49 protein-coding genes and 1 tRNA gene (1 of these 50 cut by a window edge) are annotated in these 56,965 nt (G+C 72.4%); 22 read left to right on the top strand and 28 right to left on the bottom strand.

The genetic code is table 11. From position 1 onward, the window contains the following. Positions 1-430, top strand: the end of a protein-coding gene (locus ACFYUZ_RS29250; RefSeq protein ID WP_356902475.1) for a fused MFS/spermidine synthase. 437 nt of this gene lie to the left of the window's left edge; only the last 430 of its 867 coding nucleotides appear in the window; the start codon falls outside the window, past its left edge; its stop codon occupies positions 428-430. A 7-nt stretch (positions 431-437) separates the two neighbouring features. On the opposite strand, the gene ACFYUZ_RS29245 is transcribed toward ACFYUZ_RS29250, so the two are convergent. Continuing rightward, a complete protein-coding gene (locus tag ACFYUZ_RS29245; RefSeq protein ID WP_389314215.1) occupies positions 438-1,034 on the bottom strand; it encodes a hypothetical protein in 597 nt (198 codons plus the stop codon). A gap of 87 nt (positions 1,035-1,121) precedes the next feature. On the opposite strand from ACFYUZ_RS29245, the gene ACFYUZ_RS29240 reads away from it, so the two are divergent. The 3 genes from ACFYUZ_RS29240 (at position 1,122) to ACFYUZ_RS29230 (ending at position 4,885) form a co-directional block, all read left to right on the top strand. Continuing rightward, on the top strand, positions 1,122-1,832 hold the full coding sequence (locus ACFYUZ_RS29240; protein ID WP_389314213.1) for a response regulator transcription factor: 711 nt from the start codon (positions 1,122-1,124) through the stop codon (positions 1,830-1,832). Next, positions 1,829-3,226 (top strand): ATP-binding protein, encoded by a 1,398-nt coding sequence (locus ACFYUZ_RS29235; RefSeq protein WP_389314211.1) that lies wholly within the window; start codon positions 1,829-1,831, stop codon positions 3,224-3,226. Before ACFYUZ_RS29240 ends, ACFYUZ_RS29235 begins: the two co-directional genes overlap by 4 nt. Positions 3,227-3,367: 141 nt before the next feature. Continuing rightward, positions 3,368-4,885 carry a cellulose binding domain-containing protein gene (locus ACFYUZ_RS29230; protein WP_389314209.1) on the top strand — a complete coding sequence of 506 codons (1,518 nt, stop codon included), beginning with the start codon at positions 3,368-3,370 and terminating at the stop codon, positions 4,883-4,885. A gap of 239 nt (positions 4,886-5,124) precedes the next feature. Here ACFYUZ_RS29230 and ACFYUZ_RS29225 read toward each other — a convergent pair. From ACFYUZ_RS29225 to ACFYUZ_RS29210, 4 genes are all read right to left on the bottom strand, one after another. After that, positions 5,125-5,197, bottom strand: a tRNA-His gene (locus ACFYUZ_RS29225). Positions 5,198-5,313: 116 nt separating this feature from the next. Further along, positions 5,314-5,916, bottom strand: coding sequence for an oligoribonuclease (gene orn / locus ACFYUZ_RS29220; RefSeq protein ID WP_389314207.1), 603 nt, complete (start codon positions 5,914-5,916; stop codon positions 5,314-5,316). A gap of 209 nt (positions 5,917-6,125) precedes the next feature. Beyond that, complete coding sequence (locus tag ACFYUZ_RS29215; RefSeq protein WP_389314205.1) at positions 6,126-7,286, bottom strand: helix-turn-helix domain-containing protein; 1,161 nt, start codon at positions 7,284-7,286, stop codon at positions 6,126-6,128. A gap of 412 nt (positions 7,287-7,698) precedes the next feature. After that, complete coding sequence (locus ACFYUZ_RS29210; protein WP_389314203.1) at positions 7,699-8,046, bottom strand: hypothetical protein; 348 nt, start codon at positions 8,044-8,046, stop codon at positions 7,699-7,701. 504 nt (positions 8,047-8,550) lie between these two features. Here ACFYUZ_RS29210 and ACFYUZ_RS29205 point away from each other — a divergent pair. Both ACFYUZ_RS29205 and ACFYUZ_RS29200 read left to right on the top strand, forming a co-directional pair. Then, a complete protein-coding gene (locus tag ACFYUZ_RS29205) occupies positions 8,551-9,072 on the top strand; it encodes a universal stress protein (protein WP_015033782.1) in 522 nt (173 codons plus the stop codon). Between the two features lie 174 nt (positions 9,073-9,246). Next, the gene (locus tag ACFYUZ_RS29200) at positions 9,247-9,810 is read left to right on the top strand and encodes a GPR1/FUN34/YaaH family transporter (protein WP_030685321.1); all 564 of its coding nucleotides are present in this window, start codon (positions 9,247-9,249) and stop codon (positions 9,808-9,810) included. A 156-nt stretch (positions 9,811-9,966) separates the two neighbouring features. Here ACFYUZ_RS29200 and glmS read toward each other — a convergent pair whose 3' ends face one another. Together glmS and ACFYUZ_RS29190 are read right to left on the bottom strand one after the other, a co-directional pair. Beyond that, a complete protein-coding gene (gene glmS, locus ACFYUZ_RS29195; RefSeq protein WP_389314200.1) occupies positions 9,967-11,784 on the bottom strand; it encodes a glutamine--fructose-6-phosphate transaminase (isomerizing) in 1,818 nt (605 codons plus the stop codon). A 37-nt stretch (positions 11,785-11,821) separates the two neighbouring features. Beyond that, entirely contained in the window at positions 11,822-12,097 is a 276-nt protein-coding gene (locus ACFYUZ_RS29190; RefSeq protein ID WP_030210307.1) for a hypothetical protein, read from the bottom strand. A gap of 205 nt (positions 12,098-12,302) precedes the next feature. On the opposite strand from ACFYUZ_RS29190, the gene ACFYUZ_RS29185 reads away from it, so the two are divergent. Continuing rightward, positions 12,303-13,934 carry a beta-N-acetylhexosaminidase gene (locus tag ACFYUZ_RS29185; RefSeq protein ID WP_389314198.1) on the top strand — a complete coding sequence of 544 codons (1,632 nt, stop codon included), beginning with the start codon at positions 12,303-12,305 and terminating at the stop codon, positions 13,932-13,934. 218 nt (positions 13,935-14,152) lie between these two features. On the opposite strand, the gene ACFYUZ_RS29180 is transcribed toward ACFYUZ_RS29185, so the two are convergent. After that, positions 14,153-14,425, bottom strand: coding sequence for a serine hydrolase (locus ACFYUZ_RS29180; protein WP_389314196.1), 273 nt, complete (start codon positions 14,423-14,425; stop codon positions 14,153-14,155). A gap of 38 nt (positions 14,426-14,463) precedes the next feature. After that, positions 14,464-15,132, bottom strand: a complete 669-nt coding sequence (locus tag ACFYUZ_RS29175) for a DUF4097 family beta strand repeat-containing protein (RefSeq protein WP_389314194.1) — start codon at positions 15,130-15,132, stop codon at positions 14,464-14,466. A 380-nt stretch (positions 15,133-15,512) separates the two neighbouring features. Between ACFYUZ_RS29175 and ACFYUZ_RS29170 the strand changes: the two genes are divergently transcribed. Together ACFYUZ_RS29170 and ACFYUZ_RS29165 are read left to right on the top strand one after the other, a co-directional pair. Continuing rightward, entirely contained in the window at positions 15,513-17,381 is a 1,869-nt protein-coding gene (locus ACFYUZ_RS29170; protein WP_389314192.1) for a DUF6528 family protein, read from the top strand. A 231-nt stretch (positions 17,382-17,612) separates the two neighbouring features. Further along, positions 17,613-17,906 carry a hypothetical protein gene (locus tag ACFYUZ_RS29165; protein WP_389314190.1) on the top strand — a complete coding sequence of 98 codons (294 nt, stop codon included), beginning with the start codon at positions 17,613-17,615 and terminating at the stop codon, positions 17,904-17,906. Between the two features lie 53 nt (positions 17,907-17,959). On the opposite strand, the gene ACFYUZ_RS29160 is transcribed toward ACFYUZ_RS29165, so the two are convergent. From ACFYUZ_RS29160 to ACFYUZ_RS29120, 9 genes are all read right to left on the bottom strand, one after another. Continuing rightward, on the bottom strand, positions 17,960-19,729 hold the full coding sequence (locus ACFYUZ_RS29160; RefSeq protein ID WP_389314188.1) for an IucA/IucC family protein: 1,770 nt from the start codon (positions 19,727-19,729) through the stop codon (positions 17,960-17,962). Further along, positions 19,726-20,262, bottom strand: coding sequence for a GNAT family N-acetyltransferase (locus ACFYUZ_RS29155; RefSeq protein WP_389314186.1), 537 nt, complete (start codon positions 20,260-20,262; stop codon positions 19,726-19,728). Before ACFYUZ_RS29155 ends, ACFYUZ_RS29160 begins: the two co-directional genes overlap by 4 nt. After that, complete coding sequence (locus ACFYUZ_RS29150) at positions 20,259-21,533, bottom strand: lysine N(6)-hydroxylase/L-ornithine N(5)-oxygenase family protein (protein WP_389314184.1); 1,275 nt, start codon at positions 21,531-21,533, stop codon at positions 20,259-20,261. Before ACFYUZ_RS29150 ends, ACFYUZ_RS29155 begins: the two co-directional genes overlap by 4 nt. After that, a complete protein-coding gene (locus ACFYUZ_RS29145; protein WP_389314182.1) occupies positions 21,520-22,959 on the bottom strand; it encodes a pyridoxal phosphate-dependent decarboxylase family protein in 1,440 nt (479 codons plus the stop codon). The genes ACFYUZ_RS29150 and ACFYUZ_RS29145 overlap by 14 nt, the downstream gene beginning before the upstream one ends. Before the next feature lie 126 nt (positions 22,960-23,085). Then, on the bottom strand, positions 23,086-23,976 hold the full coding sequence (locus tag ACFYUZ_RS29140) for a siderophore-interacting protein (protein ID WP_389314180.1): 891 nt from the start codon (positions 23,974-23,976) through the stop codon (positions 23,086-23,088). Positions 23,977-24,136: 160 nt separating this feature from the next. Then, complete coding sequence (locus ACFYUZ_RS29135) at positions 24,137-25,975, bottom strand: transglycosylase family protein (RefSeq protein ID WP_389314178.1); 1,839 nt, start codon at positions 25,973-25,975, stop codon at positions 24,137-24,139. A 95-nt stretch (positions 25,976-26,070) separates the two neighbouring features. Then, positions 26,071-28,107 carry an FG-GAP-like repeat-containing protein gene (locus tag ACFYUZ_RS29130; protein WP_389314176.1) on the bottom strand — a complete coding sequence of 679 codons (2,037 nt, stop codon included), beginning with the start codon at positions 28,105-28,107 and terminating at the stop codon, positions 26,071-26,073. A 143-nt stretch (positions 28,108-28,250) separates the two neighbouring features. Continuing rightward, complete coding sequence (locus ACFYUZ_RS29125; protein WP_389314174.1) at positions 28,251-28,520, bottom strand: hypothetical protein; 270 nt, start codon at positions 28,518-28,520, stop codon at positions 28,251-28,253. A 6-nt stretch (positions 28,521-28,526) separates the two neighbouring features. After that, a complete protein-coding gene (locus tag ACFYUZ_RS29120) occupies positions 28,527-28,700 on the bottom strand; it encodes a hypothetical protein (RefSeq protein ID WP_389314173.1) in 174 nt (57 codons plus the stop codon). A 235-nt stretch (positions 28,701-28,935) separates the two neighbouring features. Between ACFYUZ_RS29120 and ACFYUZ_RS29115 the strand changes: the two genes are divergently transcribed. Further along, on the top strand, positions 28,936-29,922 hold the full coding sequence (locus ACFYUZ_RS29115) for a LuxR C-terminal-related transcriptional regulator (RefSeq protein ID WP_389314171.1): 987 nt from the start codon (positions 28,936-28,938) through the stop codon (positions 29,920-29,922). Between the two features lie 88 nt (positions 29,923-30,010). On the opposite strand, the gene ACFYUZ_RS29110 is transcribed toward ACFYUZ_RS29115, so the two are convergent. From ACFYUZ_RS29110 to ACFYUZ_RS29095, 4 genes are read right to left on the bottom strand one after another with little or no spacing between them, the layout of a single operon-like run. Then, positions 30,011-31,171 carry an acyl-CoA dehydrogenase family protein gene (locus tag ACFYUZ_RS29110; RefSeq protein ID WP_389314169.1) on the bottom strand — a complete coding sequence of 387 codons (1,161 nt, stop codon included), beginning with the start codon at positions 31,169-31,171 and terminating at the stop codon, positions 30,011-30,013. Positions 31,172-31,179: 8 nt separating this feature from the next. Continuing rightward, entirely contained in the window at positions 31,180-32,115 is a 936-nt protein-coding gene (locus ACFYUZ_RS29105) for a hydroxymethylglutaryl-CoA lyase (RefSeq protein ID WP_389314167.1), read from the bottom strand. Next, positions 32,112-34,046: a biotin carboxylase N-terminal domain-containing protein gene (locus tag ACFYUZ_RS29100; RefSeq protein ID WP_389314165.1), complete on the bottom strand. Its 1,935-nt coding sequence runs from the start codon at positions 34,044-34,046 to the stop codon at positions 32,112-32,114. Before ACFYUZ_RS29100 ends, ACFYUZ_RS29105 begins: the two co-directional genes overlap by 4 nt. Positions 34,047-34,060: 14 nt before the next feature. Continuing rightward, positions 34,061-35,668, bottom strand: a complete 1,608-nt coding sequence (locus ACFYUZ_RS29095; protein WP_030685291.1) for a carboxyl transferase domain-containing protein — start codon at positions 35,666-35,668, stop codon at positions 34,061-34,063. Positions 35,669-35,755: 87 nt separating this feature from the next. Here ACFYUZ_RS29095 and ACFYUZ_RS29090 point away from each other — a divergent pair, with 87 nt between their 5' ends. Continuing rightward, positions 35,756-36,343: a TetR/AcrR family transcriptional regulator gene (locus ACFYUZ_RS29090; protein WP_389314162.1), complete on the top strand. Its 588-nt coding sequence runs from the start codon at positions 35,756-35,758 to the stop codon at positions 36,341-36,343. 66 nt (positions 36,344-36,409) lie between these two features. Continuing rightward, positions 36,410-37,186 carry a phosphatase gene (locus ACFYUZ_RS29085; RefSeq protein ID WP_389314160.1) on the top strand — a complete coding sequence of 259 codons (777 nt, stop codon included), beginning with the start codon at positions 36,410-36,412 and terminating at the stop codon, positions 37,184-37,186. A 13-nt stretch (positions 37,187-37,199) separates the two neighbouring features. Here ACFYUZ_RS29085 and ACFYUZ_RS29080 read toward each other — a convergent pair whose 3' ends face one another. The 4 genes from ACFYUZ_RS29080 to ACFYUZ_RS29065 all read right to left on the bottom strand — a co-directional run bounded on the left by ACFYUZ_RS29080 (position 37,200) and on the right by ACFYUZ_RS29065 (position 41,422). Beyond that, positions 37,200-38,144, bottom strand: coding sequence for a cation diffusion facilitator family transporter (locus tag ACFYUZ_RS29080; RefSeq protein ID WP_389314158.1), 945 nt, complete (start codon positions 38,142-38,144; stop codon positions 37,200-37,202). 21 nt (positions 38,145-38,165) lie between these two features. After that, positions 38,166-39,035, bottom strand: coding sequence for an acyl-CoA thioesterase (locus ACFYUZ_RS29075; RefSeq protein WP_389314156.1), 870 nt, complete (start codon positions 39,033-39,035; stop codon positions 38,166-38,168). Next, positions 39,036-40,193, bottom strand: a complete 1,158-nt coding sequence (locus ACFYUZ_RS29070; RefSeq protein WP_123452548.1) for an acyl-CoA dehydrogenase family protein — start codon at positions 40,191-40,193, stop codon at positions 39,036-39,038. Between the two features lie 71 nt (positions 40,194-40,264). Then, positions 40,265-41,422, bottom strand: coding sequence for a helix-turn-helix domain-containing protein (locus ACFYUZ_RS29065; protein WP_389314153.1), 1,158 nt, complete (start codon positions 41,420-41,422; stop codon positions 40,265-40,267). Between the two features lie 162 nt (positions 41,423-41,584). Between ACFYUZ_RS29065 and ACFYUZ_RS29060 the strand changes: the two genes are divergently transcribed. From ACFYUZ_RS29060 to ACFYUZ_RS29050, 3 genes are all read left to right on the top strand, one after another. Beyond that, positions 41,585-42,193: a hypothetical protein gene (locus ACFYUZ_RS29060; RefSeq protein WP_389314151.1), complete on the top strand. Its 609-nt coding sequence runs from the start codon at positions 41,585-41,587 to the stop codon at positions 42,191-42,193. A 190-nt stretch (positions 42,194-42,383) separates the two neighbouring features. Further along, entirely contained in the window at positions 42,384-43,406 is a 1,023-nt protein-coding gene (locus ACFYUZ_RS29055; protein WP_389314149.1) for a hypothetical protein, read from the top strand. Between the two features lie 481 nt (positions 43,407-43,887). Further along, the gene (locus tag ACFYUZ_RS29050; protein WP_389314147.1) at positions 43,888-44,136 is read left to right on the top strand and encodes a hypothetical protein; all 249 of its coding nucleotides are present in this window, start codon (positions 43,888-43,890) and stop codon (positions 44,134-44,136) included. Between the two features lie 17 nt (positions 44,137-44,153). Here ACFYUZ_RS29050 and ACFYUZ_RS29045 read toward each other — a convergent pair whose 3' ends face one another. Beyond that, positions 44,154-45,701: a PucR family transcriptional regulator gene (locus tag ACFYUZ_RS29045; protein ID WP_389314145.1), complete on the bottom strand. Its 1,548-nt coding sequence runs from the start codon at positions 45,699-45,701 to the stop codon at positions 44,154-44,156. Between the two features lie 174 nt (positions 45,702-45,875). Here ACFYUZ_RS29045 and ACFYUZ_RS29040 point away from each other — a divergent pair, with 174 nt between their 5' ends. The 3 genes from ACFYUZ_RS29040 to ACFYUZ_RS29030 all read left to right on the top strand — a co-directional run bounded on the left by ACFYUZ_RS29040 (position 45,876) and on the right by ACFYUZ_RS29030 (position 50,167). Next, on the top strand, positions 45,876-47,354 hold the full coding sequence (locus ACFYUZ_RS29040; RefSeq protein ID WP_389314143.1) for a sodium:solute symporter: 1,479 nt from the start codon (positions 45,876-45,878) through the stop codon (positions 47,352-47,354). A gap of 73 nt (positions 47,355-47,427) precedes the next feature. Next, positions 47,428-48,405 (top strand): agmatinase, encoded by a 978-nt coding sequence (gene speB / locus ACFYUZ_RS29035; protein WP_041129339.1) that lies wholly within the window; start codon positions 47,428-47,430, stop codon positions 48,403-48,405. Between the two features lie 79 nt (positions 48,406-48,484). After that, positions 48,485-50,167, top strand: coding sequence for a thiamine pyrophosphate-binding protein (locus ACFYUZ_RS29030; RefSeq protein WP_389314141.1), 1,683 nt, complete (start codon positions 48,485-48,487; stop codon positions 50,165-50,167). A 27-nt stretch (positions 50,168-50,194) separates the two neighbouring features. Here ACFYUZ_RS29030 and ACFYUZ_RS29025 read toward each other — a convergent pair whose 3' ends face one another. Then, the gene (locus ACFYUZ_RS29025) at positions 50,195-50,566 is read right to left on the bottom strand and encodes a hypothetical protein (RefSeq protein ID WP_389314139.1); all 372 of its coding nucleotides are present in this window, start codon (positions 50,564-50,566) and stop codon (positions 50,195-50,197) included. Positions 50,567-50,715: 149 nt separating this feature from the next. Between ACFYUZ_RS29025 and ACFYUZ_RS29020 the strand changes: the two genes are divergently transcribed. From ACFYUZ_RS29020 to ACFYUZ_RS29005, 4 genes are all read left to right on the top strand, one after another. Then, complete coding sequence (locus ACFYUZ_RS29020) at positions 50,716-54,444, top strand: ABC transporter ATP-binding protein (protein WP_389314137.1); 3,729 nt, start codon at positions 50,716-50,718, stop codon at positions 54,442-54,444. Between the two features lie 70 nt (positions 54,445-54,514). Next, entirely contained in the window at positions 54,515-54,667 is a 153-nt protein-coding gene (locus ACFYUZ_RS29015; protein WP_389314135.1) for a hypothetical protein, read from the top strand. 78 nt (positions 54,668-54,745) lie between these two features. Continuing rightward, entirely contained in the window at positions 54,746-55,150 is a 405-nt protein-coding gene (locus ACFYUZ_RS29010) for a hypothetical protein (RefSeq protein WP_389314133.1), read from the top strand. Between the two features lie 99 nt (positions 55,151-55,249). Beyond that, the gene (locus ACFYUZ_RS29005; RefSeq protein WP_389314131.1) at positions 55,250-56,701 is read left to right on the top strand and encodes an aminopeptidase; all 1,452 of its coding nucleotides are present in this window, start codon (positions 55,250-55,252) and stop codon (positions 56,699-56,701) included. The last annotated feature ends 264 nt before the right edge of the window (positions 56,702-56,965 follow it).

The raw sequence follows: 56,965 nt of genomic DNA, 5'->3' as shown, positions 1-56,965 counted from the left end.
CTGGGCCGACCTCGTCATCGCCGACGTGTTCAGCGGGGCCCGCACCCCGGCCCACCTGACCAGCACCGAGTTCCTCACCGAGGTGCGGCGGGTGCTGAGGCCCGGCGGCTTCTACGCGGCGAACCTCGCCGACGGCCCGCCCCTGACCCATCTGCGCGGCCAGATCGCCACCGCCGCCGCCGTCTTCCCCGAACTGGCGCTCACCGCCGACCCGACGGTCCTGCGCGGCCGCCGCTTCGGCAACGCGGTGCTGCTCGCCTCGGACCGCGAGCTGCCGGTGGCCGAACTGACCCGCCGGGTCGCCACCGACCCGCACCCGGGGCGCGTGGAGCACGGCCGGGCCCTCGCCGACTTCGCCGGGGGAGCGGCGCCCGTCACCGACGCGAGCGCCAAGCCCTCGCCCGTACCCCCGGCGTCCGCCTTCCGCTGACCACCGCTCACGTCCGGCGGTCGTCGGTCTCCACGCGGGGCGCGCTGTCGTGCCACACGCAGAAGACCGACAGCTCGCGGCCGTCCTCGGTGAAGGTGACCCGGATCCAGGTCGGCTGCTTCCACACCTGCATCCGCCAGCCGGACGCGGGCGTCGCCGAGACCAGTTCCGCCGAGGTCTCCCCGAGGTCGAAGGTGACCCGGCCGCCGTCCACGGTGTAGGTCTTCACGCCCTCGCCGGAGCCCGGCCCGGATCCCGCCCCGGAGGCCGGTTCCGTGGTCGGCGCGGCGGACGTCCGCGTCGTGGGGTCCGGGCGGTGCGAGGGGGGCGCGGACGGGGTGGCCGGGGGCGTGCGGGCCTCGCTCGGCGTGGACGTCGGGGTGGCGGCCGCGGAGGGCGGGGAGCTCTCGGGCCGCCGGGCGGAGGCCTGCGGATCGCCCCCGGAGGCGGCCGTTCCGATGGCGGGGCCGGCCGGGAGGGGCAGTGCGCGGGGCGGGTCGTACACCGTGCCGGACAGCACCGTGTGCACCCCCCACCAGGACAGGGCGACCGCCGCGCCGGTGGCGAGCGACCAGGCCAGGGCGTGAACGAGTCCTCTTCGCACCGGGACATAGTGCACCACCGGACCGAGGCCCGTACCGGAGGGTGGACACCGCTCGCGGCCTCACCCGGATGGCGTACGGTGCCGCCCATGGCAAGTGTGCTCGTGGTCGAGGACGACCAGTTCGTGCGCTCCGCCCTCATCCGGCAGCTGACTGCGTCTTCGGCGGAATCCCACACCGTACGGAGCGTCGGCACGGCTCTGGAGGCGCTGCGCGAGGTCGCCCATTTCCGCTTCGACGTCGTGATCCTGGACCTCGGTCTGCCCGATCTCGACGGGTCCGAGGCGCTCAAGATGCTGCGCGGGATCACCGACGTCCCGGTGATCATCGCGACCGCCCGGGACGACGAGGCCGAGATCGTACGGCTGCTCCACGCCGGGGCCGACGACTACCTCGTGAAGCCCTTCTCCGTCGACCACCTCTCCGCGCGGATGGCCGCCGTCCTGCGCCGCTCGCGGGCCGCCGCGGGCGAGCCGCCGCCCTCCCGGGTCCTCCGCGTCGGCGGGCTCACCGTCGACCCGCTGCGCCGTCAGGCGGAGCTCGACGGGACGCCGTTGGACCTGACCCGCCGCGAGTTCGACCTGCTCGCCTTCCTCGCCGGGCGGCCCGGCGTCGTCGTCCCGCGCAAGGAGCTGCTCGCCGAGGTCTGGCAGCAGTCGTACGGCGACGACCAGACCATCGACGTCCACCTGTCGTGGCTGCGCCGGAAGCTGGGCGAGACGGCCGCCCGGCCCCGCTACCTGCACACCCTGCGCGGGGTCGGCGTGAAGCTGGAGCCGCCCCGGGAGCCGCAGCCGTGAGATGGGCGCTCGTCAAGGTGTCCCTGGCCGTCACCGCCATGGTCGCCTTCGCCTTCGCCGTCCCCCTCGGGCTCGTCGTCGAGGAGATGGCCCGCGACCGGGCCTTCTCCAACGCCGAACGCCGGGCCGCCGGCCTCGCCCCCGTCCTCGCGATCACCACCGACCGCGACGAACTCGGCAAGGCCGTCGCCACCACCGAGGACGGGGCCGCGGGCCGGCTCGCCATCCACGTGCCCGCCCCCGCGCCCGGCGGCACCGCCCTGGAGATCGGCACCCGCCGCGCCGCCCCGGCGGAGCTCGCCGCCACCCGCGGCCTCGGCCGCGCCTCCATCGCCGAGGTCCCCGGCGGCTTCGTCCTGCTCCAGCCCACCGCGCTCAGCAGCGGCCAGGTCGCCGTCGTCGAACTCTTCGTCCCCGAGGGGGAGGTCAGCAACGGCGTCGCCACCGCCTGGCTCGTCCTCGCCGGCGTCGGCACCGCCCTCGTCGTCGGCTCCGTCGCCGTCGCCGACCGCCTCGGCGTCCGCATGGTCCGGCCCGCCCAGCGGCTCGCCGGAGCCGCCCACGACCTCGGCGAGGGCAGGCTCGGCGCACGCGTCCCCGAGGAGGGGCCGCCCGAACTCAAGTCGGCCGCCGTCGCCTTCAACTCGATGGCCGACCAGGTCGTGCAGCTCCTCGCCAACGAGCGGGAGCTGGCCGCCGACCTCTCCCACCGGCTCCGCACCCCGCTCACCGTGCTCCGCCTCAACGCGGCCTCGCTCGGCTCCTCGCCCGCCGCCGAGCAGACCCGCGCGGCCGTCGAACAGCTGGAGCGCGAGGTCGACATCATCATCCGCACGGCCCGCGAGGCGAAGCCACAGACCCAGGCGACCGGACCCGGCGCCGGCTGCGACGCCGCCGAAGTGGTCCGCGAGCGGATGGAGTTCTGGTCGGCGCTTGCCGAGGACGAGGGCCGCCGGGTGCGGGTCGCCGGCGTCGAGCGCCCGGTCCGCATCCCCGTCGCCCGTCCCGAACTCGTCGCCGCCCTCGACGCCCTGCTCGGCAACGTCTTCCGCCACACCCCCGAGGGCACGGCCTTCTCCATCGACGTCCACAACGGCGACGACGCCGTCATCGTCCTCGTCTCCGACGCGGGCCCCGGCATCGCCGACCCCGCCGCCGCCCTGGTCCGCGGCAACAGCGGCGGCCGGGACGGCTCCACGGGCCTGGGCCTCGACATCGTGCGGCGGATGGCGGAGGCCACCGGCGGCGACGTCCGCATCGGCCACTCGGTCCTCGGCGGCACGGAGGTGCGGATCTGGATCGGCCTCGACGGCCGGCGCGCGGGCGACGGCACGGGCCGGCGCGGCCACCGGCCCGCCCGCCGGCGCAGGGCCCCGGGGAGCCGCCGGGCCTGAACCTTTTCCGGTTCCGATGCCTTCCTTAAGCGGACCCTAAGAATCCGAACGGCGGTGCCGAAGGCGGCAATTGTCCGTTTTACCGGCGCTAGCGTGCTGCCGCACCCCACCCCACCCCCGGCACGCAGAGGCAGGCACGCGATGGGCACCAGTTCGCACCGGCGCAGGACGAGCACCCGGACCAAGGTCGTCGGAGCGGTCGTCGCGGCCGCCGTCGTCGGCGGCGCGGCCTTCGCGCTCACCGGCACCGCCCAGGCCGCCGCCGTCGGCGCCGCCTACACCCGGACCAGCTCCTGGACCGGCGGCTACACCGGCCAGTACGTCGTCACCAACGAGACGACCACCGCCCAGTCCGACTGGACCCTGGAGTTCGACCTCCCGGCCGGCACCACCATCGGCTCCCTGTGGAACGGCGAGCACACCGTCTCCGGCAACCACGTCACCGTGAGGCCCGCCGACTGGAACAGGCGGCTGGAGCCCGGCCGGTCCGTCACCGTCGGCTTCGTCACCTCGGCCGCCGGCCAGGCAGGCGACCCCACCGGCTGCCTCATCAACAGGGCCGCCTGCTCCGCCGGAGGCGCCACCCCCACCCCGAGCGGCCGCCCCACCGGGCAGCCCACCGCGACGGCCTCCCCGAAGCCGACGGCCACCGCGACCGTGAGGCCCACGCCGACCGCCACCGCCACCACGAGCCCGAAGCCGACCGCCACGGCCACCGCGCGGCCCACGCCCACCCCCACCGCGACCTCCACCGGCTCCCCGGCCGCGGGGGCCAGGTACGCCCCGTACGTCGACACCTCGCTCTACCCGGCGTACGACCTGCTCGCGACCGCCGACGCCACCGGCGTGAAGGAGTTCAACCTCGCCTTCATCACCTCCGGCGGCTCCTGCGCCCCGCTGTGGGGCGGCGTCACCGACCTCGCGAACGACAGGGTCGCGGCCCAGATCGGCGCCCTGCGCGCCAAGGGCGGCGACGTCCGCGTCTCCTTCGGCGGCGCCGCCGGCCACGAGCTGGCCCTGAACTGCTCGACCTCCTCGGCGCTCGCCGCCGCGTACGGCAAGGTCGTCGACCAGTACGAGCTCACCAAGCTCGACTTCGACATCGAGGGCGCGGCCCTCCCGGACACCGCCGCCAACACCCGCCGCTCGCAGGCGATCGCCCAGCTCCAGAAGTCCCACCCGGGCCTGGACGTCTCCTTCACCCTGCCGGTCATGCCCGAGGGCCTGACCCAGCCGGGCGTGGACCTGATCGCCGACGCCAAGAGGAACGGGGTCCGCGTCGACGCCGTCAACATCATGGCGATGGACTACGGACCGGCGTACAGCGCCGACATGGGCACGTACGCGATCCAGGCCGCGACCGCGACCCAGGCCCAGATCAAGGGCGTCCTCGGCCTCTCCGACGCGGCCGCCTGGAAGGCCGTCGCGGTCACCCCGATGATCGGCGTCAACGACGTCGCCTCCGAGGTCTTCACGGTCGAGGACGCCGCCCAGCTCGTCGACTTCGCGAGGTCCAAGGGGATCGGCCGGCTCTCGATGTGGTCCTCGGCCCGTGACAAGCAGTGCGCGGCCGGCGCCGTGACCTACGCCGATCCCACCTGCTCCTCGATCCTCCAGCAGCCGCTGGCCTTCACGAGGGCCCTCGGCGCCTACAAGTAGCAGCCGGACATTCCCGTCCCCCCACACAGCGCGCCCCGGCCGGAACCCCCCCACCGCCGACCGGGGCGCGCACCCTTCGTGCCTGGGAGCGATCCCATCCCCTGACCGCAGCGGGCTTCCGGTGTGCGCTCCGTCACACGGGGAGTCGGAGGGGTGGAGGGGCGGTCCCGCCCCGCGGGTCATCGCACATGAGAACGGCTCAGGCCCCGGTTCCTGCGAACCGGGGCCTGAGCCATCAGGGTGAGTAACGGGACTCGAACCCGCGACATCCTGGACCACAACCAGGTGCTCTACCAGCTGAGCTATACCCACCACGACCGGCGGTTTTCCCGAAGGTTTCCCCGACCGGCCGAGAAGAAGTCTACAGGGTTCCGAGGGGTGCTCGCGCACGCATTCTTCGCCGGGCGCGAGCGGGCCCGATCGAGCGGCTATTCGGCGGGGACGACGTGACGGGCCGCGATCTTCTTCGCGGTCTCCGAGTCCGGTCCGGGCTGCGGGACGAAGACCGCCTCGCGGTAGTAGCGCAGCTCCGCGATGGACTCGCGGATGTCGGCGAGCGCCCGGTGGTTGCCGTTCTTCTCCGGACTGTTGAAGTACGCCCTCGGGTACCAGCGGCGGGCCAGCTCCTTGACCGAGGAGACATCGACGATCCGGTAGTGCAGGTGGCTCTCCAGGGCGGGCATGTCGCGCGCGAGGAAGCCGCGGTCCGTGGAGACCGAGTTCCCGCACAGCGGCGCCTTGCCCGGCTCCTTGACGTGCTCGCGGATGTACGCGAGGACCTGGGCCTCCGCGTCGGCGAGCGTGGTGCCGCCGGCGAGCGCGTCGAGCAGCCCCGAGGCCGTGTGCATCTGGCGCACGATCTCCGGCATGGTCTCCAGGGCGGCGTCCGGCGGGCGGATCACGATGTCCACGCCGTCGCCGAGCACGTTCAGTTCCGAGTCGGTGACCAGCGCGGCCACCTCGATGAGTGCGTCGTCCGTCAGCGAGAGCCCGGTCATCTCGCAGTCGATCCACACCATGCGATCGTTCATGCGTCCTACCTTAGGGCCTGCCTTTCGGATCGGACCGGGCTCGCGGAGCCCGGTCCGATCCGAAAGGCAGGCCCCGGGCGTGTCCCGCCCGGCCGGACCGGGCCCGCGGACCTTCGGAACCGCCCCGGCAGGCCGACGGGCCCCCGGGGGAGGTGTCCCCGGGGGCCCGTCGGTCCTGCGTCGCGCCGCTTGTGGCGGCGGCGGTCCTGTTACGGCGCGCTGCGCTGGCCCGGCAGGGCCGGGCGGCCGGAGGCGTACGCGTCCGACTGCGGCTTGCCCGGCTCCAGCGGCCTGCGGAGACCCGCCGGACCCTGGGCCGGCACCGCCGCTTCGAGCACCGCCGTACCGGCCTCGCCCTGCGGCCGCCGGGCGCGGTACGCCGCGCGGTAGGCGGCCGGCGAGGAGCCGAGCTGGCGCCGGAAGTGGCCGCGCAGCGCCACCGGGGAGCGGAAGCCGCACCGGCCCGCGACCTCGTCGACCGAGTAGTCGGAGGTCTCGAGCAGCCGCTGCGCCTGCAGCACCCGCTGGGTGATCAGCCACTGGAGCGGGGCGGAGCCCGTCAGCGAGCGGAACCGGCGGTCGAAGGTCCGCCGTGACATGTAGGCGCGCGCGGCGAGCGTCTCCACGTCGAACTGCTCGTGGAGGTGCTCCAGCGCCCAGGCGACGACCTCGGCCAGCGGGTCGGCGCCGATCTCCTCGGGTAAAGACCTGTCGAGGTAGCGCTCCTGACCGCCGCTGCGCCGCGGCGGGACGACCAGCCGGCGCGCCAGCGCGCCCGCGGCCTCGGTGCCGTGGTCGGTCCGCACGATGTGCAGACACAGATCGATTCCGGCCGCGGTGCCGGCGGAGGTCAGCACGTCCCCGTCGTCGACGAAGAGCTCCCGCGGGTCCACGTGGACCGACGGATAGCGCTTGGCGAGCGTCGGCGCGTACATCCAGTGCGTGGTCGCCGGGCGGCCGTCGAGCAGTCCGGCCGCGGCCAGGACGAACGCCCCGGTGCACAGCCCGACGATCCTGGCCCCCTCCTCGTGCGCGCGGCGCAGCGCTTCGAGCGCCTCCGGCGGCGGCGGCGAGGTGATCGACCGCCAGGCCGGGACGACGACGGTGCCCGCCCGGCCGATGGCCTCCAGGCCGTACGGCGCGGTGAGTTCGAGCCCGCCGGTGGTCCGCAGCGGGCCTTCCTCGCCGGCGCAGACGAGCAGCCGGTAGCGTGGCACTCCGGCGTCCTGCCGGTCGATGCCGAACACGGAGAGCGGGATGGAGCTCTCGAAGATGGGGCCGCCGCTGAACAGCAGCACCGCGACGACTTCGCGACGGCGGCGCCCGGACAGCTTCCGTGCGACCTCCGGTGCGGCGGAGTCCTGGCTCATGACGCTAAGCCCCCCTCGGTGTTCGCGTCTCCCTGGTCGTGTCGCTCCTGCACGTTTCCCCTCGGTTTTGCACGAGACCCCAGTCTTCGGTACCCATGATCGAATCTACTGTGTCCCGTGGCGCCGGCGTGACAAGTTCTCCATCCGGTGGATTGTCGACAAGGCAACTTGGCGTGAAGCGATCGATCGCGAAGTCTTGCGTCCGGCGGCCGCCGGGGGAAGGGGCGGGGTGGCCAACGTCCCCGTACGCGGGGGGTGTGGGCCCCGGGGACAAGGCTTCCGCGGCCGTCGGCGCCGGGCTTGGCCAACCGTTCCGCCAGGGACTCGCCGTCGGCTTCAAGTTGGCTGAAAACATATGGGGTCGGGTGTACGAACCTGTCAACTCGAAGGGGGTCGGAGCCGGCTCGGAGCCCTAGTTCCGCCGCCTCGGCCGGACCGTCTCGGACCGCAGTCCGCGCTCCGAGCGGCGCAGCAGCAGCCGACAGGCCGCCGTCACCGAGACGAGCCCGAGCGCGGTCCCGGCGGCCCCGCCGAGCGAGGTGCCGTAGACGACCAGCACCACGGGGACCAGCGCGCAGCAGAAGGCCGCCCAGCGGACGACGTCACCGGCCTGCTCCGTCGCGCCCGTCCCCGTTCCCGGCTCCGGGGCCGCGCCGGCGGTCGGGGGGAGGGCGGGCGCCCGGCGCCGGGAGCGGGGCGAGCCGAGGGTGGGGGTGTGGGCGGCGGAGGTCTGGCCGGCGGCGGTCGATGGTGCGGGCACGGGCGGTCTCCCTGCGACGGTGGGGCGGGTCTGCGGCGACGGGGCCGGGTCTGCGGTGACGGCGGGTGGGTCCGAGGGGCGGGGCGGGAGTGCGGTGGGGGCGGGGCGGGACGGAGGGGAGGGGGTCGAGGGGGCGGTGGGGCGGGTCCGAGGGGTGGTGGGGCCGGGGTCGCGGCCGTGGTGGGCCGGACCTGTGGCAACGAGGAGCGGAACGTTCCGGTCACTCTCGGCGACGTCCGTTTGGCCCCCGTACGGACGCCTGTAGGGCACATCCGGCATTGCCAGATCCCGAACCCCTCGTGCATGCTCCCTGGAACGCCGCGCGCGAGCGGCGGGCACGCCGGGAGTGGCACGGCGGGCTCTGGGCAGGAGAGGAGTGTCGCCGTACCCTTGGGGGTATGGGCTTGGGAAGATGATTCCCGGACACAGCTCCGCCGCCACCCGTCGTTCGTCCCCCCCTTTTCCCCGTCCCTTCCCACGAGGACCCTCTTCGCCGAGACACCGATGGCCGGTCACGAATTCCCCGAACCCGCGGACCGCAAGCGCGTCGCCGACTCCACGGTCGACCCCCTCGCGGTAGAACAGCCACGTCATGCCTGCGACCCGGCCTTCCGGCACGGGGTGGTCGTCGGCTTCGACGGCTCCACGTCCAGTGAGCGCGCCCTCGCGTACGCCATCGGCATGGCCCGCCGCTCCGGATCGGGCCTGATCATCGTGCACGTGGCCAACCGGCTGCCCACCACGGTGTGGGCGGGCTGCGAGCCCCCGGTCTTCGTCGACGTGCCGGACCACCGCACCGAGGTCCTCGGCCTGGAGCTGGCCTGCGCCGAGCACCTCTCCGAGGTGCCGTGGATCCTGGTCGAGCGCGGCGGGGACATCTGCCACGAGCTGGAGGAGGTCGGCCGGGAGTACTCGGCCGACGCGATCGTGGTCGGCTCCACGCACGGGATCGTCGGCCGGATCTTCGGCTCGGTCGCCGGCCGCCTCGCGCGCCGCGCCCAGCGGCCCGTCATCGTCATCCCGTAACGCGCCCGCGGGCCCCTCCGTCCCGTACGGCCCGTCAGGTCACTCCCTCAACTGCCGTCATCCGGCCATAAATTCGGCCTTCCTCAGGTGAATTGTGTGCTTGTGAAGGGTACATAAAGGTCACGGAACGCAGCAGCTCACGCAGGACAACTGCACACCTGAAGGGAGCCCGCCGTGAACAACGAAGTCGCCGCGGGAAACACCACCTCCACGCTCGGCCACCTGGCACTCGGACTGACCCTGCTGGCCTTCGGCCTGGGCGGAACCGGTGTCATCGACAACGTCGCGGCAGCGGATGCCGCGGGTCTCGCCACCTGGGTCGGCGGCGTGACGCTCTTCCTCGTCGGACTGCTCGCCCTGCGCGCGGGCGACAAGGGCGAGGGCACGGCGTACGCGGCGCTCGGCGCCTTCTGGTTCACCTGGGGCAGCGGAGCCGGCGGGCACGCCTCGGCCGACGCCATGGGCCTCTTCCTGCTCCTGTGGGCGCTCCTCGCGCTCACGCTGACCATGGCCTCCGCGGGCAGCGGGCTCTTCGGCCAGGGCGTGTACGGACTGCTGTTCGTCGCGCTGCTGCTGCTCGGCATCGGCGCCCTCGCCGACAACGGCGGCCTCGGCAAGGCGGGCGGCTGGGTGGCCGCCGTCGCGGGCCTGGTCGCCTGGTACGGCGCCACGGCCGCGGTCGCCGGCTGGCCGACGGCCCTGCGCCGCGCGGCGGGCGGTGCCCCGGCCGCGGGCTGATCCCCGGGAAGAACACAGCGGTCCCCGTGCACGGGAGGTGTGTGCACGGGGACCGCTGTTCTGTCCGGCCGAGGCTCCGGGGGACAGGCCCGGAGGGGTGCGGCGCCCGGGGGACAGGCCCGGGCACCGCACCTCGGCCGCGACGGCCGGGGGTGCCTACTCGACGGTGACGGACTTCGCCAGGTTGCGCGGCTTGTCGATGTCGCGGCCCATGGCGAGCGCCGTGTGGTAGGCGAGGAGCTGGAGCGGGATGCCCATCAGGATCGGGTCCAGCTCGTCCTCGTTCTTCGGGACGACGATGGTGTGGTCGGCCTTCGCCTGCGGCTGGTGCGCGACCGCGAGGATGCGGCCGCTGCGGGCCTTGATCTCCTCCAGGGCGGCGCGGTTCTTCTCCAGCAGGTCGTCGTCCGGGACGATCGCCACGGTCGGCAGGGCCGGCTCGATGAGGGCGAGCGGGCCGTGCTTCAGCTCGGAGGCCGGGTACGCCTCGGCGTGGATGTAGGAGATCTCCTTCAGCTTGAGGGAAGCCTCCAGGGCGACGGGGTAGCCCCGCACACGGCCGATGAACATCATCGACTGGGCGCCGGCGTACTCCGCGGCGATCTCCTTGATCTGCTCCTCGGTCTTGAGGATCTCCTCGATCTGCGAGGGCAGCTTGCGCAGGCCCTCGATGATCCGCTTGCCGTCGGTGACGGACAGGTCGCGGATGCGGCCCAGGTGCAGGGCGAGCAGCGCGAAGGCGGTGACCGTGTTGGTGAAGCACTTGGTGGAGACGACGCAGACCTCGGGGCCGGCGTGGACGTACACGCCGCCGTCGGCCTCGCGGGCGATGGCGGAGCCGACGACGTTGACGACGCCGAGGACGCGGGCGCCCTTCCGCTTGAGCTCCTGGACGGCGGCGAGCACGTCGTAGGTCTCACCGGACTGGGAGACGGCGATGTAGAGGGTGTCGGGGTCCACGACCGGGTTGCGGTAGCGGAACTCCGAGGCCGGCTCGGCGTCGGCGGGGATGCGGGCCATGGACTCGATGAGCCCGGCGCCGATGAGACCGGCGTGGTACGAGGTGCCGCAGCCGAGGATCTTGATGCGGCGGATGGTGCGGGCCTCGCGGGCGTCGAGGTTCAGGCCGCCCAGGTGCACGGTGGAGAAGCGGTCGTCGATGCGGCCGCGCAGCACGCGGTCGACCGCGTCGGGCTGCTCGGAGATCTCCTTGTGCATGTACGTGTCGTGGCCGCCCATGTCGTAGGAGGCGGCCTCCCACTCGACGGTCTCGGGGGTGGCGGTGGTGGAGGCGCCGGAGACCGTGTAGGTGCGGAAGTCGTCGGCCTTCAGGGTGGCCATCTCGCCGTCGTTCAGGGTGACGACCTGGCGGGTGTGGGCGATCAGGGCGGCGACGTCGGAGGCGACGAGCATCTCCTTCTCGCCGATGCCGAGGATGACCGGGGAGCCGTTGCGGGCCACCACGATGCGGTCGTTGAAGTCGGCGTGCATCACGGCGATGCCGTAGGTGCCCTCGATGACCTTGAGGGCCTCGCGGACCTTCTCCTCCAGGGTCTCGGCCTGGGAGCGGGCGACGAGGTGGGTGATGACCTCGGTGTCCGTCTCGGAGGCGAAGACGACGCCGTCGGCCTCCAGCTTGGCGCGGAGCTCCTGGGCGTTGTCGACGATGCCGTTGTGGACGACCGCGACCTTGTTCTCGGGGTCCAGGTGCGGGTGCGAGTTGATGTCGCTCGGGGCGCCGTGCGTGGCCCAGCGGGTGTGGGCGATGCCGGTGGTGCCGGTGAAGCGCTTGGGGACCTTGGCCTCCAGGTCGCGGACGCGGCCCTTGGCCTTCACCATCTTCAGGCCGGAGGCCTTCGGGCTGGTGACGACCATGCCGGCCGAGTCGTATCCCCGGTACTCCAGGCGCGCCAGGCCTTCCAGCAGCAGCGGGGCGACATCGCGCTTACCGATATAACCGACAATTCCGCACATAAAGGTGAAACCCCTCCAGGTTGGTGATGGGTGCTGCTCAGCCGTAGACGATGCGGCGTAGCTGCCGGAGCGAGAGCTCCGGTGGCGCCACCGCCCGGTGCGGCAGCTCCGCCGCGATCCGTTCGAAGATCTCGGCGTTCACGGCGCCGCCGGACTGCAGTTCGCGGTGACGGCGGCGGACGAACTCCTCGGTCGTCTCGTCGAAGTACGCCAGCACGTCGAGCACCACCCGGGCGGCCTCACCGCGCTGGAGCGCGGTGCTGCGGACCAGGTGGTCGATGAGGTCGTCGTGCGACGGGCGGCGTTCGAGCACCCGTGCATATTGAGGGGTCATCGGGGGCCTCCGCAAGAATCCTGCCCGAATTCGGGCAGGCGGGGCGTGATCCGCCCCCTCTTTCGGCCTCTTGGTCCAGACCTTGAAGCCGGACCGGGGCGGCGGTACGCAGGGCGACCGAGGGGATATACAGAACGACGGACGTGTCGATCACCCGAAGGGGAGCCCGCCTGTGAGACAGCGCATGACGATTCCGCGCCTGATCGGATCCCTGCTCCTGTTCGCGACCGCCGGCGTCGGCTGCGGAGAGGCCGCCGCCGACGGCACCGACGGCACCGACGGCAAGGCGTCCGGAAGCGCCGCAGCCGAACCCGAGGTCCGCCCGCTCGGCCGCATCGTGCCCGTACCCGCCTCCGTCACCCCCGAGGGCGAGCCCTACACCCTCACCGCCGCCACCCGCATCGGCGTCGACGCGAGCTCCGGCGAGTCCCAGGCCCTCGGCCGCTACCTCGCCGGCCTCCTCCGCCCCGCCACCGGCTTCCCGCTCCCCGTCGTCGACGACCGCGCCGCCGGCCGCGGCATCCGGCTCCGCCTCGACCCCGAGGAGACCGACCTCGGCGAGGAGGGCTATCGGCTCCACTCCGCGCCCGACGGCCTCACCCTCACCGCCCGCGAACCGGCCGGCCTCTTCCGCGGCGTCCAGACCGTGCGCCAGCAGCTTCCCTCCGCCGTCGAACGCAAGAGCGTCCAGCCCGGCCCCTGGAAGATCGCCGGCGGCACCGTCACCGACACCCCCCGCTACGCCTACCGGGGCGCCATGCTCGACGTCGCCCGCCACTTCTTCACCGTCGACGAGGTGAAGCGGTACATCGACCAGCTCGCCCTCTACAAGGTCAACACCCTCCACCTGCACCTCACCGACGACCAGGGCTGGCGCATCGCCGTCGACTCCTGGCCCCGCCTCACCACCCACGGCGGCTCCACCGAGGTCGGCGGCGGCACCGGCGGCTTCTACACCAAGGCGCAGTACCGCGAGATCGTGGAGTACGCCGCCTCCCGCTACCAGGAGGTGATCCCCGAGATCGACATGCCCGGCCACACCAACGCGGCCCTCGCCTCCTACGCCGAGCTCACCTGCGACGGCGTCGCCCCGCCCCTCTACACCGGCACCAAGGTCGGCTTCAGCTCCCTGTGCGTGCCCGAGCCCGTCACGTACGACTTCGTCGACGACGTCGTCCGGGAGATCGCCGCCCTCACCCCCGGCCGCTACCTCCACATCGGCGGCGACGAGGCCCACTCCACCAGCCACGCCGACTACGTGACCTTCATGGACAAGGTGCAGCCGGTCGTCGCCGAGTACGGCAAGACCGTCGTCGGCTGGCACCAGCTGACCGGCGCCACCCCCGCGAAGGGCGCCCTCGTCCAGTACTGGGGCCTCGACCGCACCCCCGCCGAGGAGAAGGAGAGGGTCGCCGCGGCCGCCCGCAACGGCACGGGCCTGATCCTCTCGCCCGCCGACCGCACGTACCTCGACATGAAGTACACCAAGGACACCCCGCTCGGCCTCGCCTGGGCCGGATACGTCGAGGTCCGCAGGTCCTACGACTGGAACCCCGCCACGTACCTCCCCGGCGCCCCCGAGGACGCCGTCCGGGGCGTCGAGGCCCCGCTCTGGACCGAGACCCTCGACTCCACCGGCGACCTCGACGTCATGGCCTTCCCGCGCCTCCCGGGCATCGCCGAACTCGGCTGGTCCCCGGCGGCCACCCACGACTGGGACACCTACAAGGAACGCCTCGCCGAACAGGCCCCCCGCTTCGACGCCCTCGGCATCACCTGGTACCGCTCGCCGGAGGTGCCCTGGCCGGCGGAGTAGTCCGCCGCGGCGGCACGGCCGGCCGGGCGGCCCGCCGCCCACGCGGGTCGGCCCGGCGGTCGGCGTCCTGCTGCCGTCGGGCGTGCCCATCATCAGCGCGCCGTAGCCGCCCGGGGCGCCGCCATGGTGGTGGACGAGGGTGCCGCCGCCCGGGCCCAGGTCCCGCACGAACATCCCCAGGCCGTAGCCGAGCGTCCCGTGCGGCGTGAGCATCTCGGTCAGGAGCGGGGCGGGCGATCGGCCACGGGGTCGTCGAGCCCGATCGCACCCTCGGCCACCAGGCTCAGCACCGGGGCGGCGGTGAAGGTCTTGGCGGAGCTGCCGATCCAGAACCGTCCGTCGGTGGGCGGCGGGGCGCCCGCGCCGAGCTCGGACACCCCGGCGCTGCCGACCCACGACCCCCGCTCGTCGGTCACGCGCATCCGCACCCCGGCGAAACCGGCGTCGGCGAACTCCTGGACGGCGTGCTGCGGTTCGGGGCGGTGGTTCATGGTCATTCCTCTCTCGTCCCGTCTCGTGGGGTGGGTGTTCAGAGGCTGCGGGCGGTGATGTCGCCGAGGGAGGTGGTGGCGCGGATGTTCAGGGCGGCGGCGCCCCCGGTGTTCCTGAGGGAGTTGTGGACACGGCCGAGGGCGGTGCCGGCGTCGAGGGTGGCGGAGACCCCCTGGGCGGCGCCGACGGTGATGTCACCGGCCCGGGTGGTGAGGGCGACGGTGCCGGTCACGGCCTCGGCGACGCGGAGGTCGCCCTTCTGGGTGCTGATCTCGGCGGGGCCGCCCAGGCGGCCGACGGTGATGTCGCCGGCCTGGACGGTGAGTCGGGCGGCGGCGGCCTCGTCGAGCTTGACCGTCCCCTGAGCGGCGTCGAGCGTGACGTCGCCCAGGCGCCCCACGCCCCGGAAGTCGGTCAGGGCGGCCTGCGCGTCGACCCGCGAGCCGGCGGGCAGCTGGACGGTCACCTCCACGGAGCCGGAGTGCCCGAGGGCCCGGTTCTTCGGGGCCGGGGCCGCGATCCGCAGGACGCCGTCGCGGTACTCGACCGTGACCCGCTCGGCCGCCTTCACGTCCCGGCCCTTCGTCCCGTCCGCGGGCCGGACCTCGACGGTGGTGTCGGCGCGGTCGGCGGCGATGACCTGCACGCGGCCGGCGGGGATGTCGAGGGCGGCGGTGATCGGGGCGGCGGTGGCGAACTTCTGCATGGTGCTCTCCTTGGGCGCGTCTTGTTTCCGACAAGAGAAACGCTACGTTGCGTTCTCTGATCAGGCAACGAGCTTGTTACGTGAAAACGCTGTTCTCGCAGGTGAGATCGCGATAATCGTTGCAACGATCCTGGATGTAATGCAACGTCACTCACCGGGCTCGTTGCATTGAGTTGAGGTCGAACGCTACGCCGGGACCGGTCGACGGCGCTGTCGGCCGAGAAACGGGGTTGAACAGAACGTCCCCTGATGGGTAGACAGGCGCACGGACCTCCGGGCGGATCGAACGTGATCGACACCCCGTCCACCAGGAGCTCCACCTCTTCCGCAGGCGGCCCTCCACGCCGGCGCCACCGTCCACCGGAAAGACTCGCTTCCGCATGAATCGCCCCATAGGCAGACTTCCCCGCCTGGCCGCACTCCTGATGGGTGCCGGACTCGCCGCCTCGCTGGTCACCACGACCCCCGGCGACGACACCACCGCGCAGGCCCCGGGCCCGGCCCCCGCCCCCGCCGCCTACGCCGTCACCCCCGCCGTCTCCCCGTTCGTCCAGAGCGGCCCGCGCAACATCATCACGCGGGTGCAGGACACGTACATCAGCAACCTGAACGGCGCGGACCACTCCGGCGAGCAGCTCCTGCACGTCGGCACCCCGGACAACGGCACGACCAAGTACCGCAGCTTCCTGAAGTTCGACGTCTCCAAGCTGCGCGGCGCGGACATCAAGAGCGCGAGCCTGCGGCTCTACAACTCCTACACCGGCTCCTGCGACGGCTGGTGGATGTACGCCGACGCCGTCTCCGCCGCCTGGAGCCAGTCCACGATCACCTGGGCCAACCAGCCGGCCCCCAGCGCCGGCTACCAGACCTCCGCGAACTTCGGCCTCGGACAGGCGGCCTGTCCGGACCAGCCGGTGGACTCCGACCCGGACACCTCGAACGCGGTCAAGCGGCTCGACGTGACCGCGATGGTCAAGGCGTGGACGAACGGCACCCTGGCCAACAACGGCCTGCGCCTGTCCGCCGGCGAGTCCGGCAGCGTGGCGTACAAGGAGCTCTGCTCCATGAACCCCGTCGCCACCGACCCCGCCTGCCGCCTGGCGTACTACGCGCCGACGCTGGAAGTGGAGTTCAACCCCGGTGCGCCGGTCATCGCCGCGGCCGACGAGTACGCCGTGAACTACGGCGGCTACCCGGCCACGAGCCCGGCGGTGGAGTTCTACGACTCCACCAAGCCCTCCCTGTGGCCGACCACGGGCCCCTACCAGCGGTGGGTCCCCGACGCGTACCACTCCTTCAAGGACCCCTCCGGCGACCTGCTCCGGGCCCCGTTCGCGGGCGGGACGGAGCACAAGCTGCGCCCCGCCGGCGCGTACGAGACGACCGGACTCGGCGGCAAGCAGGTCCTGGTCGTCGGCGACGGACAGAGCGGCCTCGTCGCCGTCGTCCCGTACCCGGCGCTCTCGGGTGCGCGCTTCACGATCAACGTCGGCACCAACGACCTCACCAACCTGCACGGCGTGGAGCTCCTGCCGGACGGCACCGTGGCCGTGGCCCTGGCCAAGACCGGCCAGGTGAAGCTCTACACCAAGGCCCAGGGCGCCGTCGGCAACGCGCCGAGCGCCTACGCCACCGCCGCGGACACCGCGGCACTGGTCGACGCCCACAGCCTGCTGTACGACCCGGAGACCGGCTCGCTGTGGGCCGTCGGGGCGACCCAGCTCGTCCGCTACCCGTACACGCTCGGCTCCGGAAAGCTCGGCACCCCCGAGGCCTTCACCCTGCCGCTGAACGCCAACGGCTACTCCTCGCCGTACGGCCACGACCTCGAGCCCGTCTACGGCAACCCCGACCGGATGTGGGTGGCGGCCAACGCGGGAATCGTCCAGTTCTCCAAGTCCGGGGCGACGCCCTGCTACAAGCCCTCCCGGTGGCCGACCTCCGGGACGTCGGCCGACGGAAAGCCCAACCGCTGGTGCACGGACTACGCCGACGAACCGCTGGTCAACAAGGGCGGCATGGTCAAGAGCGTCGGCAACGACCCCGTCTCCGGCCGTGTGATCACGACCTGCGCGGGCGACCCCGCCGCCTGTCACGCGCCCGCCACGGGCGCCGACGCCTGGACGACGCCGGCGATCACCTTCGTCGACTCCACCGTGAACGGCACGCCGAGCCGCCACGAGGAGTACTGGCGCGAGACGGACGCCCAGTACTACCGGGTGCGCTGGATGGTGCCGAGCTACAACTGACACGGGAAGGACGCGGGCCCCGGCGGAGGACCTCCTCCGCCGGGGCCCGCCCGGCCCCTGCGGAGGCGACCACGGGCCGGAGCGAGGCGTTCCCCCGCGGAATCGAGCCCGCTAGGATCTCGTCGCGCTCGCCGGACCGGTCCCGTGGACACGCTCTGATCAGGCGCGTCGTCCCCCGCGCACCCTCATTTCGAGTCGACTGCGCACGCATGACCACCGGAAGGACCAGCCATGTCGCAGTCGCCGAAGACGGGCCCTGCCCCGCTCCCGGACAAGAAGAAGAAGCTCTTCGACGGGCTCTCCCCGTGGCAGAAGGCCCTCGCCGCGCTTCCGCTGGCACTGCTCCTCGTCGGCGGCGCGATCGGCGGCGCTCTGGGCGCTCTGGCCGCCTTCACCAACGTGAAGATCGCCAAAACGCAGCTGTCGGCACCCCTCAAGGCGGCCGCCATGCTGGGAGTCGGCCTCGCGGCGGCCGTCGTCCTCTTCGTGGTCGCGGGCCTGCTGTCGAACGCCCTGAACGGCTGAGCCGCTTCCCCGGCGGAGGAGCGTGCTCCGCCGGGGCCCGCACGGATCCGGGCTCAGGCGAACCGGGCGATCGGGTTCACCAGGTCGCCGACCAGCTGGAGGGCCGCCGACGGGTCCGCCAGGTCGACCATCTGCCGGTTGTTGCGGAGCTGGAGGCGGTTGAGGGCGGAGAGGGCGAAGGTCTGCGCGAACATGTCGTACCGCGCGAACTTCTCCGCCAGCTCCGGCTTCGCCTCCTGGTAGCCGCGCACGCACTCCGCGACCGTCCGCCAGAAGCCGTCCTCGTCGAGGACGCCCTCCGCCGCCAGGGTCGCGCCCAGGAAGCGGAAGAAGCAGTCGAAGACGTCCGTGAAGACCGAGAGGAGCTTCATGTCCTCCGGGACCTCGGCGCGGACGCGCTCCACCGCCGGCGGGAGGACCGCCGCCGGGTCCATCACGCAGATCTCCTCGGCGATGTCCTTGAAGACCGCCCGCTCGACCGCGCCCCGCTCGTCGAGGACCAGGATCACGTTCTCGCCGTGCGGCATGAAGACCAGGTCGTACGCGTAGAAGCAGTGCAGGACCGGGAGGAGGTACGCGTCCAGGTACCCCCGCAGCCACACCGCCGGCTCCAGGCCCGACTCCTCGATCAGCGCGCCCGCGAAGGACGCGCCGGCGTGGTCCAGGTGGAGGAGGGAGGCCATCGTCGCCAGGCGCTCGCCCTCGGCGAGGGACGGCACCGGGGACTCGCGCCAGAGCGCGGCCAGCATCTTGCGGTAGGGGGAGTAGCGGTCGGTGGCGGCCTCGTACTCCAGGTGGCGGTAGCCGACCGCCGCCCGCTCGCGGATGATCGAGAACCGCGCCTCCTTGAGCGTGGCATCCGCCTCGATCAGGCCGTGCAGCCAGTCGTTGATCGCCGGCGTGGCCTCCATGTACGCCGCCGACAGGCCCCGCATGAAGCCCATGTTGAGGACGGACAGGGCCGTCTTCACGTAGTGCTTGGCCGGGTCGGAGCTGTTGAAGAAGGTACGGATCGACTGCTGCGCCAGGTAGGTGTCGTCGCCCTCGCCCAGGTACACCAGGCGCTGCTGCGCGACCTCGGCGGCGAAGGTGACGGACAGCTTGTTCCACCACTGCCAGGGGTGTGCCGGCACGAGGAGGTAGTCGGCCGGGTCGAGGCCGCGCTCGGTGAGCGTCGCGGCGAAGCCGTCCACCGTCGCGTCGCCGAGCTCGGCGCGGATGAACGCCTCGTACTCGATGTCCGCCCCGGCCGTGAAGGTGGCCCGGTCGCGGCGCGCGGCCAGCCAGATCAGCCGGACCCCGCTCGCGGCCTCGGGGGCGTACGCGCGGTACTCGTCGACGCCGAAGCCCAGCCGGCCGTTGTTGGCGACGAAACAGGGGTGGCCCTCGGTCATCCCGGTCTCGATCGCCTGGAAGCCGGCGCGGGCCAGTTCGGCGGAGGTCACGGGCGGCTTGGTCGACTTGTAGGCCGTGCCGGCCAGGGTGGAGGAGATCTCCTCCAGGTAGACCGGCAGGATCTCGTCGCTCAGGCCGAGGGAGCCGCGCAGCTCGATGACGAACTGGAGCGCGTCGAGGGGGAGCTGCTCGTCGCCCCGGTGGCGGCTGATCGAGTCCGGGTAGACCTGCCAGTGGTCCAGCGCGAAGCGGTCGGCGGTGAAGCGGTACTCGGTCGTGCCGTCGTCGCTGAGGACCTGGTAGCGGCTCTCGCCCAGCTCCTTGGGGTCGAGCAGCCGCTCGTGGGCGAACTCGGCGAGGCCCTTGCGGATCAGGGCGCGGTTGGCGGCGGCCCAGCGCTCGGGGGTGAGGTGTGCGACGGGGTTCATATGGCGGCTCCGACGGCGGTCTCGAACTGGGCGCGGGTGCAGAAGCTCAGCAGGGCCTTCTTCTCGGGCTTCTGGATCTCGCGCTCGGGCACGAAGCCGACGGCCTCGTTGAGCGCGTGGACGGCCTTGTTGCGGACGTCGGGCTCGACGACCACGCGGGCGGTCGCCGGGTCGGCGAACAGCTCCGCCATCACGGCGGTGATCACGGTCCGGGTGAAGCCGTGCACGGGTGTGTCGGTGGGCGCGACGAGGAAGTGCATCCCGACGTCGCCGGGCCGCGGCTCGTAGAGCCCGACCAGTTCGACCTTCGAGGGGTCGTACCGCTCCATGAGGAAGGCGGGCTCGCCGTCGACGAGGCCGATGAAGGCGTCGTGGTGCGGGTGCGCGGCGATCGCCATGTACTCCCGTTCGACGTCCTGGAGCTTCGCCTCCTGCATCATCCAGAAGGCGGCCTTGGGGTGGGTGACCCAGGGGTGGATCAGCTCGGCGTCCTTCAGGGGATCGAGGGGACGTATGTGGACGGAGGCGGTCATACGGCGAACTCCTGGAACGCGATGGTCTTCTCTACGGGGTAGTACTCGGACCCCAGCATCTCCCCGATGATGTACGCGTTGCGGTACGGGCCCATGCCCAGGTCGGGCGAGGTGATCGAGTGGGTGTGCACGCCGGCGTTCTGCAGGAAGATCCCGCGGCCTGTGGTGTCGATCGCGTAGTTGCGGGCCACGTCGAAGCGGCCCCGGCCGTCGAAGCGGAGACGGTCCTCGACCGGCTTCAGGAACGCGGGGACGGCGTACCTGTAGCCCGTGGCGAGGATCAGGCCCTCGGTCTCCAGGGTGAAGTCCTTCTCCTGCTCCTCCTGGCGGAAGCCGAGCGCGTACGTGCCCGTCGCGGAGTCGTACGCGGCCGTGTGCAGGGCCGAGTTGGTGAGCAGGCGGGTGGGGACCGGGCCGTCCAGGTTCTTCTGGTAGAGCAGGTCGAAGATCGCGTCGATGAGCTCGCCGTCGATGCCCTTGAAGAGGCCCTTCTGCCGGGTCTCCAGGCGGTAGCGGGTCTGCTCGGGCAGCGCGTGGAAGTAGTCCACGTACTCCGGGGAGGTCATCTCCAGGGTGAGCTTGGTGTATTCGAGCGGGAAGAAGCGCGGGGAGCGGGTCACCCAGTTCAGGCGGTAGCCGTGGACGTCGATCTCGCTCAGGAGGTCGTAGTAGATCTCGGCGGCGCTCTGGCCGCTGCCGACCAGGGTGATCGACTTCTTCTTCTGGAGCTCCTCCTTGTTCGGGAGGTAGCGCGAGTTGTGGATCAGGTCGCCGCCGAGGTCCCGGCAGGTCTCCGGGACGTACGGCGGGGTGCCGGTGCCGAGGACGATCCGGTGCGACCGGAACGTCTCTCCGGCCTCGGTGGTCACCACGTACACCTCGGCGGACTCGTCGTACGCGACCGAGGCGACGGTCGTCGAGAAGCGGATCGAGGTGAGTTTCCCGGCGGCCCAGCGGCAGTAGTCGTTGTACTCGGTGCGCAGCGGGTAGAAGTTCTCGCGGATGTAGAAGGAGTAGAGCCGGCCCTTCTCCTTCAGGTAGTTCAGGAAGGAGTACGGGGAGGTCGGGTCCGCGAGGGTGACCAGGTCCGACATGAAGGGGGTCTGGAGGTGGGCGCCGTCGAGGAACATCCCCGAGTGCCACTCGAAGTCCGGCTTGGACTCCAGGAAGACGCCGTTCAGCTCGGCGATCGGCTCGGTCAGGCAGGCGAGTCCGAGGTTGAACGGACCGAGCCCGATGCCGATGAAGTCGTGGATCTCAGGCGTGGACAAGGTTCTCTCCCAGGTACTGCTCGGCGTGGCCGGCTATCAGATCGAGGACGGCGGCGATGTCGGCCGCGGTGGTCTCGGGGTTGAGCAAGGTGAACTTGAGGTACTGGCGGCCGTCGACCTTGGTGCCGGCGACGGCGGCCTCGCCCGAGGCGAACAGGGCCTTGCGGGCGTAGAGGTTGGCCCGGTCGATGTCGTCGGGGGAGGTGACGGCCTCGGGGATGTAGCGGTAGACGAGGGTGGAGAGCTGCGGCTCGACCACGACGTCGTAGCGCGGGTCGGCGGCGAGCAGCTCGAAGCCCTGGCGGGCCAGGTCGCAGACCTCGTCGAAGAGCTCGCCGATGCCGTCGGCGCCCATCACGCGCAGGGTCATCCAGAGCTTGAGCGCGTCGAAGCGGCGGGTGGTCTGGAGGGACTTGTCGACCTGGTTGGGGATCCGCTCGGCCAGCGTCCTGCGCGGGTTGAGGTAGTCCGCGTGGTAGGTCGCGTGGCGCAGGGTGGCGCCGTCGCGGACCAGGACGGCGGAGGAACTCACCGGCTGGAAGAAGGACTTGTGGTAGTCGACGGTGACCGAGTCGGCCCGCTCGATGCCGTCCAGGAGCCCGCGACGGGTCCGGGAGGCGAGCAGTCCGCAGCCGTAGGCGGCGTCGACGTGCATCCAGGCGCCGTACTCGGCGGCCAGGTTCGCGATCTCGGGGAGCGGGTCGATGGAGCCGAAGTCGGTGGTGCCGGCGGTGGCGACGATCGCCATCGGGACCAGGCCCTCGGCGCGGCAGGTCTCCAGCTCGGCGGCGAGGACGACGGACTGCATCCGCTTGTTCCGGTCGACGGGGACGGAGACGACGGCGTCGCGGCCGAGGCCGAGCAGCTGGGCCGACTTCTGGACGCTGAAGTGGCTGCACTCGGAGGAGAAGATCCGCAGTTTCGACAGGTCGGTGGTGCCGGTCTCCTCGCGGGCGAGGAGCAGGGCCTGGAGGTTGGACTGGGTGCCGCCGCTGGTGAAGACGCCGTCGGCGAGCGGGCCGAGGCCGATCCGGCCGGTGGTCCAGTCGATCAGCTTCCGCTCGATGAGGGTGCCGCCGGCGCTCTGGTCCCAGGTGTCGAGCGAGGAGTTGACCGCCGAGAGGACGGCCTCGCCGAGGACGGCGGGGATGACCACCGGGCAGTTGAGGTGCGCGAGGTAGCGGGGGTGGTGGAAGTAGACGGCGTCGCGGAGGTAGACGTCCTCCAGCTCGTCGAGGGCGGCGGAGGCGTCGCCGAGCGGCCGGTCGAGGTCGACGGCGTCGACGACGGGGGCCAGCTCGGCGGGCGTCACGCCCGTGAACGGGCCGCGCGTCGCCGCGAGTTTCCTCGCCACCCGCTCCACTCCTTCGGTGACGGAGCGCCGGTAGCTCTCCGCCGTCGTGTCGTTGAGCAGGTGGGAACGCATGTGGGGCCCTTCCGGGAGCGGACTCGGTCGGTCTTGGTTAGGTTAGCCTAACCTAACTTCACGGCACAACGGCCCCCCAACCCGGAGGGGCTGGGGGGCCGTTGGCCCTGTGGGGGGTACGGGGGCTTACGCCGCGTCCTGGGCCCGGTCCCGGGCCGCCGCCTCCTGGGCCTCGTCCTGCGCCGTCTCGTCCGGCACCTCGCGCAGGGCGTCCTCGGACAGACCCTTGCGCCAGTAGCCGACGAACGTGACCCGGCGGCGGTCGAGCCCCCGCTCCCGCACGAAGTGGCGGCGCAGCGCCTTCACGGCGCCCGACTCGCCCGCGATCCAGACGTAGGGAGCCCGCCCGGGCAGCTCGGCGCCGGACACCGCGTCGACGGCGGACGGCGCCCCCTCCTCCCGTACGAGCCAGGTGACCGTGGCGTCCGCCTCGGTCGCGAGCTCCGTCCGGTCGCCGGAGTAGGGCACTTCCAGGAACACCCGGGCGCGGGTCTCGGCCGGCAGCCACTCCAGGATCGCGGAGGCGGCGGGCAGGGCCGTCTCGTCGGCCCAGATCAGCACGGAGTCGGCGTCCTCAGGCAGTTGGAAGCGGACGCCCGTGTTCTCGGCGACCGCCGGGCCCAGGACCACCACCCGGTCACCGGGCTCGGCGCGGCCGGCCCAGCGGCAGGCGGGGCCGCCGTCCTCGTGGAGGGCGAAGTCGATGTCGATCTCGTTCGGTTCGGTGCGCTGCTCGCGGACGGTGTACGAGCGCATCACGGCCCGCACGTCGTCGGGCATGGCCCGCCAGGCGCCCAGGATCGCGTACATGTCCGGGTCGTCCAGGGGCGGCAGGACCGGCGCGTCCTGGCCGGGGTGCGGCAGGAAGAGGGAGAGCGACTGGTCGCGGCCCCCGGCGGCGAAGCCCTCCAGGTCCTCCCCGGTGAAGGTGATCCGGACCAGGGACGGGCCGAGCCGCCGCGTCCGGTCGACCTGGAGGGAGAAGAACTGGAAGGGGGCGGTCTCGGTGTGCGTCATGGGGCGGGGCACCTTCTCGGCGTTCTCCGGGGCCCTGGTCGGCCCGGACGAGTTGAAGGTAGGTTAGCCTAACCTCACTCCGGATGGCAGGGTGGGGCCGTGCACGCGGCCGAGGCCCGCCACCGGGGGTGACGGGCCTCGGAAGAGGGGCGATCCGCGTTCAGACGAGGTCGCCGGCGAACCAGTTCCAGCTGCCGAAGGTCGTGCTGTCCCAGGGCTTCACCGGGTCGGCGAAGCCGGTGCCCGTGCTGGTGAACTTCCACAGGCCGGTGCGGTGGGTACCGTCCGTCTGCTGTCCGTAGTTGTAGAGGACGCCGATGTCGGTCTTGCCGTCGCCGTTGAAGTCACCGGCGGTCACCTTGCTCGCGGCGGCGTTCCAGCTGCCCGTCCCCGAGTCCCACTTCTTGGACGGGTTGGTGAAGTCGGTGCCGGTGCTGGTCAGAGTCCACAGCGCCGCCTGGTTGCGACCGTCCTCGGCCTGCCCGTTGTCGTAGAGGACGCCGACGTCGGTCTTGCCGTCGCCGTTGAAGTCACCGGCCGTCGCCTTCGAGCGGTTCCAGTTCCAGGAACCGAAGTCGGTGGAGACGTTGTCCCACTTCTTGGACGGGTTGGTGAAGTCGGTTCCGGTGCTGGTCAGCGTCCACAGCGCGGTGACGTTGACGTTGTCCGCGTTCTGCCCGTTGTTGTACAGGATGCCGACGTCGTCCTTGCCGTCCCCGCCGAAGTCACCGGTGACCAGCTTCGAGCGGTCCCAGTTCCAGGAGCCGGAGTTCGTGGAGACGTTGTCCCACTTCTTCACGGGGGCGCCGAAGCCCGTCCCGGTGCTCGGGAAAGTCCACAGGGCGGTCACGAAGTCGTTGCTCGCGTTCTGCCCGTTGTTGTAGAGGACGCCGACGTCGGTCTTGCCGTCGCCGTTGAAGTCGCCGGAGGTGATCCTGGAGCGGTTCCAGTCCCAGGAGTCGGCCGAGGAAAGGCTGTCCCACTTCTTCGACGGGTTGGTGAAGTCCGTCCCCGTGCTGGTGAAGGTCCACAGGGCGGTCCAGCGCCCGCCGGTCTGCGAGGTCCCCTGGTCGTACAGGACGGCGATGTCGTCCTTGCCGTCGCCGTTGTAGTCGCCGGTGGTGACCTTGGAGCGGTCCCAGTTCCAGGAGCCGGAGTTCGTGGAGACGTTGTCCCACTTCTTCACGGGGGCCCCGAAGCCCGAACCGCTGGAGGTGAAGGTCCACAGGGCGGTGCGGTAGCCCGAACCGTCCGTCGCCAGGCCGTTGTCGTAGAGGACGGCGATGTCGTCCTTGCCGTCGCCGTTGAAGTCTCCGCTGGTCTGGGTGGTGGTCGCGCGGTTCGCCGTCAGGAAGGCGACCCCGTTTGACAGCGGGCCCGTCTGCCCGGCGTCGTTGGCGGCGCGCACGGTCACCGTGTGCGAGCCGTCCGTCAGCGTCGTCGTGTCGAGGGAGACGGCGTACGCGGGACCCGAGCCGGTGTCCGTGCCGACCGCCACGCCGTCGACGTAGAAGGTCGCCTTGGTCGGGGTGCCGACGGCGTCGGTCACGGAGGCGGAGAGGGTGATCGTGCCGGTCGCCACCGTGCCCGAGGACGGGCCCACGACCTTCGACACCGGCGGCACGGGGTCCGGGTACGGGTCCGTGTGGTCGGAGCCCAGACCGGCGGCGGGCCCGCAGACCGGCCACGCGCCCTCGCCCTGGTTCGCGAGGACCTTCTCGCCGATGAGGATCTGCTCCTTCTTGGTGGCGAGGTCGGCTCGGGAGGCGTAGGCGGTGCCGCCGTAGGCCTGCCAGGTCGACTGGGAGAACTGCAGGCCCCCGTAGTAGCCGTTGCCCGTGTTGATGGACCAGTTGCCGCCGGACTCGCACTGGGCGACCTTGTCCCAGGTCGCGACGGAGGCCGCGGCGGCCGGGACGGCGGTGAGCAGGGTGCCGGCGATGCCGGCCGAGGCGACGAGGGCGGTGGCGGTGGCGAGCAGGCGGGGACTGCGGGACATCGGGGCGACTCCTGGAGGTGGGGGCTCGGCGAGGGCGGGGCGGGGCGCCCGGCCGGCCGGAGGGGGTCCGGCCGGCCGGGCGGAGGGGCTGTGCGTCAGCCGAGCTTGCTGGCGAACCAGTTCCAGCTGTTGACGGTGGCGGAGGCGCTGTCCCAGGACTTGACCGGGGAGGCGAAGTCCGAGCCCGTGCTCGTGAACTTCCAGACGGCGGTCCGGTTGGTGCCGTCGTCCTGGACGCCGTAGCCGTAGAGGACGCCGATGTCGGTCTTGCCGTCGCCGTTGAAGTCACCGGCGGTCAGCTTGCTCGTCTTGGTGTTCCAGCTGTCCGAGCCCGAGTCCCACTTCTTCGACGGGTTGGTGAAGTCGGTGCCCGTGCTGGCGAAGGTCCACAGCGCCGACACGTTCCGGCTGTCCTCGGTCTGGCCGTTGTCGTAGAGGACGCCGACGTCGGCCTTGCCGTCGCCGTTGAAGTCACCGGTGGTGACCTTGGAGCGGTCCCAGTTCCAGGAGCCGAAGCTCGTCGAGACGTTGTCCCACTTCTTGGACGGGTTGGTGAAGTCGGTGCCGGTGCTGGTGAGGGTCCACAGCGCGGTCACGAACTGGTCGTTCGTGTTCCGTCCGTTGTCGTAGAGGATGCCGATGTCGGTCTTGCCGTCACCGCTGAAGTCGCCCGCGACCATCTTCGAGCGGTCCCAGTTCCACGAGCCGAAGTTGGTGGAGACGTTGTCCCACTTCTTGGACGGGTTGGTGAAGTCGGTTCCGGTGCTGGTCAGCGTCCACAGCGCGGTGACGTTGACGTTGTCCGCGTTCTGCCCGTTGTTGTACAGGATGCCGACGTCGTCCTTGCCGTCGTTGTTGAAGTCACCGGTGGTGACCTTGGACCGGGTCCAGTTCCAGGAGCCGAAGTTGGTGGAGACGTTGTCCCACTTCTTCACCGGCTGGCCGAAGCCCGTGCCGTTGCTCGTGAAGGTCCACATGGCGGTGACGTTGACGTTGTCCGCGTTCTGGCCGTTGTTGTAGAGGACGCCGATGTCGTCCTTGCCGTCGCCGTTGAAGTCACCGGTGGTGACCTTGGAGCGGTCCCAGTTCCAGGAGCCGAAGCCGGACGACTCGCTGTCCCACACCTTCACCGGCTGGTTGAAGCCGGCGCCGTTGCTCAGGTACGTCCACAGGCCGGTGTGGAAGTCGCCGTTGGCCTCCCTGCCGTAGTCGTACAGGACGCCGATGTCGGCCTTGCCGTCGCCGTTGAAGTCCGCGTGGAAGGTGGACGTGGCCTCGCCGTTGGACGTGATGATCTGGGAGCGGGAGGCGCCGGTGTTGTCGTTGACGTCCCGGACCTCGGCGCTGATCGTGTGCTTGCCGTCGGGGAAGCGGCTCGTGTCGAGGGCGAAGCTGTACGGGGCCTGGGTCAGCCTGCCGCTGACCGCCTCGCCGTCCACGTAGTACTGCACGGAGGCGACGGAGTAGGTGCCGGCCGAGACGGAGGCCGTCAGGTTCGTGATGCCGGAGACGGTGCCGGTCGCGCCGTTCAGGGAGACGCCGGGCGGGGTGGCCTGCTGGAGCCTGGGCGAGATGTAGCCGCTGATCGTCTGGCCCCAGGGGGCCTGGCCCACGCGGTAGGACGTCGTCGAGTTCGTGGAGACGATGCCCTCGGGGTGCGTCGAGTGCCCCTGGTTGCCACCCGTGATCGTGACCACGCCGTTGCTGACCCCCGTCACGAGGGCCACGTGCTGGGCGTAGCCGTTGGAGTAGCCGTAGACGACGGCGTCGCCGACGTGCGGGGTGCTGGAGAGGGTGCCGTACTCCTGCCCGTACCGGTAGAAGCTGGCCGCGGCGTCCGTCAGGATGCTCTGGCCCTTCACGTTGAACTTGGACCACACCCAGCCGACGAAGTCGGCGCACCACGCATGGGACTGGCCGCCGTAGCCGTCGCAACTGTTGTTCTGGTTGAGGCCGTTCTCGTAGCCGCCGCCGGCGCAGGGACCGTTGCCGTTCTGGCTGGTGGCCCGGGCGGCCATGTCCGTGAACTCGTCGGCGTGGGCCGGGACGGCGGCGAGGCCCGACAGGGCGGTGGCGACGACGAAGGAGGCGAGGCCGGCACGGACGGTGCGGGGCAGGACGGTGCGGGACATGGGGAACTCCTGACGAAGGGCATGGCGGTGCCCTGGGAAGGGGAAAGGGGAACGGCGCGCGTGGACAGCGCCGGGAAGTACGGGGCGAGGGAGGAGGCGACGGGCAGGGGGCGTCGGCAGGCCGGGACGCCGGTGGACGTCCGTCAGTCGGCGGCGAGCCGGTAGCCCTGCGCGGCGATCGAACGGCGCGCGCGGTCCAGAAGCGGACGCATCCGCGCGACGGCGGGGCCGTCGTCCTCGGCGCGGACGAAGAGGTAGAGGTCGATGCCGGAGTCGGTGGCGCGTGGCTTCACGTGCTCCAGGCCGTCCTCGGGGCGGGCGTGCGCCCACAGGAGATCGGTGACGGCGGCCAGTGCCTCGGCACGGCGGGGGCCTTCGGACGTGGTCGTCAGCGAGGCCAGAACCACACGCATCGTGGGTCAGTCCCAGATGATGCCGTTGTCGCCGGTCGGCGCCGCGGCGCGCACCGAGTCCCAGATGATCCCGTCCGTGACGGTGCCGGTGGTGCCCACGGCCTGCGCGGTGGTGACGGCGGCGGTGGACATCAGGACGGCGAGACCGGCGGCGGCGAGGAGGCTGGTGATGCGCGACATGGGGCGGGGTCCTTCCAAGTCATCGTGGCTGGTGGCTGCTTCGGCGTCCGGTCGGTGACCGCGTCCGCCCTCGTGACCACTACCTTGCCGTCCCCGCGAGACCCCCGGAAGGCTTCTCCGCTGTCCTGAAGCTGTCTGGCACGATCAGGTCACACCCCGCCTCCCGGGCGCGCCCCGACCAAGATCGGGTAACTTCTCGCCCTGTCAGGCTCATGCGACCCAAGGGGGGGTTGACGTGCTGGAAGTGCTGGGGCTCGACAGGGACGAGGAGTCCGTCTACCGAGCGATGCTGACGGTTCCGGGTGGCGGGATCGAGGCGCTCGCGGGACGTCTGGGGATGACCGAGTCCCGTGTGCGGGACGCCCTGGACCGACTCGTGGACCGGGATCTGCTGACCCCGTCGCGGGAGTCCGCCGGCGGGCTGCGCGCGGTCTCGCCCGAGGTCGGCCTGGAGCTGATGATCCAGCGTCAGGAGGTGGAACTGGCGCGTAAGCAGGCGGAGTTGGCGCAGAGCAAGGTGGCCGTCGCCCGTGCGGTCGCCGAGTACGCCGATCTGCGGCCGAACACCGAGACCGAGCAGACCGAGCGGCTGGTCGGGCTCGACGCGATCCAGGAGCGGCTCGTGGTCCTGGCCCGGGGACTCGCAGAGGAGTGCCAGTCGATCATCCCGGGCGGCGCGCAGTCGCAGCGGAGCCTCGACGCCGGACGGCCCCTGGACGAGGCCGCGTTGGGGCGGGGGGTCCAGATCAGGGCGGTGTACCAGGACAGCGCGCGCAACGACGGACCGACGCTCGCCTACGCGCAGTGGACGACCGAGCGGGGCGGTCTGGTGCGGACGAGCCCCGTCCTCCCGCCCCGGATGCTGATCTTCGACCGGCGGACCGCCGTCGTCCCCATCGACCCGCAGAACTCGAAGCTGGGTGCCCTGTGCACCTCGGCCCCGGGCATCCTCGCCCCTCTCCTCTCCCTCTTCGAGCAGACGTGGGAGACGGCCGTGCCCCTCGGCGCCGACCACCGGGAGCGCCCGGAGGACGGCGTCAGCGCCAGTGACCGCGAGCTGCTGCGGCTCCTGGCGTCGGGACTGACGGACGAGGGCGCGGGCAAGCGGCTCGGCGTCTCGGTCCGTACGGTCCGCCGGCAGATGGCGGCCCTCATGGAACGGCTCAACGCGACGAGCCGATTCGAGGCGGGCCTCAAGGCCGCACAGCGCGGCTGGCTGTAGCCGGCGCGCGTGGGGCCGTGGACGGCATACGAGAGCGCCCGCCGCACCGGATCCGGTGCGGCGGGCGCTCTCGCGGCGTCGCCGTGGCTCAGGCGGGCAGGCCCAGCTCCCGGGCGATCAGCATCCGCTGGACCTCGCTGGTGCCCTCGCCGATCTCCAGGATCTTCGAGTCGCGCCACATCCGGGCCACCGGGTACTCGTTCATGAAGCCGTAGCCGCCGTGGATCTGGGTCGCCTCACGGGCGTTGTCCACCGCCACCGTGGAGGAGTACAGCTTCGCGATCGCCGCCTCCTTCTTGAACGGCTCGCCGAGCACCAGCCGCGAGGCCGCGTCCCGCCAGCCGATCCGGGCCATGTGCGCCTTCATCTCCATGTCGGCGATCTTGAACTGGACCGCCTGGTACGTGCTGATCGGCGACCCGAAGGCCTGCCGCTCGTGCGCGTACTTCACCGACTCGTCCACACAGCCCTGGGCGAGGCCCGTCGCGAGCGCCGCGATCGCGACCCGGCCCTCGTCCAGGATCCGCAGGAACTGCGCGTAGCCGCGGCCCTCTTCGCCGAGGAGGTTCCCCACCGGGACGCGGACGTCGTCGAAGGAGAGCTCACGGGTGTCCGAGGCGTTCCAGCCGACCTTCGAGTACGGGGCGGCGACCGTGAAGCCCGGGGTGCCGGACGGCACGATGATCGAGGAGATCAGCGGACGGCCGTCGGGCTTGCGGCCGGTGACCGCCGTGACCGTCACCAGACCCGTGATGTCCGTACCGGAGTTGGTGATGAAGCACTTCGAGCCGTTGATGACCCAGTGGTCGCCGTCCCGCACTGCCGTCGTCCGGGTGCCGCCCGCGTCACTGCCCGCACCGGGCTCGGTCAGACCGAACGCGCCGAGCATCTCGCCGGAGCACAGCTTCGGCAGCCACTCCCGCTTCTGCTCCTCCGTGCCGAAGCGGTAGACCGGCATGGCGCCCAGCGAGACGCCCGCCTCCAGGGTGATGGCCACGGAGGAGTCGACGCGGGCCAGCTCCTCCAGGGCGATCCCGAGGGCCAGGTAGTCACCGCCCATGCCGCCGTACTCCTCGGGGAACGGCAGCCCGAAGAGACCCATGCGGCCCATCTCGCGGACGATCTCGTACGGGAACTCGTGCCGCTCGTAGTAGTCGCCGATCTTCGGCGCCACGACGTCGTGGGCGAACTCCTCGACGGTACGGCGGAGTTCCTCGTGCTCTTCGGTGAGCCGGTGGTCGAGGGACATGTCTTTCGTCACTCCTTGTGGGAGAGGGCGCGGACGGTACGGGAGGGGCTGGGCCGGCCCAGCTGTTCGGCCATCCACACGCTCGTGGCGGTGAGGGCGGCCAGATCGACCCCGGTCTCGATGCCGAGACCGTCGAGCATCCACACGAGGTCCTCGGTGGCGAGATTTCCGGTCGCGCTCTTCGCGTACGGGCAGCCGCCGAGGCCGCCGGCGGAGGCGTCGACGGTGGTCACCCCGTGCCGCAGGGCGGCCAGGGTGTTGGACAGGGCCTGTCCGTACGTGTCGTGGAAGTGCACGGCGACGCGGGAGACGGGCACCCCGGCCCCGGTCAGGGCCGTCAGCAGGGCCTGGACGTGCCCCGGCGTGGCGACGCCGATCGTGTCCCCGAGGCTCAGCTCGTCGCAGCCCATGTCGGCGAGGGCCTTGGTGACCCGGACGACCTGCTCGACCGGCACGGCGCCCTCCCAGGGGTCGCCGAAGCACATCGAGAGGTAGCCCCGCACCTTCAGCCCGGCCTCTATGGCCCGGGTGACGGTCGGCTCGAACATCGCGAGCGCCTCGTCGACGGTCCGGTTCAGATTGGCCTTCGCGAAGGACTCGGTCGCCGAGGCGAAGACGGCGACCTCACGGGCGCCCAGCGCGAGGGCGCGGTCGAGACCGCGCTCGTTCGGCACGAGGACGGGCAGCCGGACCGGGAGGTCGCGGACGAGCGGGAACAGCTCCTCCGCGTCGGCGAGCTGCGGCACCCACTTCGGGTGCACGAAGCTCGTCGCCTCGATCGTCGTGAGACCGGCGGCGGCGAGCCGCCGCACGAACTCGGCCTTCACCCCGGTCGGGACGGCCGTCTTCTCGTTCTGCAGCCCGTCCCGGGCACCGACCTCGTGGATCCGCACCCGGGCGGGCAGGGACGGGTCGGGCACGGTCATCGGCAGTCCGGTGCTCATGCGTCCTCCTCCTCGCGGGGCGTCACCACGGCCAGGACCTGGTCCATGGCGACGGTGGTGCCGGGCGTGACGTCCAGCTCGGTGACGGTGCCGGCGTGCGGGGCGGAGATGACGTGCTCCATCTTCATCGCCTCGACCACGAGCAGGCTCTGCCCGGCCTCCACCTCGTCCCCGACGGCCACCTTCACGACCGTCACGGTGCCGGGCATCGGCGCGGCGAGCGTGTCGGCGCCGCCGTGCCGGGCGCCGGAGAGCGCGGCCTCGACGGGGTCGTGGTCGAGCACGTGCCAGGAGTCCCCGTCCCGGCCGAGCCAGTCGCCCGCGCGGTGGAAGGTGTGGGTCATGCCGTCCACGGTGACCGTCACCGTGCCGTCCGCGACCCGGGCGCCGTCCGGCGCGCCGACCGTGACGGGTTCGAGTCCCGGCACGCGGAACGGGAAGGCGAGCGTCTTCGCGGTGCCGCCCAGGCGCCACCCGCTCGGCACGTCGAACGGGTCCGTCCAGCCGTCCCGGGGCGCCGGGGCCAGCTTCGCGCGCCGCACGGCCGCCGCCGCCGCGTACACCTCGTCCGGGACGCCCCTCGGGACCAGGCTCTCCGCGTCCCGCTCCACCAGACCCGTGTCCAGGTCGCCCGCCACGACGTCCGGGTGGGCGAGGAGGCGGCGCAGGAAGCCCGCGTTCGTGGGCACGCCCAGGGTGACCAGCTCGCCGAGCGCGGCACGCAGCTTGCGCAGGGCCGTGGGGCGGTCCGGGGCGTGCACGATGACCTTGGAGAGCATCGGGTCGTAGAGGGAGGAGACCTCGGTGCCCTCGGCGAGCCCCGAGTCGGTCCGCACGCCCGCACCCCGCGGCTCGTCCAGGGCCAGGACCGTGCCGCCCGAGGGGAGGAAGCCCCGGGAGGGGTCCTCCGCGCAGATCCGGGCCTCGATCGCCCAGCCGTCCAGGCGGACGTCGTCCTGCGCGAACGGCAGCGGCTCGCCGGAGGCGACCCGCAGCTGCCACTCCACCAGGTCGAGGCCGGTGATCAGCTCGGTCACCGGGTGCTCGACCTGGAGACGGGTGTTCATCTCCATGAAGTAGTACGAGGAGGGGTCGCCGCCCGGCACGATGAACTCGACCGTGCCCGCGCCCACGTAGCCGCAGGAGCGCGCCGCCTCGACCGCCGCCGCGCCCATCGACGCCCGGAGCTCCGGGGTGAGCAGGACGCTCGGCGCCTCCTCGATGATCTTCTGGTGGCGGCGCTGGAGCGAGCACTCGCGCTCGCCGAGGTGGATCACGTTCCCGTGGGCGTCCGCCAGGACCTGGATCTCGATGTGCCGGGGCCGGTCGATCCACCGCTCCACGAGCAGCGTGTCGTCGCCGAAGGAGGACCGCGCCTCGCGCCGGGCCGCCGCGATCTCGTCGTCGAGCGTCGACAGGTCGCGGACCAGCCGCATGCCCTTGCCGCCGCCGCCCGCGCTGGGCTTGAGCAGGACCGGGGCGCCCAGCTCGCGGGCCGCCGCCTCCAGGTCGGGGTCGGCCGCGCCGGGGACCACGGGCACGCCCGCGGCCTTCACGGTCTCCTTGGCGCGGATCTTGTCGCCCATGAGGGAGATCGCGCCGGCGGACGGGCCGATGAAGACGAGACCCGCGTCCGCGCAGGCCTGCGCGAAGGCGGCGTTCTCCGCCAGGAACCCGTAGCCGGGGTGCACGGCCTGTGCCCCGGTCCGCTTCGCCGCGTCGAGCAGCGCCGGCACGGACAGGTACGACTCGGCGGCCGGCGGCGGACCGATCCGTACCGCCGTGTCCGCCTCCCGCACGTGCCGGGCGTCGGCGTCCGCGTCGCTGTAGACGGCCACCGAGCGCACGCCCATCTCCCGCAGGGTGCGGATGACGCGGACGGCGATCTCGCCCCGGTTGGCCACGAGGACGGTGTCGAACATGCTCTGCATCTTCTGGGAGCCCTTCACATCCGGAAGACGCCGAACTGGGGGTCACCCAGGGGCGCGTTGGCACAGGCGGTCAGGGCGAGGCCGAGGACCTGCCGGGTCTCCAGCGGGTCGATGACCCCGTCGTCCCACAGTCGGGCGGTCGCGTAGTAGGCGCTGCCCTGCGTCTCGTACTGCTCGCGGATCGGGGCCTTGAAGGCCTCTTCCTCCTCGGCGCTCCACCCGTCGCCGAGCTGGTCGCGCTTGACGGTCGCGAGCACGGACGCGGCCTGCTCGCCGCCCATGACGGAGATCTTCGCGTTGGGCCACATCCACAGGAAGCGGGGGGAGTACGCCCGGCCGCACATCGAGTAGTTGCCCGCGCCGTACGAACCGCCGACGACGACCGTCAGCTTCGGCACCCGGGTGGTGGCCACGGCCGTGACCATCTTGGCGCCGTGCTTCGCGATGCCGCCGTGCTCGTACGCCTTGCCGACCATGAAGCCGGTGATGTTCTGCAGGAAGACGAGCGGGATCCCGCGCTGGTCGCACAGCTCGATGAAGTGCGCGCCCTTCTGGGCCGACTCCGCGAACAGGATGCCGTTGTTGGCGACGATGCCGACCGGGTGGCCGTGGATCCGGGCGAAGCCGGTGACCAGCGTCTGCCCGTACTCGGACTTGAACTCCTGGAAGCGGGAGCCGTCCACGACCCGGGCGATCACCTCGCGCACGTCGTACGGGGTGCGGGAGTCCACCGGCACCGCGCCGTACAGCCCGTAGGGGTCGACCTTCGGCTCCTCGGCCGGCTCGACCGACCAGGGCAGCGGGCCGCGCTCGGGCAGCGTGGCGACGATGTTCCGGACGATGCGCAGCGCGTGCGCGTCGTCCTCCGCGAGGTGGTCGGTGACGCCGGAGATCCGCGAGTGGACCTCGCCGCCGCCGAGCTCCTCGGCCGTGACGACCTCGCCGGTCGCCGCCTTCACCAGCGGCGGACCGCCCAGGAAGATCGTGCCCTGGTTCCGTACGATCACGGCCTCGTCGCTCATCGCCGGGACGTACGCGCCGCCGGCCGTGCAGGAGCCCATGACCGCCGCGATCTGCGGGATGCCGGCGCCGGACATCCGGGCCTGGTTGAAGAAGATCCGGCCGAAGTGCTCCCGGTCCGGGAAGACCTCGTCCTGCATCGGCAGGAAGGCGCCGCCCGAATCGACCAGGTAGAGGCAGGGGAGACGATTCTCCAGCGCCACCTCCTGGGCGCGCAGGTGCTTCTTCACCGTCATCGGGTAGTACGTGCCGCCCTTGACGGTCGCGTCGTTCGCCACGATCACGCACTCGCGTCCGGAGACCCGGCCGATGCCCGCGATGACGCCGGCCGCCGGGGCCTGGTCGCCGTACATGCCGTTCGCCGCCAGCGGGGCCAGCTCCAGGAACGGCGAGCCCGGGTCGAGCAGCGTGTCCACCCGGTCCCGCGGCAGCAGCTTGCCGCGCGCGGTGTGCCGGGCCCTGGACTTCTCACCACCGCCCAGGGCGGCCGCCGCGAGCTTGGCGCGCAGGGTCGCCGCCAGCTCGTGATGGGCCGCCTCATTGGCCTGCCAGGCCGCGGACGCGGGATCCGCCGCGCTCGTCAGCACAGGTGCCTGCTGCATCCCTCGAGCTCCCTTGCTCGGTTAATGAGCGTTAACGTATGTCGCCCAGGTTAACGACCGCTAACCGGGTTGTCTAGAATTGCTTCCATGACCACGAGCCCGACGCGGATCGACGCGCCCACCCGCCGCGAGCAGATCCTCAAGGAGGCCGCCCGCCTCTTCGCCGAGCGCGGCTTCCACGGCGTCGGCGTGGACGAGATAGGGGCGGCCGTCGGCATCAGCGGCCCCGGCCTCTACCGCCACTTCCCGGGGAAGGACGCGATGCTCGCCGAGCTCCTGGTGGGCATCAGCGAGCGGCTGCTGTCCGGCGGGCGCCTGCGCGTGGCCGAGGCCGACGGGGACCCGCGCGCCCTCCTCGGCTCCCTCATCGACGGGCACATCGACTTCGCCCTCGACGACCGGCCGCTGATCACCCTCCACGACCGCGAGCTCGACCGCCTCAAGGACGAGGACCGCAAGCGCGTCCGGCAGCTCCAGCGGCAGTACGTCGAACTCTGGGTCGCCGTCGTGCGCGAGCTGTACCCCGACACGGGCGAATCGGAGTCCCGCACCGCCGTCCACGCCGTCTTCGGCCTGCTCAACTCCACCCCGCACCTGGCGGCCCTCGGCCGCCGGCCGATGGAGGACCTGCTGCGGCGGCTCGCGCACGGGGCGTTCGGCGCGCTGGGCGGATAGGCCCGCCCGGTCCAGGGGCCGGAACGGGTTGTCCTTCGCCTCCGGGGCTCGGCCAGAATGAACCCCATGCCGATACTCAGCCGCCCCGCCCTCGTCGAGCACCTCGTCCGCACCCGGATCGCGGGAGACGTCGCCACCCCGCGCGACAACAACCTCTCCCACTACCGCAAGCTCGCCAACGGCGACCGGCACTACTGGCTCGGCCTCGAACTCGGCGACCGCTGGACCGACGAGCAGGACGTGCTCGCCGTCATGGCCGAGCGGTGCGGCGTCGTCGACGACCCGGCGCACCGGACCGGCCAGGACACCATCGACCCCGAACTCACCGTCGACGGCCTCGACCGGATGGCCGCCCGGCTGCGCAAGGCCGCCGCGGGCCGCGAGCGGGTCCTCTTCGCGACCGGACACCCCGGCTCGCTCATCGACGTCCACAGCCGGGTCGCCGCCGCGCTCCGCGCCCAGGGCTGCGACATCGTCCGCATCCCCGGCGGGCTCGTCGCCGACGAGGGGTACGTCGTGCAGTTCGCCGACGTCGCCGTCTTCGAGCGCGGCGCGAGCCTGTGGCACACGCACTCGCCGGAGCCGATGAACGCGATCCTCGACGCGCTCGGGGAGTCCGGCCGGCCGGACCTGGTGATCGCGGACCACGGCTGGGCGGGCCGCGCGGGCCAGCGGGGCGTCGACTCCGTCGGCTACGCCGACTGCAACGACCCCGCGCTCTTCCTCGGCGAGGCGGAGGGCACGATGCAGGTCACGATCCCCCTGGACGACCACGTCCTGGACCCCCGCTTCTACGAGCCCCTGACGGAGTACACGCTGAACGCGGCGGGGCTCGCGGGCTGACCCGCCCCGCCCGTCAGCGCGCCTGGCGGGAGGTGGGGTCCAGGTACACCCGGCGGACGGCGGGGATCCGCTCGCGCAGCCGCGCCTCGGCGCGGTCGCAGGCGCGTTCGATCTCCTCGGCCGTCGACCCGTCGCGGAAGTCGATCTTCGCGGCGACCAGGGCCTCGTCCGGACCCTGGATCAGGGTCGTCAGGTCGACCACCGCGATCACGTGCTCGTCCGCGAGCAGCTCCTCGTGCACGGCCTCCCGCAGGCGCGGCGGGAGTGCCCGGCCGACCAGGAGCTCCGCGTTGGAGCGGCCCAGGACCCAGGCCACGTACACCAGCAGCGCGCCGATGAGGATCGAGGCGACCCCGTCCCAGACGCCCGAGCCGGTCAGCTGGCCGCCGAGCAGGCCGCCGGCCGCGAGCAGCAGGCCGGCCAGCGCCGCGGAGTCCTCCATGACGACGGCCTTCACGGTCGTGTCCGGGGTGTGCCGCAGGTAGCGGACGAAGGGGGTGCGGGTGCGCCGCGCCTCGGCCCGGACCTGGCGGACCGCCGTCCGCAGCGAGAAGCCCTCCAGGACGAAGGCGACGGCGAGCACCACGTACGAGGCGACCGGATCGCCCAGCTCCTCGCCGCGGGTGAGGGTGTGGACGCCGTCGTACACGGAGAAGACCGCGCCGCCGACGAAGGTGGCGACCGCGGCCAGCAACGCCCACACGTACCGCTCGCCCGCATGGCCCAACGGATGGTCCTCGTCCGCCGGTTTCTCGCTGCGCTTGAGCGCGGCCAGGAGCAGCACCTCGGTGACCGTGTCGGCCACCGAGTGCGCCGCCTCGGAGAGCATCGCGCTGGATCCGCTGATGAGGCCCGCGACGGCCTTGGCGACGGCGATGCCGAGATTGGCCGCCGCCGCCACGATCACCGTGAAGGTGCTCTCACCGTTCTTCGGCCCGTCCGCCGTGATGTCCGCCATGGTCGGACTTATGCCCGGTCGTCAGCGCGGGACGCGGACCACACCCTCTTGGATGACGGAGATCGCGAGCCGGCCGTCCCGGGTGTAGATCCGGGCCTGCCCGAGACCGCGCCCGCCGGACGCGGTCGGCGACTCCTGGTCGTACAGGAGCCACTCGTCGGCCCGGAAGGGCCGGTGGAACCACATGGCGTGGTCCAGGGAGGCCCCGACCACGTCGCCGACGGCCCAGCCGCCCCGCCCGTGGGCGAGGAGGACCGAGTCGAGCAGGGTCATGTCGGAGACGTACGTGGCGAGGACGACGTGCAGCAGCGGGTCGTCGGCGAGCTTGCCGTTGGTGCGGAACCACACCTGCGAGCGCGGTTCGCGCGGCTGCCCGACCGTCCCCCACGGGGGCGTCCCGGCGTAGCGCAGATCGACCGCCGCCCGCGCCTCGACCAGCCGGTCCGCGACCTCGCGGGGGAGGTGGCGGGGGAGCATCTCGGCCGGCGTCTCCAGGGACTCGGGGTCCGGGGCGGGCGGCATCTCCACCTGGTGGTCGAGCCCCTCCTCGTACGTCTGGAAGGACGCGGAGAGGTGGAAGATCGGCTGCCCGTGCTGGACGGCCACGACCCGGCGGGTGGTGAAGGAGCGGCCGTCGCGGATGCGGTCGACCGTGTAGACGATCGGCGCGCCCGGGTCCCCGGGGCGCAGGAAGTACGCGTGCAGGGAGTGCGCGAGCCGATCGTCCGGGACGGTCCGCCCCGCCGCCACCAGCGCCTGGGCGGCCACCTGGCCGCCGAAGACGCGGGGGACGATCGAGGGGCGGGACTCGCCCCGGAAGATGTCCTGCTCGATCCGCTCCAGGTCGAGCAGGTCGAGCAGGTCATCCAGAGCCGTGTGAGCGTCGGGCACTTACAGGCCCATCGACTTGGCGATGATCGACTTCATGATCTCGCTGGTGCCGCCGTAGATGCGGTTGACGCGGTTGTCGGCGTACAGGCGGGCGATCGGGTACTCGTTCATGTAGCCGTAGCCGCCGTGCAGCTGGAGGCAGCGGTCGATGACGCGGTGCGCGACCTCGGTGCAGAAGAGCTTGGCGCTCGCGGCCTCGGCCGGGGAGAGCTCGCCCGCGTCCAGGGCCTCCAGGGCGCGGTCGGCGACGGCCTCGGCGGCGTCGACCTCGGCCTGGCAGGCGGCCAGCTCGAACTTGGTGTTCTGGAAGGAGGCGACGGGCTTGCCGAAGACCGTGCGGTCCGTGACGTACTGCTGGGCGAAGCGGACGGCGGCCTTGGCCTGGGCGTAGGCGCCGAAGGCGATGCCCCAGCGCTCGGAGGCCAGGTTGTGGCCGAGGTAGTAGAAGCCCTTGCCCTCCTCGCCGAGCAGGTCCTCGGCGGGCACCTTGACGTCGACGAACGCCAGCTCGGCGGTGTCGGAGGTGCGCAGGCCGAGCTTGTCCAGCTTGCGGCCGATGGAGTAGCCCTCGGACTTGGTGTCGACGGCGAAGAGGGAGATGCCGAAGCGGCGGTCCTCGGCCGAGGGGGCGGAGGTGCGGGCGCAGACGATCACGCGGTCGGCGTGGACGCCACCGGTGATGAAGGTCTTGGCGCCGTTGAGGACGTAGTGGGTGCCGTCCTCGGAGAGCTTGGCGGTGGTCTTCATGCCCGCGACGTCGGAGCCGGTGCCCGGCTCGGTCATGGCGAGCGCCCACATCTCCTCGCCGGTGACGAACTTCGGCAGGAAGCGCTTCTTCTGCTCGTCGGTGGCGAGCATCTTGATGTACGGCAGGGCGAGCAGCACGTGGACGCCGGAGCCGCCGAACTGGACGCCCGCGCGCGAGGTCTCCTCGTACAGGACGGCCTCGAACTTGTGGGTGTCCAGGCCCGCGCCGCCGAACTCCTCGGGGACGTTGATGCCGAAGATGCCCAGCTCGCCGAGCTTGTCGTAGAACTCGCGCGGCGCCTGGCCCGCGGCGAACCACTCGTCGTAGACGGGCACGACCTCGGCCTCGATGAAGGCCCGGATGGTCTCCCGGAACGCCTCGTGGTCCTCGTTGAATACGGTACGGCGCACGAGCCGCCTCCTTGTCGCTGCCGATTGTCTAAGCGCTTGCTCAGTGTGTTCCGTTCGAAGTTACCCAGCGGTCACCCACCCTGTCCAGACTCCGAGCCTGTGATCCAGAGCCCCTTCGCGGGGTCGTACGCGTGGACCGGGCTCCCCTCGGCCCGCCCGCTCGTGCGGAAGGCCTCCCCGCGGGGGTCCGCGATCCGCGCCACACCGGTCCGTCCCTCCGCGCTCCACTCCAGCTCCAGGTACCAGCGGCAGTCGCAGCGGACCGCGCGGGCGGAGACGAGCAGCTCCTCGGGCTCGGCGGCGGTGACGGTGTACGGGAACCTCACGGCCGGGATCTCCCGCCCCTCCTCCCCCGAGGCGTCGTACCCGTCGACGGGCCGCGCGAGCGGGCGCGGCGCGTCCAGGTCCACGGCGAACAGGCGGGGGGTGACGGCCCCGCCGCACCCCTCGTCCATGCGGTAGGCCGCCCAGGGCAGCGGCGCCGCCCGCCCCACCACCCGCACGTGCAGCCCGTGGAGGACGACGGCGGAGGCCCCCTTCCCCTGCACCGTGAGCCGTACGAGCGTCTGCCCGCCGTCCACGGCCCCGAGCGCCCCGGCCCACCGGCCGGCGTCGGCGGACATCGGGGGAGCGGGGACCCGTGCCGGCGGCCGGTCGGCGAGATAGGTGTGTCCGCAGCCGTTCTCCCAGAGGGAGGCGACGGTGTACGTGAACGGGGGCGCCGTCTCCGGCTGCGCGCCCTCCCGCGGCTCCCGTCCGCGCCCGGGCAGCAGGACGGCCCCGAGGGTCAGCGCCACGACGCCGGCCACGGCGCCGACGACGAGCCACGCCTTCCGCCCCCGCCGGGGCCGCGCGGGGACGGGGACGGGGGCGGGTGCGGGCGCGGCCCTGGGGGCGGACGCGTCCCCGGGTGCCGGCTCGGACGCGGACACCCGCCCGGGCACGGTCACCCCGGCCGGCACCGGTACGGCCGGCCTCGCCAGGGGCCTGCGGACGAGGTCCGCACGCCGCCAGCGCTCCTCCAGCTCCCGCACCTCCTCCGCGGTCGCCCCGCACAGGCGGGCCAGTCGCTCGACGACGGCGAACGATTCCGGGACGGCCGCACCGGAGCAGTACCGGTGCAGGGTGGAGGCGCTGACGCCGAGGCGCCGCCCCAGCGCCTCGTAACTCCTCCCGTCCCCTTCCTTCAGCGCGCGCACCCGCGCCGCGAACTCCTCGACCTCACCCATGGGACCGCCCCCCGCTCGTTCCACCCCTCTTGCGTTCTCCCACGTCAGAGGGGGTGGAATGGTTCCGGGACGGGTGGAGGGCGCGTCGCCGTTGTCCGGGACGGGCGGGGGCCCGACGCTGGTGGAGCACAGACCGAACCACCTGACGGGGGATCCACCACCATGAGCAAGCTCCGTACCGCACTCGCCGCCACCGCCGCTGCCGCCCTGGGCCTCGCCGCCCTCGCCGCCGCCCCGGCGCAGGCCGCGGCCCAGCCGGCCTTCCTCGCCGCCGCCCAGATGCCGGCGTCGTCGACGCCGTGGACCGCCACCCAGGTCTTCACCGGCGTCCCGGAGAACGGCGGCGCCCTCTGCGCCCCGTACAAGATCCCGGCGCAGAACACCCGCTACCGCGAGTTCAGCACCGAGCTCGACACCAACGGCGTCCAGATCACCACCGTCGCCCGCACCGAGGCCGACGCCGTGAAGCTGGTCGACACCCTCCGCACGGCCCTCGCCGGCTGCGGGCCCCTCCTTGAGCGGCAGAACCCTGGCCTGCACGCCGTCAGCGCCTACCACGGCAAGCTCGCCGTGGAGGAGGGCGCCTGGGTCTACAGCCTCGACACCGCCGACCCGCAGATCGGCAACACCGACATCCACCTCTTCGCCGTGGGCCGCGACGGCCGGACCGTCACCTACGTCCGCTGGGGCCAGATGGGCGACCTGAAGGACGCGCCGCTGACGGCCTTCCGCACGACGGCGAAGACGGCGGTGAACAAGCTCTGGTCCTGACGCAGCGTCATCGTGACGCATGGTGAACTACTCAGAGTGAGGGTGAAGTCGCACAGTACCGCCATTCGGGTGATACTGGGACATGAGATTCCGACGTCGGCACGCTCGCGCGTAGAGCCGGGCAGTCCATCCGTCATCAGACCGGTACCGGTCTGGGGGGTTCTTCGAATGTGATGCGAAAGGACGCGTCATGGAACTCGAATCTCTCCCTGATGAGGTCATCGCCGAGATCGAAGTACGGGACCGCTGGAGGCGCGCAACGGCCGCCGGTGGCCTGGAGTTCCTCATCACCGACATCGGGAAGTGGCCCCTGGGCAAAACCGTTCGGGTCGCGTTCCTCGACGGGAACGACCAGTTGCACGCGGACATCGCGGGCGCGACCAAGCAGATCACCGACTCCTGCAACCTGACGCTCGACTTCGGGCAGACCGCGGCCGGATCGTTCCGGCGGTGGACCACGAGCGACACCGTCCTGGCCGCCGAGATCCGGGTCAGCTTCGACCAGCAGGGCTTCTTCTCCCTCGTGGGCACCGACAGCACGGACAGCGCCATCGGTGCGGGAGGCGGCCCGGTCGGGGGCAACCCCAACCAGCGCAGCCTCAACCTCGGGCGGTTCGTGACCAACAGGCCCGTCCAGTGGGAGGGCACCGTGCGGCACGAGTTCCTGCACGCACTGGGGTTCCACCACTCCCACCAGAACATGCGCGGCACCTGCGAGGGCGAGTTCCGCTGGGAGGACGAGGTCGGGTACGTCCCCACGCAGGACCCGTCCGGTGTCTTCGTGGCGGACGCCCAGGGCCGGCAACCCGGCATCTACACCTTCCTCGCGGGCGAACCGAACCGATGGCCGCGCGCGAAGGTGGATCACAACCTGCGCACCGTGGACGACCCGGATGTCGTCGCCGGGCCCTTCGACACGAAGTCCGTGATGCTGTACCGGTTCCCGGCGTTCTTCTACAAGTCCACCCCCAGCAGCTGCGCGCCCACCGGCAACGGGCAGAACCTGTCGGACGGCGACAAGCGCGGGCTCGACCTGCTGTACCCGCACACCGTGAGCGCGATGGCGGACGTCCAGGCCCGCGCCGACGCCGTCCTGCAGTCGCTCGGGGCCGGTCCGGAAGGAATTCCCGAAGCGAACGGCGGCGGCCTGGCCGAGGTGTACCGCAGCCGGGTCGCGGAGCTGGCCTCCGCCCAGGCCGCGGGCGTCCACTGAGCCGGACCGGGCCGGGACCGGGGTCGAGGACCGAGCCGAGCAGGGGGCGCCATGCCCGCCGGCAGAACGTACGAGCGGCTCCTCGGCGCGCCGAGTCCGCCGGATCCCGAACGCCTGGTCGCGCAACTCTCCGACGAGGTCGGCCGACTTGAGGAACGCCTGGGGAGGAGAGCCGACCCGGTGGCGCGCGAGCGACTCATGCGCGGGGCCGAACACGCGCTGCGGAAGGTCGTCGACGACGGCGAGGACGTCCGCCTCGACATGCGGGACATGGCACGGCTGGAGGCCGTCGTCCACAGCGACGGAACGCGCCCGGTGCTCTTCGTCGAAGACGACTTCGTCGACGTCACGGCCCCGGCGGCGGCGAATCGGGCGCCCTCCCTGTCGCGGATCCAGGCCGAACTCCGCACCGTCTGCAGGGCGGTGGGCCGGGTCGACGGGCCCGGACGTCTTCGCCGAACTGTTCGCCGGGGTCAAGGGCGTGAAGCGCCTCACTCCCGGAGTGCTCACCGAGGGCCCGGGCGAGGTGGCCGACGACGCCCGGCACTGGATCATCGGCCACGACGCCAGCACGCTCGGCGGCGGCTCCGGGTCGCTCGTCGTCGACCGGGAGGCCGAGGGGAAAAAGGTCCTCGGTCTGCACTTCGCCGGCGTCCCCGACCGCGTGAACCGGGCCCACGGCCTCGAAGGGGCGACACCCGAACCGGCCGCCGTGACACCGGGGTGGTGAGCGCGTGACGGAGGGCCTCACCGGGACTTGAGCGCGAACCACAGCTCCATCCGTACGTCCGGATCGTCCAGGTCCCGTTCGAGGAGCGCGGCGCAGCGGGCGATGCGCTGGCGGACGGTGTTCCGGTGCAGGCCGGTCGCCACCGCCGTCCGGTCCCAGCTGCCGTGCAGCGAGATCCAGACGCGGAGCGTCTCGGTGAGCGGTTCGGTGAGCGGGGCGAGGACGGTACGGGCGTACGCGGCGGCCTCGTCGCGGTCGACGAGCGCGGCCATGCCGCCGGCGCGGTGCCGGACGAGCGGCGCCCGTGAGGCCTCCGCCCTCCGCAGCGCCCGCGCCGCCTGCGCGTCCCCGGCCGCGAGCTCCGAGGCCGCGACGGGGGCGCTCGCTCCGAGGGTCCATCCCTGCTGGGCGGTGACGGGGGCGGAGGAGGGGAGGAGGAGCCGTACGGTGCCGGGGCGCGCGGCGCCCGGGGCGTCCGGCCCTCCGCCGGGGGCCGCCGGGGCTGTGTCCGGGGCCGCACCGCCCCCCGCGTCCGGTGCCGCGCCGCCGCCCGTGCCCGCCCCCGCGTCCACCAGGGGCGTCCCCAGCGCCGCCGCCAGGCTCGCCCCCGCGAACGGCGTGCCGTCGCCGCCCCGCGCGTGGACCACCGTCCAGGGGCCCGGGCCCAGGGCGCCCGCGACCTCCGCCGGGGCCGCGCCGATCAGCAGCCGGACCAGGGCCCCGTCCCGTACGGTCACGTCCGCGCCCCGGTGCGGGGCCGTGAGCAGCGAGAGCAGGACCACCGCCACGCCCGCGATCGTGTGGTCGCCCGGGCCGCGCCGCTCCGTCGCCACCCCGAGCGTCAGACCGTCCCCGCCGCCCAGCGCGTACGCGGCGAGCCGCAGCCCGCCGCCGTCCCCGCTCGCCGAGGCCGGCCCGCCCGGGCGTGGCCCGAGCACTCCCGCCAGGTCCCGCAGCGCCCGCGCCGCCTCCGCCGGGACCTCCCGGCCGGCCGCCGCCGACTCCGTGCCGTCCGCGCCGAACAGCACCGCCCGCCCCCCGATCCGGGAGGCGAGCGCGCCGAGCACCGCCGGGACCGGGGCCGGCCGGGCCGCGGCCGCCGCCAGCGACTGCTGGGCCTCGGTCACCCGGCGCAGCTCGTGCAGCCGGGCCTCCGCCATCAGCCGCCACAGCGCCCGCGCCACCGCCGTGAACGGGGTCCGGGGAGGGACCTCCACGAGCGGCAGGCCGTGCCGGTCGCACGCCGCGACGAGTTCCGGCGGCACCGTGTCCCACACCGGCGTCACCCCGAAGGCGAGCGCCGCCGCCCCCGCCTCCACGACCCGGTCGACGTAGTGCGCCGGATCGGTGAGCTGCACGCCCGCCGTCATGAGCAGCTCGCCGCCGAGCAGATACGGATAGGGGTCGGCCATCTCCGAGGTGTGCACCCAGTGCAGCGGCACGTCCTCGGGCCCGGCGAGCAGCCGCAGGCCCAGGTCGGGGCGGGCGAGCAGCGCGGCGAGCGGCACCGGCGGCGCCGGGGGAGTGGAGCCGGCCTCGGCGGGGGGCGTCGGGGACATCGACATGGGCCCTTCGTACATCCCCCGCCCGGACAGTGGAGGAAACGTACACTTCAACGTCGCTTTCCGGCCACCTACTGTCGTGACATCCCAGGGCCGCGGGTACGGGCGGATGTCCCCGCGATCAGCACCTGGGCACTCCCCCGCACGACACGCCACCGAGGTGAGAAGGAGGGCCCCATGGCCGTCGACTACACAGTGATCGTCCTGTACTTGGCCGGCATGCTCGCGATGGGCTGGTGGGGCATGCGCCGCGCCAAGTCCAAGAGCGAGTTCCTGGTGGCGGGCCGCCGCCTCGGGCCCTGGATGTACTCCGGGACGATGGCCGCCATCGTCCTCGGCGGCGCCTCCACCATCGGCGGCGTCGGCCTCGGCTACAAGTACGGCCTCTCCGGCGCCTGGATGGTCTTCGCGATCGGCCTCGGCCTGCTGGCCCTCTCCGTCTTCTTCTCCGCGCGCATCGCGCGCCTGAAGGTCTACACCGTCTCCGAGATGCTGGACCTGCGCTACGGCGGCAAGGCCGGCGTCATCTCGGGCGTCGTGATGTGGGCGTACACGCTGATGCTCGCCGTCACCTCGACCATCGCGTACGCCACGATCTTCGACGTCCTCTTCGACCTGCCCCGGACCCTCGCGATCGTCCTCGGCGGCACCATCGTCGTCGCCTACTCGACCCTCGGCGGCATGTGGTCCATCACCATCACCGACATGGTGCAGTTCGTGGTGAAGACCATCGGCGTGCTGCTCCTGCTGCTGCCGATCGCCGTCGTCAAGGCCGGCGGCTTCGAGGGGATGCGGGACGCGCTGCCCACCTCGTACTTCGAGCCGCTCGGCATCGGCGGCGAGACGATCTTCACCTACGTGCTGATCTACACCTTCGGCATGCTGATCGGCCAGGACATCTGGCAGCGGGTCTTCACCGCCCGCACCGACAAGGTCGCCAAGTGGGGCGGCACCGTCGCCGGCACCTACTGTCTCGCGTACGCCCTCGCCGGCGCCGTCATCGGCACCGCGGCCAAGGTCATGTACCCCACGCTGCCCAGCGCCGACGACGCCTTCGCCACCATCGTCAAGGACGAGCTGCCGATGGGCGTCCGGGGCCTCGTCCTCGCCGCCGCGCTCGCCGCCGTGATGTCCACCTCCTCCGGCGCCCTCATCGCCTGTGCCACCGTCGCCAACAACGACATCTGGTCACGCCTGCGCGGAGCCGTCGCGAAGAAGGACGAGGGCGACCACGACGAGGTGAAGGGCAACCGCCTCTTCATCCTGATCATGGGCGTCGCCGTCATCCTCATCGCCATCGCCCTCAACGACGTCGTCCAGGCCCTCACCGTCGCCTACAACCTGCTGGTCGGCGGCCTCCTCGTGCCGATCCTCGGCGGTCTCCTCTGGCGCCGCGGCACCGTCCAGGGCGCGCTCGCCGCGGTCACCGTCGGCGGCCTGGCCGTCATTGGCCTGATGTGGACTTACGGAATCTTGGCAAATGAGCCTGTTTACTATGGTTTGTTGGCCTCGCTCGCCGCTTATGTGATCGTTTCCCTGGCGACCCGCCCGACGGACGCCGCCGTGCTCGCGAACTGGCGCGCCCGGCTGGCGGGCCAGGACACCACGACCGAGCCCGGAACCGAATCGCCGGAACCGGCCTCCGCGACCGCCTGACGGCGGCCGCGCCCCGGGCGCCGAGACCCGACGCCCGGACCCGCTTGACACACACCCCAGGAGGACCCCGACCATGAGCAGCAGCGACCAGAACGCCTTCCGCGGCCCGATCGACTCGTCCCGCATCCCGCGGTACGCCGGTCCCGCGACGTTCGCCCGTCTGCCGCGCCTCGACGAGGTCGGCACCGCCGACGTCGCCGTGGTCGGCGTCCCCTTCGACACCGGCGTCTCCTACCGCCCCGGCGCCCGCTTCGGCGGCAACGCCATCCGCGAGGCCTCCCGCCTGCTCCGCCCCTACAACCCCGCGCAGGACGCCTCCCCCTTCGCCCTCGCGCAGGTCGCGGACGCCGGTGACATCGCCGCGAACCCGTTCAACATCAACGAGGCCGTCGAGACCATCGAGGCCGCCGCCGACGACCTCCTCGGCACCGGCGCCCGCATGATGACCCTCGGCGGCGACCACACCATCGCCCTGCCGCTGCTCCGCTCCGTCGCCAAGAAGCACGGCCCCGTCGCCCTGCTCCACTTCGACGCGCACCTCGACACCTGGGACACCTACTTCGGCGCCGAGTACACCCACGGCACGCCGTTCCGCCGCGCCGTCGAGGAGGGCATCCTCGACACCTCCGCCCTCTCCCACGTCGGCACCCGCGGCCCGCTCTACGGCAAGCAGGACCTCACCGACGACGAGAAGCTCGGCTTCGGCATCGTCACCTCCTCCGACGTCTACCGCCGCGGCGCCGACGAGGTCGCCGACCAGCTGCGCCAGCGCATCGGCGACCGCCCGCTGTACATCTCCATCGACATCGACTGCCTCGACCCGGCCCACGCCCCCGGCACCGGCACCCCCGAGGCCGGCGGCATGACCTCCCGCGAGCTCCTGGAGATCCTCCGCGGCCTCTCCTCCTGCAACCTGGTCTCCGCCGACGTCGTCGAGGTCGCCCCGGCCTACGACCACGCCGAGATCACCGCGGTCGCCGCCTCCCACACGGCGTACGAACTGACGACGATCATGTCCCGTCAGATCGCCGCGGCGCGCGACGCGAAGTAGCACCCTGTCGGGTGGTGGGCCCCGCGCGCCCACCACCCGGCCACCGGGCCGCACCGACCGACACAGCCAAGGGACCCCCATGACCCACGACCACGACCTCGTGCTGCGGCCCACCGCTGCCCAGACGGAGGCGGCCCTCAACCCGCCCCCCGGGCGCAACGGAGGCGACCTCGTCGTCGAGACCCTCACCGGCCTCGGCGCCACCACCGTCTTCGGCCTCCCCGGCCAGCACGCCCTCGGCATGTTCGACGCCCTGCGCCGCTCGACGCTGAAGTACGTCGGCCTCCGCGTCGAGAACAACGCCGGCTTCGCCGCCGACGCGTACGGCCGGATCACCGGCGAGGCCGCCCCGCTGCTGCTCTCCACCGGCCCCGGCGCGCTCATGTCGCTCGCCGCGCTCCAGGAGGCGGCCGCCGCCTCCGCCCCCGTCCTCGCCATCGGCAGCCAGATCCCGGTGGCCGGGCTCGGCGGCGGCCGGCACGGCTACCTCCACGAGCTCCGCGACCAGCAGGCCTCCTTCCGGGACGTCGTGAAGTCCGTCCACACGGTCCGTACGCAGTCCCAGATCCCCTCCGCGATCGCGGCGGCCTGGGAGTCGGCGCTCACCGCCCCGCACGGGCCGGTCTGGGTGGAGATCCCGCAGGACGTGCTCCTCGCCGAGACGAGCCTGCCGGTGGTCACCGCCATGGACGCGACGCCCGAGGAGATCGCCCCGCGCCCCGAGCTGACGGCGGTCGCCGCGCACCTCCTGGCGAACGCCGAACGGCCCGCGATCATCGCGGGCGGCGGGGTCGTCCGCTCCGACGCCTCCGGCAAGCTCCTCGCGCTCGCGGAGCGGCTCGACATCCCCGTCGTCACCACCTTCGGCGGCAAGGGCGCCTTCCCCTGGGAGCACCCGCTCTCGCTGCAGTCCTGGCTGGAGGACCGGCACACCACGGACTTCCTGGAGGACGCCGACGTCCTCCTCGTCGTCGGCTCGGGCCTCGGCGAGCTGTCCTCGAACTACCACACTTTCGCCCCGCGCGGCCGGGTGATCCAGATCGAGGCCGACGCGGGCAAGCTGGAGTCCAACCACCCGGCGCTCGGCATCCACGCCGACGCCCGCCTCGCGCTCCAGGCGCTCCTGGAGACGGTCGGGGAGCGCACGGACCCGACGGCCCCGGAGCGGGTCTCCGCCGTCCTCACCAAGGTCCGGGACCGGATCGAGGCCCAGGACCTCGGCCTGGAGCAGCGGATCGTCGCGGCGGTCCGGGAGGCGCTCCCGGACCGGGCGCCGAGCTTCTGGGACATGACGATCCTGGCGTACTGGGCGTGGTCGGCCTTCGACGCGCGCCACCCGAACACGATGCACTCCGCCCAGGGCGCGGGCGGCCTCGGCTACGGCTTCCCCGCCGCGCTCGGCGCGGCCGCCGCCGACCCGTCCCAGCCGGTCCTCGCGGTCTCCGGCGACGGCGGCGCGATGTACTCCATCGCGGAGCTGGCGACGGCGAAGCAGTACGGCCTCGACGTCACCTGGCTGATCGTCGACGACGGCGGCTACGGGATCCTGCGGGAGTACATGACGGGCGCGTTCGGCGAGGCCACGGCCACCGAGCTCAGCCGCCCGGACTTCGTCGCCCTGGCCGGGTCCTTCGGCGTCCCGGCCGCCCTGACGACCCCGGAGACCCTGACGGACGACCTGGCGAAGGCCCTCGCCACCCCGGGCCCGTCGGTGGTGGTCCTCCCGGCCCTCCTGAGGATGTTCGAGCCGACGCACCTGTGACGGGAGGGCCCGCACGGGCCCCCTCGCTCAGTCGACCAGCCCCTCCCAGGCCTTCCGGTACTCGGCGTGCTGGGCCTCGTACCCGAGGCGGAAGTGCTCCGCCTCGGGTGTGATGTTCCTGCGGTCCATGGTCCGCGGGGGTATCAGCCGCGCCACGTCGGAGAAGGCCGCCGCCGCCGCCTCGGCGACGGGCCCGCCCCGCTGCCGTGCGGCGAGGACGTCGAGGCCCGTGGTCCGCAGGAGGCCTTCGAAGACCGACCGCGGTCTGCTCGCCGTGTCCTCCAGCTCCCGGTCCGTCGCCGGGACCACCCGCCCGGCCGACGCGAACCCCCGCACCGCCCGCAACGCCGCGTACAGCCGCCCCCACTGATACGGCTTCCCGTCCTCGACCTTCCCCACGGACCTCCCCTTCCCCTCCGCCCACGGCACCGCCCCGTCGACGGCCCCGGAGAGTCCTACCCGCTCCGGGGGCGATTGTTGCGGCGGGATGAAATCGCACGTCGGCCGTGTTGGGCCTTCCGGTAGAGCAGGACGGATGGGAGGCCCTCGTGGCGGTCGGGGAGAAACAGCGGGGCTGGGCGCGCAGGCTGGCCGGGTACGCGTGGCGGTACAGGGCGAACACGCTGCTCGCCCTGGGGTCCTCACTCGCGGGCATGGCCGTGCTCGCCCTCGCGCCGCTCATCACCAAGGTGATCATCGACGACGTCATCGGGACGAAGACCCGGAGCCTCGGCGTCTGGACGGGGCTGCTCGTCGCCGCAGCCGTCCTCGTCTACCTCCTCACCTACGTCCGCCGCTACTACGGCGGACGCCTCGCCCTCGACGTCCAGCACGACCTGCGCACCGACATGTACGGCACGATCACCCGGCTCGACGGGCGGCGGCAGGACGAGCTGTCCACCGGGCAGGTCGTCGGACGGGCCACCAGCGACCTCCAGCTGATCCAGGGCCTCCTCTTCATGCTCCCGATGACCATCGGGAACATCCTGCTGTTCCTCATCTCGCTGGCCGTCATGGCCTGGCTGTCGGTCCCGCTCACCCTCGTCGCGCTCGCCGTCGCCCCTGCCCTCTGGTGGATCGCCAAGCGCAGCCGCACCCGCCTCCACCCCGCCACCTGGCACGCCCAGCAGCAGGCCGCCGTCGTCGCCGGGGTCGTCGACGGGGCCGTGACCGGCGTCCGGGTCGTGAAGGGCTTCGGCCAGGAGGACCAGGAGACCGGCAAGATCCGCGAGGCCGGGCGGAAGCTCTTCGCCGGCCGGCTGCGGACGATCCGGCTGAACGCCAAGTACACCCCCGCCCTCCAGGCCGTGCCCGCCCTCGGCCAGGTCGCGGTCCTCGCGCTCGGCGGCTGGCTCGCCTACCGGCACCAGATCACCCTCGGCACCTTCGTCGCCTTCTCCGCCTACCTGGCCTCCCTCGTCGGCCCGGTCCGCATGCTCGCCATGGTCCTCACCGTCGGCCAGCAGGCCCGCGCCGGCGTCGAGCGGGTCTACGACCTCATCGACACCGAGCCGGTGATCGAGGACGGGACCAAGGAGCTGCCCGCCGACGCGCCCGCGACCGTCGAGTTCGACGACGTGTCCTTCGCCTACGAAGACGGGCGGCCCGTCCTCGACGGGTTCTCCCTGGAGATCCGGCCCGGCGAGACCGTCGCCGTCGTCGGCGCCTCCGGCTCCGGCAAGTCGACCGTCTCGCTCCTCCTGCCCCGTTTCTACGACGTGACCCACGGCGCCGTCCTCGTCGGCGGCCGCGACGTCCGCGAGCTCACCCTCGACTCGCTGCGCGCCGCCGTCGGCCTGGTCCCCGAGGACTCCTTCCTCTTCTCCGACACGGTCGCCGCGAACATCGCGTACGGCGTCCCCGACGCCACCCGCGAGCAGATCGAGACCGCCGCCCGCGCCGCCCAGGCGGACCGTTTCATCGCCGAGCTCCCGGACGGGTACGACACCAAGGTCGGCGAGCACGGCCTCACCCTCTCCGGCGGCCAGCGCCAGCGCGTCGCGCTCGCCCGCGCGATCCTCACCGACCCCCGGCTCCTCCTCCTCGACGACGCCACCTCCGCCGTCGACGCCAAGGTCGAGCACGAGATCCACGAGGCCCTGAAGTCGGTGATGGCGGGCCGCACGACCCTGCTCATCGCGCACCGCCGCTCCACCCTCGGCCTCGCCGACCGCATCGCCGTCCTCGACGACGGCCGCCTCGCCGACATCGGCACCCACGCCGAGCTGGAGGAGCGCTCCCCGCTCTTCCGCCGCCTCCTCACCGACCCCGAGGAGCTCGGCGCCGTCTCGCCCGGCCACGTCACGCCGCCGGAACTCCCCGAGGACCGCACGCTGCGCGCCGAGCTGGACGCCGAGTTCGACGCCGAGCGGGGCATCACCCCCACCCTGTGGGTACGGGACGAGACCACCGGCCGCGAGAGCCCCGCGCCCGGGGCGACCCCGGAACTCCTCGCCGCCGTCGAGGCCCTGCCCCCGGCCACCGACACCCCCGACATCGACGAGGCCCGGGCCGTGTCGCCCGAGGACGCGTACGGCCTGCGCCGGCTGCTCCGCGGCTTCGGCGCCCCGCTGCTCATCAGCCTCGGTCTGGTCGCCCTCGACGCGGGCGCGGGCCTGCTCCTCCCGGTCCTGATCCGGCACGGCATCGACGAGGGCGTGAACCGGCTCGCGATCGGCGCCGTCTGGGCGGCCTCCGCGCTCGCCCTGGTCACCGTCCTCGTGCAGTGGGTCGCGCAGACCGCCGAGACCCGGATGACCGGCCGCACCGGCGAGCGGGTCCTCTACGCGCTGCGCCTGAAGATCTTCGCCCAGCTCCAGCGGCTCGGCCTCGACTACTACGAGCGCGAGCTCACCGGCCGGATCATGACCCGGATGACCACGGACGTCGACGCCCTGTCGACCTTCCTGCAGACGGGCCTGGTCACCGCCTTCGTCTCGGTCGTCACCTTCTTCGGGATCATGGTCGCGCTGCTCGTGCTCGACCTCCAGCTCGCCCTGGTCGTCTTCGCGACCCTGCCGGTCCTCGCCATCGGCACGTACTACTTCCGCCGCTCCAGCGTGAAGGCGTACGAGCTGGCGCGCGAGCGGATCAGCGTCGTCAACGCCGACCTCCAGGAGTCGGTCTCCGGCCTGCGGATCGTGCAGGCCTTCCGCCGCGAGCGGTCGGGCGCGGCCCGGTTCGCGGAGCGCAGCGACGCCTACCGCGAGGCGCGCGTCCGGGGCCAGTGGCTGATCTCGGTCTACTTCCCCTTCGTGACCCTGCTGTCCTCGGTCGCGGCCGCCGCCGTCATGATCGTCGGCGCGAACCGCATCGAGGCCGGCACCCTCACCACCGGCGCGCTCGTCGCCTACCTCCTCTACATCGACCTCTTCTTCGCCCCCGTGCAGCAGCTCTCGCAGGTCTTCGACGGCTACCAGCAGGCCGCCGTCTCGCTGAAGCGGATGCAGGAGCTCCTCCAGGAGCCGACGTCGACGGCCGCCGCCGACGCGCCCCTGGACGTGCTCTCGCTGCGCGGCGAGATCGCCTTCGAGGACGTCTCCTTCGGGTACGGGTCCGCCGACGAGGGGGAAGAGGCGCTCACCGGGATCGACCTGCGGATCCCCGCCGGGCAGACCGTCGCCTTCGTCGGCGAGACCGGCGCCGGGAAGTCCACGCTGGTCAAGCTGGTCGCCCGGTTCTACGACCCGACGAGCGGCCGGGTCACCGCCGACGGCACCGACCTGCGGGACCTCGACCTCACCGCGTACCGCCACCGGCTCGGCGTCGTCCCGCAGGAGGCCTACCTCTTCGCCGGGACGATCCGCGACGCCATCGCGTACGGCCGCCCCGAGGCGACCGACGCCGAGGTCGAGGCGGCGGCCCGCGCGGTCGGCGCGCACGACATGATCGCCACGCTCGACGGCGGCTACCTCCACGAGGTCGCCGAGCGCGGCCGGAACCTCTCCGCGGGGCAGCGCCAGCTGATCGCCCTGGCCCGCGCCGAGCTCGTCGACCCGGACGTCCTGCTCCTGGACGAGGCCACGGCGGCCCTGGACCTGGCGACCGAGGCCCAGGTCAACCAGGCCACCGACCGGCTCGCGGGCCGCCGCACGACGCTCGTCGTCGCGCACCGGCTGACGACGGCCGCCCGCGCCGACCGCGTGGTCGTCATGGACCACGGCCGGGTCGCGGAGGACGGCACCCACGACGAGCTCCTCGCCCTGGGCGGCCGGTACGCGACGCTGTGGCACACCTTCCTCGGGGAGACGGAGGAGTCGGAGCCGGAGCGGGTCTGACGCACCCGGGATCCGCCAGGTCGGTACCCCGGCGGATCCCCGTCGCCGCCCGGCGGGCTCGGCCGGGGACGTGAGCCACGGCGCCCCCTCCCCCTCCCCGGCCTTCGCGGTCGCCCGGGGCACGGACCGGGGCCGGGTCGGCCGCGCCGCGCCCGGGACCCGGCTCGGTGCGGAGCCCGTGTTCCCGACGTTCCTGATGCCGGTCATGACCACCTCCGGCTGACGGGGACATCCGGAGGCAACCATTCCGGGGCGCCGTGCGTCGTACGGCCGTACGACGACTCGCCCGGGAGGGGAACGCATGACCACCGACACCGGTACGGCCCGCACCCTCGCCCGCGTGCTCGTCCCGCTCCTCGCCGCCCTCGCGCTGCTCCTCCTCCCCGGGCCCGGCCCCGGCGGAGGGACCGCCGACGCCGCCTCCGTCTGCCACGGCCGGCCCACCCGGACGATCACCTTCGCCACCGGGGAACTGCGCCTCTACCGGACCCGCCAGTACGTCTGCGCCGTCACCGTCGCCAGGCGGCCCGGCCCCCGCCGCCCGATGTCCGTCTCGCTCCAGCCGCGCGGCGCCCGCCCCGTCGTCCGGGCCGGCCGCTTCGACCGGCAGGCGGGCCCCCTGACCGTCCACGCCCTCAACCGCTGCGTCAGGGCGACCGGTTCGGTGGCGGGCCGGGGCACGGCGACGGGCTGGATCCTGTGCTGATGTACAGGAAAGTCCAAGAGTAAGGATCAACTGGGTCTGGCGGTCCACACGTTGCCCCCGCTAGGTTCGCGACACCATTGTGAACCAAGGGGAGGGTGAATGCGCAAGTCGCTGAGATGGGCGCTGTCGCTTTCGGTGCTCATAGGCACCGTCGGGTCGACCGGTGTGGCTACCGCCGCGGACACGGAGACCGGCAGCGCGACCGTCGTCGACTCGCAGAGCACGAGCACCGACATCAAGGACCGCATCCTGGCGATCCCCGGGATGAGCCTGATCGAGGAGAAGCCGTACGCGGGCTACCGCTACTTCGTCCTCAACTACGAGCAGCCGATCGACCACCACCGCCCGTGGGCGGGCACGTTCCAGCAGCGGATCTCGATCCTCCACAAGGACACGAGCCGCCCCACCGTCTTCCGCACCAGCGGCTACGGCCTTTCCACCACGCCGAGCCGGACCGAGCCGACGCGGATCATCGACGGCAACCAGGTCTCCATGGAGTACCGCTTCTTCACGCCGTCCCGCCCGCAGCCCGCCGACTGGTCGAAGCTGAACATCTGGCAGGCGGCCAGCGACCAGCACCGCATCTACACGGCGCTGAAGTCGATCTACGGCCAGAAGTGGCTGTCCACCGGCGCCTCCAAGGGCGGCATGACCGCCACGTACTACGAGCGCTTCTACCCGCGCGACATGGACGGCGTCGTCGCGTACGTGGCGCCGAACGACGTGGTCAACAAGGAGGACTCGGCGTACGACCGGTTCTTCGAGACCGTCGGCACGAAGGACTGCCGCGACCGCCTGAACGACATGCAGCGCGAGGCCCTCGTCCGCCGCGAGCCGCTGGAGAAGAAGTACAAGGCCTGGGCCGAGTCCGAGGGCGCCACCTTCAACACGGTCGGCTCGCTCGACAAGGCGTACGAGGCCGTCGTCCTCGACTTCGTGTGGGGCTTCTGGCAGTACTACGGCCAGGACGTCTGCGACCAGATCCCGGACGCGGCGGCCGCGAGCGACGACACCGTCTACGAGACGATCGACGCCTACTCCGGCTGGTCCGCCTACACCGACCAGGGCCTCGAGTACTACACGCCGTACTACTACCAGGCGGCCACCGAACTCGGCTCGCCCACCATCAAGCAGCCGCACCTCGACGGCCTGAGCCGCTACGGCTACCAGCCGGCCAGCAGCTTCGTGCCGCGCGAGATCCCCATGAAGTTCAAGCCGCAGGCGATGCGGGACGTCGACGACTGGGTCCGCAAGAACGCGAACCACATGCTCTTCGTCTACGGCGGCAACGACCCGTGGGGCTCGGAGAAGTTCCGCCTCGGCAAGGGCGCGCGCGACAGCTACGTGTACGTGGCGCCGGGCATGAACCACGGCGCGAACGTCGCCGGACTCGTCGAGTCCGAGCGCGCCAACGCGACCGCCCGCATCCTGGCCTGGGCCGGGGTCTCCGCCCCGGCGGTCCAGGCGGCGCAGCCGCTGGCGCGGTTCGATGCGCGCATCGACGCGGTGGTCGACGAGGACGCGACCAGGGAGCACGGCCTGCGCCCGTGATCCCAGCGGGGACCCGACACTCCACGGGTCCCCGCACCCCCCGTCGCGGGCTGCACCCGGCGGGGCGGTGCCCACCCCCGCGCCTCCCCGTTGTGGGCAGGCGTTCCGCTGGGGCGGTGCCCACCCCTCGCGTCTCCCCGTTGTGGGCAGGCGTTCCGCAAGGGGCGGGACGGGTGGGCACAACGGAACGGCGCCCCTGCCGGCGCCCGAGGCTCCCGGGCCTGGACCCGCACCCCGTGCACGGCGCACCGGGGGTGCGGGTCC

The sequence above is a fragment of the Streptomyces sp. NPDC004266 genome, from assembly GCF_042874095.1.
In the GTDB taxonomy this organism is placed as follows: domain Bacteria; phylum Actinomycetota; class Actinomycetes; order Streptomycetales; family Streptomycetaceae; genus Streptomyces.
Note: the sequence above shows the minus strand (reverse complement) of the source record. Positions and strands in the feature narration are given on the sequence as shown.

Coding starts and splice junctions, on each gene's coding strand:
- ACFYUZ_RS29240 (WP_389314213.1), top strand. CDS start 1,122: ATGGCAAGTGTGCTCGTGGTCGAGGACGACCAGTTCGTGCGCTCCGCC.
- ACFYUZ_RS29230 (WP_389314209.1), top strand. CDS start 3,368: ATGGGCACCAGTTCGCACCGGCGCAGGACGAGCACCCGGACCAAGGTC.
- orn (WP_389314207.1), bottom strand. CDS start 5,916: ATGAACGATCGCATGGTGTGGATCGACTGCGAGATGACCGGGCTCTCG.
- ACFYUZ_RS29215 (WP_389314205.1), bottom strand. CDS start 7,286: ATGAGCCAGGACTCCGCCGCACCGGAGGTCGCACGGAAGCTGTCCGGG.
- ACFYUZ_RS29205 (WP_015033782.1), top strand. CDS start 8,551: ATGGCCGGTCACGAATTCCCCGAACCCGCGGACCGCAAGCGCGTCGCC.
- glmS (WP_389314200.1), bottom strand. CDS start 11,784: ATGTGCGGAATTGTCGGTTATATCGGTAAGCGCGATGTCGCCCCGCTG.
- ACFYUZ_RS29185 (WP_389314198.1), top strand. CDS start 12,303: ATGACGATTCCGCGCCTGATCGGATCCCTGCTCCTGTTCGCGACCGCC.
- ACFYUZ_RS29180 (WP_389314196.1), bottom strand. CDS start 14,425: ATGAACCACCGCCCCGAACCGCAGCACGCCGTCCAGGAGTTCGCCGAC.
- ACFYUZ_RS29175 (WP_389314194.1), bottom strand. CDS start 15,132: ATGCAGAAGTTCGCCACCGCCGCCCCGATCACCGCCGCCCTCGACATC.
- ACFYUZ_RS29170 (WP_389314192.1), top strand. CDS start 15,513: ATGAATCGCCCCATAGGCAGACTTCCCCGCCTGGCCGCACTCCTGATG.
- ACFYUZ_RS29165 (WP_389314190.1), top strand. CDS start 17,613: ATGTCGCAGTCGCCGAAGACGGGCCCTGCCCCGCTCCCGGACAAGAAG.
- ACFYUZ_RS29160 (WP_389314188.1), bottom strand. CDS start 19,729: ATGAACCCCGTCGCACACCTCACCCCCGAGCGCTGGGCCGCCGCCAAC.
- ACFYUZ_RS29155 (WP_389314186.1), bottom strand. CDS start 20,262: ATGACCGCCTCCGTCCACATACGTCCCCTCGATCCCCTGAAGGACGCC.
- ACFYUZ_RS29145 (WP_389314182.1), bottom strand. CDS start 22,959: ATGCGTTCCCACCTGCTCAACGACACGACGGCGGAGAGCTACCGGCGC.
- ACFYUZ_RS29140 (WP_389314180.1), bottom strand. CDS start 23,976: ATGACGCACACCGAGACCGCCCCCTTCCAGTTCTTCTCCCTCCAGGTC.
- ACFYUZ_RS29135 (WP_389314178.1), bottom strand. CDS start 25,975: ATGTCCCGCAGTCCCCGCCTGCTCGCCACCGCCACCGCCCTCGTCGCC.
- ACFYUZ_RS29130 (WP_389314176.1), bottom strand. CDS start 28,107: ATGTCCCGCACCGTCCTGCCCCGCACCGTCCGTGCCGGCCTCGCCTCC.
- ACFYUZ_RS29125 (WP_389314174.1), bottom strand. CDS start 28,520: ATGCGTGTGGTTCTGGCCTCGCTGACGACCACGTCCGAAGGCCCCCGC.
- ACFYUZ_RS29120 (WP_389314173.1), bottom strand. CDS start 28,700: ATGTCGCGCATCACCAGCCTCCTCGCCGCCGCCGGTCTCGCCGTCCTG.
- ACFYUZ_RS29110 (WP_389314169.1), bottom strand. CDS start 31,171: ATGTCCCTCGACCACCGGCTCACCGAAGAGCACGAGGAACTCCGCCGT.
- ACFYUZ_RS29105 (WP_389314167.1), bottom strand. CDS start 32,115: ATGAGCACCGGACTGCCGATGACCGTGCCCGACCCGTCCCTGCCCGCC.
- ACFYUZ_RS29100 (WP_389314165.1), bottom strand. CDS start 34,046: ATGCAGAGCATGTTCGACACCGTCCTCGTGGCCAACCGGGGCGAGATC.
- ACFYUZ_RS29095 (WP_030685291.1), bottom strand. CDS start 35,668: ATGCAGCAGGCACCTGTGCTGACGAGCGCGGCGGATCCCGCGTCCGCG.
- ACFYUZ_RS29090 (WP_389314162.1), top strand. CDS start 35,756: ATGACCACGAGCCCGACGCGGATCGACGCGCCCACCCGCCGCGAGCAG.
- ACFYUZ_RS29085 (WP_389314160.1), top strand. CDS start 36,410: ATGCCGATACTCAGCCGCCCCGCCCTCGTCGAGCACCTCGTCCGCACC.
- ACFYUZ_RS29080 (WP_389314158.1), bottom strand. CDS start 38,144: ATGGCGGACATCACGGCGGACGGGCCGAAGAACGGTGAGAGCACCTTC.
- ACFYUZ_RS29065 (WP_389314153.1), bottom strand. CDS start 41,422: ATGGGTGAGGTCGAGGAGTTCGCGGCGCGGGTGCGCGCGCTGAAGGAA.
- ACFYUZ_RS29060 (WP_389314151.1), top strand. CDS start 41,585: ATGAGCAAGCTCCGTACCGCACTCGCCGCCACCGCCGCTGCCGCCCTG.
- ACFYUZ_RS29055 (WP_389314149.1), top strand. CDS start 42,384: ATGGAACTCGAATCTCTCCCTGATGAGGTCATCGCCGAGATCGAAGTA.
- ACFYUZ_RS29045 (WP_389314145.1), bottom strand. CDS start 45,701: ATGTCGATGTCCCCGACGCCCCCCGCCGAGGCCGGCTCCACTCCCCCG.
- ACFYUZ_RS29040 (WP_389314143.1), top strand. CDS start 45,876: ATGGCCGTCGACTACACAGTGATCGTCCTGTACTTGGCCGGCATGCTC.
- speB (WP_041129339.1), top strand. CDS start 47,428: ATGAGCAGCAGCGACCAGAACGCCTTCCGCGGCCCGATCGACTCGTCC.
- ACFYUZ_RS29030 (WP_389314141.1), top strand. CDS start 48,485: ATGACCCACGACCACGACCTCGTGCTGCGGCCCACCGCTGCCCAGACG.
- ACFYUZ_RS29010 (WP_389314133.1), top strand. CDS start 54,746: ATGACCACCGACACCGGTACGGCCCGCACCCTCGCCCGCGTGCTCGTC.
- ACFYUZ_RS29005 (WP_389314131.1), top strand. CDS start 55,250: ATGCGCAAGTCGCTGAGATGGGCGCTGTCGCTTTCGGTGCTCATAGGC.